At 38.5% G+C, this 57,671-nt stretch carries 57 protein-coding genes and 1 pseudogene (1 of these 58 cut by a window edge); 15 read left to right on the top strand and 43 right to left on the bottom strand.

All coding sequences use genetic code 11. From position 1 onward, the window contains the following. The 3 genes from purE to LDM93_RS10065 all read right to left on the bottom strand — a co-directional run. On the bottom strand, positions 1-429 hold the 5' portion of the coding sequence (gene purE / locus LDM93_RS10075) for a 5-(carboxyamino)imidazole ribonucleotide mutase (protein WP_223892278.1). 66 nt of this gene lie to the left of the window's left edge; 429 of the gene's 495 nt are visible here — the first part of the coding sequence; it begins with the start codon at positions 427-429; its stop codon lies off the left edge, out of view. Then, positions 426-1,787: a U32 family peptidase gene (locus LDM93_RS10070; protein WP_223892277.1), complete on the bottom strand. Its 1,362-nt coding sequence runs from the start codon at positions 1,785-1,787 to the stop codon at positions 426-428. Before LDM93_RS10070 ends, purE begins: the two co-directional genes overlap by 4 nt. Before the next feature lie 92 nt (positions 1,788-1,879). Next, on the bottom strand, positions 1,880-4,897 hold the full coding sequence (locus LDM93_RS10065; RefSeq protein WP_223892276.1) for an ankyrin repeat domain-containing protein: 3,018 nt from the start codon (positions 4,895-4,897) through the stop codon (positions 1,880-1,882). Between the two features lie 81 nt (positions 4,898-4,978). Here LDM93_RS10065 and LDM93_RS10060 point away from each other — a divergent pair, with 81 nt between their 5' ends. Further along, positions 4,979-5,767 (top strand): histidinol-phosphatase, encoded by a 789-nt coding sequence (locus LDM93_RS10060; RefSeq protein WP_374706129.1) that lies wholly within the window; start codon positions 4,979-4,981, stop codon positions 5,765-5,767. Between the two features lie 71 nt (positions 5,768-5,838). Further along, on the top strand, positions 5,839-7,269 hold the full coding sequence (gene glnA / locus LDM93_RS10055; protein ID WP_223892275.1) for a type I glutamate--ammonia ligase: 1,431 nt from the start codon (positions 5,839-5,841) through the stop codon (positions 7,267-7,269). Positions 7,270-7,588: 319 nt separating this feature from the next. Here the strand turns inward: glnA and LDM93_RS10050 are convergent, their stop codons facing one another. From LDM93_RS10050 to LDM93_RS10000, 11 genes are all read right to left on the bottom strand, one after another. Beyond that, complete coding sequence (locus LDM93_RS10050; RefSeq protein WP_223892274.1) at positions 7,589-8,143, bottom strand: manganese efflux pump MntP family protein; 555 nt, start codon at positions 8,141-8,143, stop codon at positions 7,589-7,591. 246 nt (positions 8,144-8,389) lie between these two features. Then, entirely contained in the window at positions 8,390-9,697 is a 1,308-nt protein-coding gene (locus tag LDM93_RS10045; protein WP_223892273.1) for a sodium:proton antiporter, read from the bottom strand. 18 nt (positions 9,698-9,715) lie between these two features. Next, positions 9,716-10,324 carry a DsbA family protein gene (locus tag LDM93_RS10040; protein WP_223892272.1) on the bottom strand — a complete coding sequence of 203 codons (609 nt, stop codon included), beginning with the start codon at positions 10,322-10,324 and terminating at the stop codon, positions 9,716-9,718. 1 nt (position 10,325) lies between these two features. Then, positions 10,326-12,470, bottom strand: a complete 2,145-nt coding sequence (locus LDM93_RS10035) for a transglycosylase domain-containing protein (RefSeq protein WP_223892271.1) — start codon at positions 12,468-12,470, stop codon at positions 10,326-10,328. Positions 12,471-12,508: 38 nt separating this feature from the next. Beyond that, the gene (locus tag LDM93_RS10030) at positions 12,509-13,615 is read right to left on the bottom strand and encodes a pyridoxal phosphate-dependent aminotransferase family protein (RefSeq protein ID WP_308440703.1); all 1,107 of its coding nucleotides are present in this window, start codon (positions 13,613-13,615) and stop codon (positions 12,509-12,511) included. After that, positions 13,605-14,162, bottom strand: a complete 558-nt coding sequence (maf, locus tag LDM93_RS10025) for a septum formation inhibitor Maf (RefSeq protein ID WP_223892504.1) — start codon at positions 14,160-14,162, stop codon at positions 13,605-13,607. Before maf ends, LDM93_RS10030 begins: the two co-directional genes overlap by 11 nt. Positions 14,163-14,295: 133 nt before the next feature. After that, positions 14,296-14,823, bottom strand: coding sequence for a hypothetical protein (locus LDM93_RS10020; protein WP_223892270.1), 528 nt, complete (start codon positions 14,821-14,823; stop codon positions 14,296-14,298). A 1-nt stretch (position 14,824) separates the two neighbouring features. Next, entirely contained in the window at positions 14,825-17,383 is a 2,559-nt protein-coding gene (gene alaS, locus LDM93_RS10015; RefSeq protein ID WP_223892269.1) for an alanine--tRNA ligase, read from the bottom strand. A gap of 163 nt (positions 17,384-17,546) precedes the next feature. Further along, positions 17,547-17,987: a hypothetical protein gene (locus LDM93_RS10010; RefSeq protein ID WP_223892268.1), complete on the bottom strand. Its 441-nt coding sequence runs from the start codon at positions 17,985-17,987 to the stop codon at positions 17,547-17,549. A gap of 48 nt (positions 17,988-18,035) precedes the next feature. Then, positions 18,036-19,043: an undecaprenyldiphospho-muramoylpentapeptide beta-N-acetylglucosaminyltransferase gene (murG, locus tag LDM93_RS10005; RefSeq protein ID WP_223892267.1), complete on the bottom strand. Its 1,008-nt coding sequence runs from the start codon at positions 19,041-19,043 to the stop codon at positions 18,036-18,038. Then, positions 19,040-20,221 (bottom strand): FtsW/RodA/SpoVE family cell cycle protein, encoded by a 1,182-nt coding sequence (locus LDM93_RS10000; RefSeq protein ID WP_223892266.1) that lies wholly within the window; start codon positions 20,219-20,221, stop codon positions 19,040-19,042. Before LDM93_RS10000 ends, murG begins: the two co-directional genes overlap by 4 nt. A gap of 85 nt (positions 20,222-20,306) precedes the next feature. Between LDM93_RS10000 and LDM93_RS09995 the strand changes: the two genes are divergently transcribed. After that, a complete protein-coding gene (locus LDM93_RS09995; RefSeq protein ID WP_223892265.1) occupies positions 20,307-22,364 on the top strand; it encodes a penicillin-binding transpeptidase domain-containing protein in 2,058 nt (685 codons plus the stop codon). Here the strand turns inward: LDM93_RS09995 and panC are convergent. Then, positions 22,361-23,185 (bottom strand): pantoate--beta-alanine ligase, encoded by an 825-nt coding sequence (gene panC, locus LDM93_RS09990; RefSeq protein ID WP_223892503.1) that lies wholly within the window; start codon positions 23,183-23,185, stop codon positions 22,361-22,363. The genes LDM93_RS09995 and panC overlap by 4 nt on opposite strands. 63 nt (positions 23,186-23,248) lie before the next feature. Between panC and prfB the strand changes: the two genes are divergently transcribed. Continuing rightward, a complete protein-coding gene (gene prfB, locus LDM93_RS09985; protein ID WP_223892264.1) occupies positions 23,249-24,343 on the top strand; it encodes a peptide chain release factor 2 in 1,095 nt (364 codons plus the stop codon). A 19-nt stretch (positions 24,344-24,362) separates the two neighbouring features. Here prfB and LDM93_RS11360 read toward each other — a convergent pair whose 3' ends face one another. From LDM93_RS11360 to bcp, 5 genes and pseudogenes are all read right to left on the bottom strand, one after another. Beyond that, on the bottom strand, positions 24,363-24,488 hold the full coding sequence (locus LDM93_RS11360) for a hypothetical protein (RefSeq protein WP_255586216.1): 126 nt from the start codon (positions 24,486-24,488) through the stop codon (positions 24,363-24,365). Then, the gene (locus tag LDM93_RS09980) at positions 24,485-25,135 is read right to left on the bottom strand and encodes an ABC transporter ATP-binding protein (protein ID WP_223892263.1); all 651 of its coding nucleotides are present in this window, start codon (positions 25,133-25,135) and stop codon (positions 24,485-24,487) included. Before LDM93_RS09980 ends, LDM93_RS11360 begins: the two co-directional genes overlap by 4 nt. Positions 25,136-25,294: 159 nt before the next feature. Further along, entirely contained in the window at positions 25,295-26,356 is a 1,062-nt protein-coding gene (tsf, locus tag LDM93_RS09975) for a translation elongation factor Ts (protein WP_223892262.1), read from the bottom strand. Between the two features lie 221 nt (positions 26,357-26,577). Next, positions 26,578-27,342: pseudogene (rpsB, locus tag LDM93_RS09970) on the bottom strand (30S ribosomal protein S2); the annotation flags it as partial. Between the two features lie 292 nt (positions 27,343-27,634). Beyond that, positions 27,635-28,102 (bottom strand): thioredoxin-dependent thiol peroxidase, encoded by a 468-nt coding sequence (bcp, locus tag LDM93_RS09965; RefSeq protein ID WP_223892261.1) that lies wholly within the window; start codon positions 28,100-28,102, stop codon positions 27,635-27,637. A gap of 40 nt (positions 28,103-28,142) precedes the next feature. Here bcp and LDM93_RS09960 point away from each other — a divergent pair, with 40 nt between their 5' ends. Further along, entirely contained in the window at positions 28,143-28,355 is a 213-nt protein-coding gene (locus tag LDM93_RS09960) for a hypothetical protein (RefSeq protein ID WP_223892260.1), read from the top strand. Between the two features lie 57 nt (positions 28,356-28,412). Here LDM93_RS09960 and LDM93_RS09955 read toward each other — a convergent pair whose 3' ends face one another. After that, positions 28,413-28,859: a DsrE family protein gene (locus LDM93_RS09955; protein ID WP_223892259.1), complete on the bottom strand. Its 447-nt coding sequence runs from the start codon at positions 28,857-28,859 to the stop codon at positions 28,413-28,415. Positions 28,860-28,997: 138 nt separating this feature from the next. Between LDM93_RS09955 and LDM93_RS09950 the strand changes: the two genes are divergently transcribed. Beyond that, the gene (locus tag LDM93_RS09950) at positions 28,998-29,327 is read left to right on the top strand and encodes a hypothetical protein (RefSeq protein ID WP_223892258.1); all 330 of its coding nucleotides are present in this window, start codon (positions 28,998-29,000) and stop codon (positions 29,325-29,327) included. A gap of 25 nt (positions 29,328-29,352) precedes the next feature. Further along, positions 29,353-29,541 (top strand): hypothetical protein, encoded by a 189-nt coding sequence (locus LDM93_RS09945; protein ID WP_223892257.1) that lies wholly within the window; start codon positions 29,353-29,355, stop codon positions 29,539-29,541. 178 nt (positions 29,542-29,719) lie between these two features. On the opposite strand, the gene LDM93_RS09940 is transcribed toward LDM93_RS09945, so the two are convergent. The 6 genes from LDM93_RS09940 to LDM93_RS09915 all read right to left on the bottom strand — a co-directional run bounded on the left by LDM93_RS09940 (position 29,720) and on the right by LDM93_RS09915 (position 35,793). After that, positions 29,720-30,637: a uroporphyrinogen-III synthase gene (locus LDM93_RS09940; RefSeq protein ID WP_223892256.1), complete on the bottom strand. Its 918-nt coding sequence runs from the start codon at positions 30,635-30,637 to the stop codon at positions 29,720-29,722. 261 nt (positions 30,638-30,898) lie between these two features. Beyond that, positions 30,899-32,338: a serine protease gene (locus tag LDM93_RS09935; protein WP_223892255.1), complete on the bottom strand. Its 1,440-nt coding sequence runs from the start codon at positions 32,336-32,338 to the stop codon at positions 30,899-30,901. Next, positions 32,335-32,778 carry a DUF523 domain-containing protein gene (locus LDM93_RS09930; RefSeq protein WP_223892254.1) on the bottom strand — a complete coding sequence of 148 codons (444 nt, stop codon included), beginning with the start codon at positions 32,776-32,778 and terminating at the stop codon, positions 32,335-32,337. The genes LDM93_RS09935 and LDM93_RS09930 overlap by 4 nt, the downstream gene beginning before the upstream one ends. Positions 32,779-32,780: 2 nt before the next feature. Beyond that, positions 32,781-33,260 carry a DUF420 domain-containing protein gene (locus LDM93_RS09925; protein ID WP_223892253.1) on the bottom strand — a complete coding sequence of 160 codons (480 nt, stop codon included), beginning with the start codon at positions 33,258-33,260 and terminating at the stop codon, positions 32,781-32,783. Between the two features lie 91 nt (positions 33,261-33,351). Then, positions 33,352-34,779, bottom strand: coding sequence for an aldehyde dehydrogenase family protein (locus LDM93_RS09920; RefSeq protein WP_223892252.1), 1,428 nt, complete (start codon positions 34,777-34,779; stop codon positions 33,352-33,354). Between the two features lie 165 nt (positions 34,780-34,944). Next, complete coding sequence (locus LDM93_RS09915) at positions 34,945-35,793, bottom strand: hypothetical protein (RefSeq protein WP_223892251.1); 849 nt, start codon at positions 35,791-35,793, stop codon at positions 34,945-34,947. A 279-nt stretch (positions 35,794-36,072) separates the two neighbouring features. On the opposite strand from LDM93_RS09915, the gene LDM93_RS09910 reads away from it, so the two are divergent. Together LDM93_RS09910 and LDM93_RS09905 are read left to right on the top strand one after the other, a co-directional pair. After that, on the top strand, positions 36,073-36,993 hold the full coding sequence (locus LDM93_RS09910; RefSeq protein ID WP_223892250.1) for a branched-chain amino acid transaminase: 921 nt from the start codon (positions 36,073-36,075) through the stop codon (positions 36,991-36,993). Positions 36,994-37,005: 12 nt separating this feature from the next. Beyond that, a complete protein-coding gene (locus LDM93_RS09905; protein ID WP_223892249.1) occupies positions 37,006-38,097 on the top strand; it encodes a prohibitin family protein in 1,092 nt (363 codons plus the stop codon). A gap of 80 nt (positions 38,098-38,177) precedes the next feature. On the opposite strand, the gene LDM93_RS09900 is transcribed toward LDM93_RS09905, so the two are convergent. Next, on the bottom strand, positions 38,178-38,900 hold the full coding sequence (locus LDM93_RS09900) for a 2OG-Fe(II) oxygenase (protein WP_223892248.1): 723 nt from the start codon (positions 38,898-38,900) through the stop codon (positions 38,178-38,180). Between the two features lie 223 nt (positions 38,901-39,123). Here LDM93_RS09900 and hisIE point away from each other — a divergent pair, with 223 nt between their 5' ends. Continuing rightward, a complete protein-coding gene (hisIE, locus tag LDM93_RS09895) occupies positions 39,124-39,789 on the top strand; it encodes a bifunctional phosphoribosyl-AMP cyclohydrolase/phosphoribosyl-ATP diphosphatase HisIE (protein WP_223892247.1) in 666 nt (221 codons plus the stop codon). A 170-nt stretch (positions 39,790-39,959) separates the two neighbouring features. Here the strand turns inward: hisIE and purF are convergent, their stop codons facing one another. The 6 genes from purF to LDM93_RS09865 all read right to left on the bottom strand — a co-directional run bounded on the left by purF (position 39,960) and on the right by LDM93_RS09865 (position 44,803). After that, a complete protein-coding gene (gene purF / locus LDM93_RS09890) occupies positions 39,960-41,330 on the bottom strand; it encodes an amidophosphoribosyltransferase (RefSeq protein ID WP_223892246.1) in 1,371 nt (456 codons plus the stop codon). Position 41,331: 1 nt separating this feature from the next. Continuing rightward, on the bottom strand, positions 41,332-42,099 hold the full coding sequence (dapB, locus tag LDM93_RS09885) for a 4-hydroxy-tetrahydrodipicolinate reductase (RefSeq protein WP_223892245.1): 768 nt from the start codon (positions 42,097-42,099) through the stop codon (positions 41,332-41,334). A gap of 1 nt (position 42,100) precedes the next feature. Beyond that, complete coding sequence (gene trxB / locus LDM93_RS09880) at positions 42,101-43,039, bottom strand: thioredoxin-disulfide reductase (protein ID WP_223892244.1); 939 nt, start codon at positions 43,037-43,039, stop codon at positions 42,101-42,103. Between the two features lie 151 nt (positions 43,040-43,190). Next, on the bottom strand, positions 43,191-43,508 hold the full coding sequence (gene trxA / locus LDM93_RS09875) for a thioredoxin (protein ID WP_223892243.1): 318 nt from the start codon (positions 43,506-43,508) through the stop codon (positions 43,191-43,193). Positions 43,509-43,639: 131 nt separating this feature from the next. Then, on the bottom strand, positions 43,640-44,428 hold the full coding sequence (locus LDM93_RS09870) for a phytanoyl-CoA dioxygenase family protein (protein ID WP_223892242.1): 789 nt from the start codon (positions 44,426-44,428) through the stop codon (positions 43,640-43,642). A gap of 30 nt (positions 44,429-44,458) precedes the next feature. Beyond that, entirely contained in the window at positions 44,459-44,803 is a 345-nt protein-coding gene (locus LDM93_RS09865) for a YraN family protein (RefSeq protein WP_223892241.1), read from the bottom strand. 247 nt (positions 44,804-45,050) lie between these two features. Between LDM93_RS09865 and LDM93_RS09860 the strand changes: the two genes are divergently transcribed. Beyond that, positions 45,051-45,326, top strand: coding sequence for a hypothetical protein (locus LDM93_RS09860; protein WP_223892240.1), 276 nt, complete (start codon positions 45,051-45,053; stop codon positions 45,324-45,326). Between the two features lie 40 nt (positions 45,327-45,366). Here LDM93_RS09860 and LDM93_RS09855 read toward each other — a convergent pair whose 3' ends face one another. Further along, positions 45,367-45,897: a hypothetical protein gene (locus LDM93_RS09855; protein ID WP_223892239.1), complete on the bottom strand. Its 531-nt coding sequence runs from the start codon at positions 45,895-45,897 to the stop codon at positions 45,367-45,369. A 200-nt stretch (positions 45,898-46,097) separates the two neighbouring features. On the opposite strand from LDM93_RS09855, the gene LDM93_RS09850 reads away from it, so the two are divergent. Both LDM93_RS09850 and LDM93_RS09845 read left to right on the top strand, forming a co-directional pair. Further along, positions 46,098-46,964: a hypothetical protein gene (locus LDM93_RS09850; protein ID WP_223892238.1), complete on the top strand. Its 867-nt coding sequence runs from the start codon at positions 46,098-46,100 to the stop codon at positions 46,962-46,964. A 196-nt stretch (positions 46,965-47,160) separates the two neighbouring features. Further along, the gene (locus LDM93_RS09845) at positions 47,161-47,655 is read left to right on the top strand and encodes a lactoylglutathione lyase family protein (protein ID WP_223892237.1); all 495 of its coding nucleotides are present in this window, start codon (positions 47,161-47,163) and stop codon (positions 47,653-47,655) included. 286 nt (positions 47,656-47,941) lie between these two features. On the opposite strand, the gene LDM93_RS09840 is transcribed toward LDM93_RS09845, so the two are convergent. Then, complete coding sequence (locus LDM93_RS09840; protein WP_223892236.1) at positions 47,942-50,035, bottom strand: molybdopterin oxidoreductase family protein; 2,094 nt, start codon at positions 50,033-50,035, stop codon at positions 47,942-47,944. Between the two features lie 179 nt (positions 50,036-50,214). On the opposite strand from LDM93_RS09840, the gene LDM93_RS09835 reads away from it, so the two are divergent. Both LDM93_RS09835 and LDM93_RS09830 read left to right on the top strand, forming a co-directional pair. After that, positions 50,215-51,465 (top strand): OFA family MFS transporter, encoded by a 1,251-nt coding sequence (locus LDM93_RS09835; RefSeq protein ID WP_223892235.1) that lies wholly within the window; start codon positions 50,215-50,217, stop codon positions 51,463-51,465. A gap of 124 nt (positions 51,466-51,589) precedes the next feature. After that, positions 51,590-51,838, top strand: a complete 249-nt coding sequence (locus LDM93_RS09830) for a hypothetical protein (RefSeq protein WP_223892234.1) — start codon at positions 51,590-51,592, stop codon at positions 51,836-51,838. 158 nt (positions 51,839-51,996) lie between these two features. Here LDM93_RS09830 and LDM93_RS09825 read toward each other — a convergent pair whose 3' ends face one another. The 7 genes from LDM93_RS09825 to rpmE form a co-directional block, all read right to left on the bottom strand. Beyond that, complete coding sequence (locus LDM93_RS09825; RefSeq protein ID WP_223892233.1) at positions 51,997-52,494, bottom strand: YajQ family cyclic di-GMP-binding protein; 498 nt, start codon at positions 52,492-52,494, stop codon at positions 51,997-51,999. Positions 52,495-52,505: 11 nt separating this feature from the next. Next, the gene (locus LDM93_RS09820; RefSeq protein ID WP_223892232.1) at positions 52,506-53,768 is read right to left on the bottom strand and encodes a homoserine dehydrogenase; all 1,263 of its coding nucleotides are present in this window, start codon (positions 53,766-53,768) and stop codon (positions 52,506-52,508) included. Next, positions 53,761-54,993, bottom strand: a complete 1,233-nt coding sequence (locus LDM93_RS09815) for an LL-diaminopimelate aminotransferase (protein WP_223892231.1) — start codon at positions 54,991-54,993, stop codon at positions 53,761-53,763. Before LDM93_RS09815 ends, LDM93_RS09820 begins: the two co-directional genes overlap by 8 nt. Positions 54,994-55,049: 56 nt before the next feature. Continuing rightward, positions 55,050-55,646 (bottom strand): hypothetical protein, encoded by a 597-nt coding sequence (locus LDM93_RS09810; protein WP_223892230.1) that lies wholly within the window; start codon positions 55,644-55,646, stop codon positions 55,050-55,052. Continuing rightward, positions 55,633-56,319, bottom strand: a complete 687-nt coding sequence (gene rlmB, locus LDM93_RS09805) for a 23S rRNA (guanosine(2251)-2'-O)-methyltransferase RlmB (protein ID WP_223892229.1) — start codon at positions 56,317-56,319, stop codon at positions 55,633-55,635. Before rlmB ends, LDM93_RS09810 begins: the two co-directional genes overlap by 14 nt. Before the next feature lie 69 nt (positions 56,320-56,388). Beyond that, entirely contained in the window at positions 56,389-57,204 is an 816-nt protein-coding gene (rsmI, locus tag LDM93_RS09800; protein ID WP_223892228.1) for a 16S rRNA (cytidine(1402)-2'-O)-methyltransferase, read from the bottom strand. 110 nt (positions 57,205-57,314) lie between these two features. Continuing rightward, positions 57,315-57,515, bottom strand: coding sequence for a 50S ribosomal protein L31 (gene rpmE / locus LDM93_RS09795; protein ID WP_223892227.1), 201 nt, complete (start codon positions 57,513-57,515; stop codon positions 57,315-57,317). Between the last annotated feature and the right edge of the window lie 156 nt (positions 57,516-57,671).

Below are 57,671 nucleotides of genomic sequence, written 5' to 3'. Positions count from 1 at the left end.
TTGAAGTTTTACTTTAAGCTCATCATCTTGCAGTGCCATGATCTGTATAGCCAAATATGCAGCATTGACCGCACCTGATTTACCGATGGCAAGTGTACCTACTGGCATACCTGCTGTCATCATCACTGTAGAAAGAAGTGCATCTTCACCCTTCAGTGCTCCACTTTCCATAGGTACACCAAGTACCGGTTTACTCGTAGCTGCTGCCAATGCACCGGCAAGGTGTGCTGCCATACCTGATGCTGCTATGTACACTTGTGCACCTTTAGCTTCTGATTCTTTAACGTATTGCATAGTTCTCTCAAGACTTCTGTGTGCTGAAGAGATGATAAGCTCATACGGCACACCAAACTTTTGCAATGTTTCTGAACACTCAGACATAATACTATAGTCGCTTTTGCTTTCCATTACGATCGATACAAATTTCATTTCACATCCTTAGTTATCGGTTTGTCCTCATGTTCCTGTTTCATAGGTGTTGAACTCTCCGTCAAGCCCTTGTTCTCCAATGCTTCACCTATCTCACGTCTCAATATAGTATATCCTGGCAATTGAGTTGGTAAAAGAATATTATTCAAATCACCCGAGTGAATACACTCAAACTCCTTGCCTGTTTCAGAACGCATCTTTTTAAATGTAAGCCAATACTTTCCGTCTACCTCATCTATCTTGCCTACATCATTGTCTACCAGCTCAACTGTCGCACCCACAGGCAAGACGATCTCTACCGTATCACCTATGCACGTTTTATCTTTACACTTCCATGTCAGGCCATCTTCCAGGACAAGCCCCGCAACCTGATGGGTACCGTACTGTATAGAGAATTCATTCGATTCCGTCTCCGTTCTATCAAAAGGCCGTGAAAGCAGATAGGCATCTGTAAACCCGCGGTTTTGCGTAGTGTTGAGTTCCTCTTGATACCGTGCAGCATCAAACTTATTGGCATAGAAATCATCGATCGCCTGACGGTAGGCTTTTGTTACCACCCCTGCATAATAAGGAGACTTCGTACGTCCTTCTATCTTCAGTGAGTCTATGACACCTGATTTGAGTATCTCATCTATATGTGATGCCATATTCATATCTTTAGCATTCATGATATACGTACCGATACCCTCTTCTTCATCCAGTCTGAATGTAGTTCCGGACTCAGGGTTATGTGCGTAAACTTCATAAGGGAAACGGCAGTCATTGGCACAAGATCCACGGTTAGGTACACGACCCGTTTGCAGTGAAGAGATGAGACAGCGTCCTGAGTAAGCAAAACACATCGAACCATGCACAAATATCTCTAATTCAAGGTCAGGCAAATGATGCTTAATGGCTTCACAGTCTTTCAAACTTATTTCACGGGCAACGATAATACGCTTTACCCCAAGGTCATAATAGACCTCTGCATCCATAGCATTCATCACATTGGCTTGTGTAGAAAGGTGGATAGGAATGTCCGGTGCAATGCGATGTGCTATCTTGACCACACCCGGACTGGAGACGATCAGCGCATCCGGTTTAAGCTCAGCGATCTTGGCAATGTGGTTTTCATAGAGCTTCATTTGTGAATTAAAAGGAAAGGAGTTCACCGTAGAGTAGACTTTTTTGCCACGAGCATGGGCATACGCTATCCCTTCAGCATAGGAATCCATATCAAACTCTTTACCTGAACGGATACGCAATGAAAAGGTACTGGTACCCCCATAGACGGCATCTGCCCCATAGTTTAGAGCGATCTTCATCTTCTCCAAGTTACCTGCTGGTGCTAAAAGTTCTACTTTATTTTGATCTGTCATCTTTTGCCTAATGGAATTTATTTGGTTCTTATTTTATCCTATTAGTGGTAAAGAACAGTTTTACAGACAATATTCACCTATGCAGATAAGGTTCAGGAACAGTTGTCTCCACTTCGTGCAACCTGAAAAATCTTTATACTTTTATAGAACTTTCCATCTCTTCCTTTCGCAATTATCACTACATAAGGTTCAACATAGTTTTTTGCTTTAATCCTCAAGTCGTAATCTACTTTTGTACCTTTTGGTATAGAAAATACAGCGATTGTTGAGTGCGGGTTCGCATTAGTTAAAAGTGCCATAGATTCAAGATCCAGATCAGATTGTATTCTGATATTTACATAAGCACTACTGATAGCTACCCTGGGCAGAGTGATCTTGAAATTACCCTCATGATAATCTACATTACCATAGAGTATTTCAGCTGCATCAGTGACTGTTCTTGCACGCCACAGTGTAGGATTAGTCTTTCTATAGTCACGTACTTCTCCATTTTCCCAAACCTTCTTCTTTGTATTCAATGGGCTTGCTACTTTAATCGTTGAACTCTTACTCTCTTTTCTACCATGATTATCTGTGATGGTCAATGTCACGTTTTCATCTGTTGTGAAATTTGTCGTTTTTACGGCGATAAGAGGGTTTTTACTTAGATAGGCACTGTTTGACATATCAAACACGATCCTCTCTCCAACTCTGAGCGTGATATGTTCTATAAAATCAACATTTATTCTTTTTTTGGTTGCCTGTTCGTCTGTCAACATAGGATTTTTTATCAACAATTTTACTCTAAGCTCATCACCCTTTTGTATAGTTTTTATCTTCATATCCGTAGAATTATCCCGATCCATATAATTGGATCTTTTATTCACATTTAGCTCTCTTACAAGTGACTTGATCCTTCTTAAGTCTTCATTGATTTTTCTACTTTCACATTTTTTATTTTTTGTCTTATCGTGTGATGGAGGGTAAAGGCTTTCAAGGTATTCAATCACCTTACAATTGCTTCCATAATTTGCCCAAGTCAATGGTGACTCTAAGTTTCTGCATGTTGCGTTATAGGGGACGCCTTTTTCTATAAGATACTTTACCATATCCAAACTACCGTCTTGTGCAATAAAGTGCAAAGTAGTACAGTCATCTTTATCCCTAACTGTGACAGGTACACCATATTTTTCAAGTACTTTCATGGCTTCATTTTGTTCAGTAAGTGCAGCGAGGAACATACTTTTTTTAGTTGCTTTTCCACCACACTCAAGCAGTGCTTCAAGTGCCCATACTTTGCCCGTTCTTGCTGCAATCTCTATAGGTGTGTATCTCTCATGACCTGATACGTTAGGATTTGCACCAAGCTTACATAAACGCTTGACCTCTTTGGGATTATTTTTCATTACAGTTTTATAAAGCAGTGTTTGAAGCTGATCCTTGCTCAAAATGTTAGCCACATCAACGTTTGAAGTTTTTTTCTTAACAGAAGGCAGTTTTTGTTCTATATGAATCATATCCTTTTTTAGATCATAGACTTTCCCACGATTGCCAGTAGTAAAACTTACAAGCTTATTGTCGATTTTTATAAGTGCTGTGGTCCATGGTTTCGTTTCAGAAGGCAATACATTGACCACCTTACATTCACTGATACTGCTAACAGAGATACCTTTTGGCCCCTCTGCTCTATAGATAAGATCATCTTCTATCGCTAATGCATTATGATGAGAAAACTCATGATACTTGTTCTTTTTCACTGTTTTTAATTCACAAATGTTTTGTAAAGTATGGTCTTTTTGTAAATGAAACACACTCATACTATCATCCTTGTGTGTGTATACTAAAAGATCATTTTTTACACTTATACTATTGACCCTTTTATTGTATAGAGGCGTTTTTTTCACTAACTTAGGATCCCTTGGGTTACTTACATCCAGAATAGTCAATTTACCAAATCCTTGACTTAGATAAAGTGTTTCATCGAGATATACTAAGTCACTTACAGAATCTTTAAGTTTAATATTCGATAAACGTAGAGGATTTTGTGGATTAGAGACATCATAAATATATAATTGTCTATCCCCACTTCGTGAATGTGTATCTGGAATATAAAGTCTATTTTGATGCACTGAAAGACTTGTGATATTATTACCAAACTTTAAATTTTTTAGAACTTTGGGATGTTTTTGATCATAAATATCAACGATACTTACCCATCCCTTTTTCCCTTCTAGATAGTAATCTCCCTGTGATACATATGCAACATCATTCTCAACTTCAACAACAAGTGCCCGTCCTGGAAGTACAAGTTTTGAAACAATAAAAGGGTTTGATATATCTTTAATATCTACAATATAAAGCCCTTCATTCCCTTTGGCAAGATAAAGATAATTATCTTTTACAAAAATACTCTCTGATTTAAGATCTTCCAGACTAATAAGTTCTTGTGTTGGGACATCAAGCATATTGTTTTTAGGGTCAGAAGCAAAAAGTATATTCACTTCTTTGGTATTAAGCTCAATGCTGTCCCCTGTTTTAAGATGGTAAAGTTTCTTTCCCTGCCAAACGATATCTTCTCGTTTTACCTCTTTCCCAAAAATAATAAAATCACTGTATTCCCACAGATATGATCCATCATACCCCAAAATTGAATCCCTGTTAACTTTATGCGAACGTAATATCACCTTATCATGACCCCAATGAGCATCAAAGATCAAAATATCATTACCTGAACCTGCATCTATAGTATCATTACCCTTACCTGGATAATAAATGTCATTACCTGTCGCATCATCTACCCAATTATCTCCTATACCTAAAATACCTGCTGTATCTCCAGCGTTACAGACAATAGAATGGTTTTTACTCCCAAGTGCAAGTATGATCTCATCTTCATGATCAGGACATCTAGAATTGATATCCCAATGGATCACTGTCCTAAAATCAAGGTCAACCTGGGTTAATTTGTTTTTCTGACTAAAGGTATTGAGTAAAATCGTTTTGGGAAAATAATTGTTCTTTTGTCCATCTTTTATAAATGCTTTGAGTGAAGCTATAGAGTTTATGTCAGCATAAGCAACACTACCAAAAGAAAGAACAATTAAAAATAAGTTTAAAATAATTTTTTTCATAAGTGATTCTACAACAATTTTTATTTTTTGTAATTAATTTTATAGTTATACGTCAGAAGTGAATATGGTATAATCCCAATTATGAAAATGACACGAATAGATATACATAACCACACAACACGTTGCAACCATGCTGAGGGTACAGTAGATGAGTACATCCAAAAAGCCATTGAACTGGACATAGATATTTATGGGTTTTCTGAACATGCACCTATGGACTTTGACCCGCATTATCGTCTCGCCTTTGAAGAGATGCAAGCCTATACAGAAGATGTCTTAAGTGCTAAAGAGCGGTACAAAAATGATATCCGTATACTGTTTGGTTACGAAGTGGATTATCTTCCGGGGCATATGGACGATCGTGTTTTAGATGCAACAGTGGACTATCTTATAGGTTCTGTACACTTCATCGATAAGTGGAGTTTTGATAATCCTGAATTCATCGCCGGATGGAAAAACAAAGATATTGATGAGATATGGAAAGCCTATTTCGAAGCCACTGAAGCGATGGCAAGATCCGGGAAGTTCGACATCGTAGGACACCTGGACCTCATCAAGGTATTTAAATTTCTGCCAAAAAAAGATGTAAGACTCTTGGCAAAAGATGCACTGCAAGCCATCAAAAAGTCCAATATGGTCCTTGAAGTTAATACAGCCGGTCTTCGTAAACCTGTAGGGGAACTCTACCCGTCAAGAGAATTAATGGAAGAAGCCTATGCACTTGATATCCCTATTACCTTCTCTTCTGATGCCCATTCAGTTGAACAGGTAGGTTTTGGTTATGACATTGCTACAACACTTGCAAAAGAGGTTGGATATACAAAAGCTGCTACTTTTGAAGGCCGAGATAGACAATTGATTACTTTTTAAGCAAAAACACTGATGTAACTAATTTATTTATGGCTACAATAATAGAATAATTTTAATTTAGGAGTAGTTACATGGGTAAATTTGTGAACAACACAGAAGAGTTTTTTAAATATTGTAAAGAAAATGAAGTAGAGTTTGTAGACTTTAGATTTACAGATATTAAAGGTGCATGGCACCACATTAGTTATAGAATGCATGCTGTATCAGCTGAAATGCTAGAAGCAGGTCTTCCATTTGATGGTTCATCTATCGAAGCTTGGCAGCCTATTCATAAATCAGATATGCTTCTTAAACCAGATGTTGAAACTGCATTCCTTGATCCTTTTACTGCTGACAGTACTATCATTGTAATCTGTGATGTGTATGATATCTACAAAAGTCAAATGTATGAAAAGTGTCCAAGATCGATCGCTAAAAAATCTTTAGAATACCTTGAAGAAGCGAACATCGGTGATGTAGCATACTTCGGTCCTGAGAATGAATTCTTTATCTTTGACAATGTTGAGTTCAGAGATGACATCAACTCTGCATACTACAAAGTGGACACTGAAGAAGGTCAATGGAACCATGATACGAAATATGAGCAAGGGAACATGGGTCACAGACCAGGTACAAAAGGTGGATACTTCCCAGTAATGCCAACAGACTCTATGGTTGATCTAAGAGCTGAAATGATGCTACTTCTTGAAGAAGTAGGCCTAGAAGTAATGCTTGGTCACCACGAAGTGGCACAGGGTCAAGGTGAGATCGGTATCAAGTTCGGTACATTGATCGAAGCAGCAGATAATGTACAAAAATACAAATATGTTGTCAAAATGGTAGCACACCTTAACGGTAAAACAGCGACCTTTATGCCTAAACCACTTTACGGTGACAATGGTAACGGTATGCACGTACACCAGTCTATCTGGAAAGATGGTAAGAACCTTTTCTATAAAGAGGGTGAATATGGAAATTTAAGTAAAACAGCACTTGACTACCTAAGCGGGATCTTTAAACACTCTGCAGCAGTAGCGGCATTTACAAATCCTACGACAAACTCTTACAAGAGACTTCTTCCAGGTTTTGAAGCACCATCTATCTTGACTTACTCAAGCCAAAACAGATCGGCAGCTTGTCGTATCCCTTATGGTGCGGGTGAGATGGCAACAAGAATCGAAACAAGATTCCCAGATTCAACTGCATGTCCATACCTTGGGTTTGCTGCATTAATGATGGCTGGAATCGATGGAATCAAAAAAAGCGGTTATGATATGGTTGGACCTATGGATGAAGACCTTTTCGAGCTTAGCCTTGATGAGATCAGAGAGAAAAAGATTCCTCAAATGCCTCACACATTAAGAGAAGCTGTTGAAGGACTCATCGGTGACAATGACTTCTTGAAACCAGTCTTTACTGATGATTTCATTGATACATTCCAACACTACCAGTTCGAAACACAGATCTGGCCAGATGAAGGTAGACCAACTGCATTTGAGTATATTACAACGTACTCTTGCTAATCTTTCCTTTCGGGCTTCTGCCCGGAAGTACTTCTTTTTTCATCAAAATATATCTATTAATTTCATTTTTTAAACTCTTTTGAGTTTATGTTTTCTTTTATCGTTTTCATTATAAAACCTTCCATATAGCACATTTTATAAGGTTTTGGATTAGCTCTATTTATTTTAGGATTTAATGCAAAAAAGGTGCGCATAGTGTTTCTTGAACAAATGGTTGCTAGTATCCGCTCCGAGGGTGTGAGCAATATATATGTTATTTATGAAAAAAATTCGAAAAATTGAGAATAACACACTATAATCATGAAGAAAATGGACCTAACTACAGAACGCCCGTGTGTTCGAGAAGAATTTTAAATCCTAATCCGATAAGGATCACTCCTCCAAGCATTTCAGCCTTGGATTCGAGAAGAGAACCTAACTTCTTTCCAATATATACTGCACCTAAACACATTAGAAATGTTACCAGAGCAATAATGCCTGATGCCGTATAAATATCAGTTTGTAAAAAAGCAAAGGTTACCCCAACAGCCATTGCATCTATGCTGGTTGCAATGGCTAATGTAATGAGGGTTTTGTCCGATAAGTCAGTTACTTCTTCGTCAAATTCATCTTTGTATGCTTCATAGAGCATCTTTCCACCTAAACCTACGAGTAACGCAAATGCAATCCAGTGGTCATATGCCTGAACATATTGAGCAAAACTTATGCCAATAAGGTATCCGACTAATGGCATAGCTCCCTGAAATAATCCAAAAACTGCTGAAATTAATAGTATTCTAGGAAAAAGGATTTTTTTGTGTTTTGAACCAATTGCGATTGAAACGGCGACAGAGTCCATTGCAAGTGCAACAGCAAGAATGAGAAGCATATCCATAATAATATCCTGTAGAAAAGTGTAGAATTATAGCATGGTCAGTTGATTAAATACCATATTAACATTTTCAGCCAATGAAAAGTAAAGTGCCATTCCTGACGAAACAACCCATAGACACTTTGTGTTGTGCTCATAAAGGTATGTATAAAGTTAAGAGCAAAGAGGCTGAATGATTTTAAAAACCTTATAAAATATATAACTTTATAAGGTTTCCATTTTGTTTTTTATCTTCAAAAATATATCGGACTAGTGCGTAAACAGCTTTTTCTCTTCCTCTTTTCTAAAGAAGGTAAAATATGCCCAAAGCGTTGTACCATAGACAAAGATAGACATCATCACAACTCCCGTAGTAACCACTTCAAAAAGCTCTTTATATTCAAATGATGAAGGGATCATATGTACAAGGATGATAGAAAGTGCCCCTTTCATACCTGAGAAAGTGAGGATAAACCACCCTTCAAACCCCACCGGCTTGATCTGTTCTAGCTTACTGCCCCAAAAAGCGAATTTTGCCATAGAGACTGCACGGATCAATGTCGTAATGATGAACATTGTGAATATCTCTGCTTTATACTCCCAGAACTTCTCTAGACTTACCATCTCTGCCAAAACAAAGAAGATCATGACTGCTGCGATATACCCAAACTCTTTTGCCATTTCATAAATATACTCCATACGTTCGGAAGTGGTCGAGTCAATGCCATGCAGACGAAGTTTCTGTAAAAATGTTTTGCTTTTTTTCGCTTCCCCTTCCTCTAACGTCTTCATATCGATATCGATCCAAGCCTTGGTTGCGATGATTGCCGTGATCAACGTTAGGATACCACTGACATGAAAATGCTCAGCTACGACATACGCAAGATACGCTTCGATGATAAAAACAAAAAGCTCTCCTCTTTTATCATTGATCAGTTTCATCAGCATATAGAAGAGATATCCAAGGCCGATACCCATCCCCATACTCACTGCAAAAACACGTATCGCATCCATTGCCGCTTCACCCGCATCGATCGTACCGCTCATCATCCATGGCAGTCCTATGAAGAAAAAGGCGATAACAGCAGTGGCATCGTTACCTAAAGATTCACCCTCGATCAACACTTTGATATCATGACCGATACCTTTAAAGCGGGAAAGTACCGACTGCACACTCACCGCATCAGTCGCCATGTTGATCGCAAAGAGTGAGACATAAGCGCCAAGTGTCAGTCCTTCAAAGATCCCGAAGTAGTACATACTTGCCCCGGCAGCAATAGAAAGAGCCACCGCGATCACTGCCAGATAGAAGATACTCCAGCCATGTTTTTTGATGTCAGAAAAATGCAGATGTAACGCATCACCCATGAAGATAAGAGGGATACACAACAAGATGATCGTATCAAAATAGTGTGGAAGGTCTATCGGTACTGCCATAGGTACATAAGTGTATATCACATAGGAACCTATGAGCAGTAAAAAAACCGAAGGTATCTTGAGTTTGTTGGCCAAGGCATCTGAAAAGACAACCAACCCCAGTATAGTGATAAGTATGATCTCTGGTGCGAAACTATGCATGATTTTCCTTTAATAGTGTTATTTTAAGAGCTTTTGCAGTTCATGTAGACTTCGATAGCCTTTTTGGCAGACCATGTGTCCCTCTTCATCTATGACGACTACCGAAGGAAATGCATTGGCACCCATGGAACGTGCTTTTGCGAAATCATGTTCCATCAGAAGCTGTGCTCTGTCACTTTCAAAGAACGTTTTAAATGCGCTTTTATCTGACTCTGACCTATGTAGTAAACTGGTTAAAATCTCTAGGTTTGTGATATCTTCAGCCCTGGTATAAAATGCTTCTTGTATCGTATGCAAATAATCAAAAGCACTTTGCATCCCGAAAAGTTCTCTTACAGTTATCACTGCTTTGCATGCAGGGTATGTGTCGTAGTCAAAAAACACTTTTTCAAATAAGCTGTCTGAAAATGTCTGTCCTGTGCTTTGTGAGACTTGTCTCCAATGTCCTTTTAGATACGCTTTTGCACTCTCATTCCAAGACATTTGACCTTTGGTACGTAAGCCACCTAAGACCAGAGAGAACGTATACTCGTCATTCAGTGTAGTACGTAGCTCTTCTATCACAGGCGCAAATCCCCAACACCATGAACACATGGGATCAAGAACAAAGATCAACTCTTTTTGCATTTTAAAACAAGGTACCACTGTCGTTAGAAACAGGCGTTAAAGGCACCTTTCGTTTGGGATGTAAAGGATCATCTTCTTCAACTATTTCTTCTTCAGAAACCGGATCTTCATCAATATTGATCGTAGGTGCATATCCTATCTCTCCATCTTCATAAAGATCGATATCTTCTCTGATCTCCATCTCTTCTTCTAAGAGTTGCTCATATTCATCATAATTTCGCACTGTTCTTTTGTGACTGTCAGGCAGTGGAGAATTTTGTGTGTAAAGTTCTGACTTGCCATGATACTCACCTCTATATACACCTTCGGGTATATCAAATGTTCGTTTTGTCTCAGGATACAACGCTAATAATTTTTTATAGTAAAAAGAAAATGCAGGTGCAGCCAGTGCACCTCCGGTCGCTCCGCGTCCTATGCGTCTATTGTCATCCCGACCGAACCAGACAATAGTTTCAATGGTTGGGGAGTACCCACAGAACCATGCATCGATATTGTTGTTGGTCGTTCCCGTTTTCCCTGCAAGTTCTATGCCTTCTACTCTTGCATTTCTACCTGTACCTCTTTTAACGACATCCATCAAAACATCTGTCATCAAATAAGCCTGTTCAGGCGTGGTAAAATCTTCTATCTCTTTAGGACGTGTTTCATAGATCACTGCACCCTCTTTAGAGATGATCTTGCTTACAAGTCTTGGCTCTATCATATGACCTTCATTCGCAAATACTGAAAAGATCTGTGCCATTTTCAATGGACTTAACCCTAGGTTACCTAAGGCTATGGACATGTCTCTAGGGATATGCGGCACATCTAAAAATGCCAATCTTTTACGAATAGTACTCACGCCCAGATCAGCGACTAAATTGATCGTTGCAAGGTTTCGTGAGTGAACCAATGCTTCCCTGAATGGAACAAATCCTTTAAAATCACGTTCATAGTTTTTAGGTGCCCAAATTTTTGGTTCACCATTTTGATAATATTGGAAAGTTCTCGCCAGATCTGTCAAAGGACTTGCGGGATTGTACCCCATGTCTAAGGCTGTTTGGTAAATAAACGGTTTAAATGCAGATCCTGGCTGACGCTTTGACTGTGTCACACGGTTATAGGCAGATTTTTTATAATCTGCACCGCCAACCATCGCTAAAATATCACCTGTTTTACTCTCTACGGCTACAAATGCTGTATTTAATGTAGAAGTTTCTGCTTTCTCTTTATATTTAGCAAGTGCTTTTTTATAGGCAAAATCAACCGCCTCTTTTGCAATAGCTTGCTGTTTCATATCTACAGTGGTGTAGATCTCATATCCGCCGGTACGGATGTCACCCAATTTACCTTTAAACCGTCTCAGTACTTCATCTACGATACCGGGTGCAATATTTTGGGTTAAAGAGGTCCTATAGATTTCAGGGGATTCTTTGACTGCTTTAAGATAATCACTTTGTGTGATCCATCCTATGCTTTTCATACGGTAGAGTACATTGTTAGCACGGTCCAAAGCACGTTTGTAATGTTTAAGTGGATTATAAAAACTCGGTGCATTTGGTAAACCTACTAAAATGGCTGCTTCTTTGAGCGTCAACTCATTCAGCTCTTTATGAAAGTACCCGTTTGCAGCGGTTTTGACACCAAAGTAATTATTTCCATAGGATATCTCATTGAGGTACCGCTCAATGATATCTTCTTTACTTAACTCACGTTCGATCTTGAGTGCCAAAATGGCTTCTTTGATCTTACGTGCAAGTTTCTTTTCGTTTGAGAGTATTTTATTCTTGATAAGCTGTTGGGTCAGCGTACTTCCACCCTCAACAAAAGCACCTGCTTGTATATCTTTGACTATCGCTCTGAGGATCGCATCCGGGTTCACCCCGTTATGTTCAAAGAACTGTGTATCTTCCATCGCCACAAGTCCTTCAACAAGAAATCCTGGAATTTCGTCATAACGTGCATAAAGACGGTGTTGGTCTTTAAAAACATAGGCAAGTTTCTCACCATATCTATCATAAACGATCGAAGATGTTTCAGGCTTATAGTTAATGAGTTTATCTGCATCTAAAGATATCTCTTCATAGGCATAAATAAAAGCTGCAGTCAATGCCACGCCAAATAGCATTGCCAAGATAATGGAACCTTTTATTAAACTGTTGAACACACAGACCCTTTATAATTGATATATTTTTTTATTGAATGTTATTGTACCGTGTTATGACTAATGAGTGCTAACGCATGCCTGATCTTCTTCACAGAGACACCCAAATTCAGTATCACCCTTATGATAGGCTTTTCCACCGTAGGCTGACGGATCGCTCCTACCAGATATCCTTGGGCCATCAACCCTTTTTGCACGAACAATGCATGCTCATTACTCGGCATTTCTATAGGTACAATAAGACTTTGACACTCTGTACCCAACTGTTTTCTTACCGCCATCTGTCGTTCAAGGATCTTCTTTGTATATTTTTCTGCATTTTTACGTATATGTTTGACATTGACCAATGCCAATGCTGTATCGAATACAGAAGGTGCCGTAGAGTAGATAATAGGTTTGGCCCTGTTCACCAAGAAACTGATCACATTTTTGGACGCCAAAATATAGGCCCCATAAGAACCATAGGCTTTACCCAGTGTCCCCATCTTTATATGTCTCTCATTAATGCTAATGCCATAATACTCAAAAATACCCAATAGATTGAGTCCAAGTACCCCAGCACTGTGTGCTTCATCTACGATAAGCAGTGCTTCAACTTCATCGGCAATTTCAAATATCTCTTTTTTACAAAGATCACCACCCATAGAGTAGACACCTTCCACTGCGATGATCTGTCTTTTGGCAGGATGTGCTGCTAATTTTTCTCTCAAATCATCCGCATCATTATGAGCAAATGTCACCACCCTGTCTCCCAAAAGTTGTGAAGCCATCACACCAGAGGCATGGTACTCTTCATCCATAAAAAGCATATCACCTTTACGAACTAACGCTTCTATCAGTGCCATGTTTGCCAAAAATCCTGAACCTACCACAAGTCCTTCTTCAAAACCGTTGTACTCTGCCATGGTCATCTCAAAGATCCTGTGTATAGGATGGTATCCATTCACGAGCATACTGGCTTTGGAACTGACTGTCTCATATTCATTCACCAGTTTTACTGCTTTTTTAAACTGTTTTTTCTTCAGTGACAACCCCAGATAATCATTGGAGGCCAGATCATCCAATGTGTCATCAAAAAGCTTACGCTCTCTAAATCGTCCCGCTTTTTTAAGGGCTTTTAATTCGTTTTCATACATCTTAACTTCCAATCTTTATCCATGGTAAGAGACTTTCTACCTGAAGTCCCATCGCCGTGCTTTCATACCCGTCTACAGATTTAATGTACTTTTTGCAAAAACCTTCGACCATACATCCTCCTGCTTTACCCTGCCATAGTCCACTCTCAAGATATCTTTCCAGATCCTCTTCTTCAAACTTTGAAAAATGATAATGCGTTGCAGAGATATCTGAAAAAGCAAGGTGCTTTGACCTGTAGTGCGCAGAGGAGATGATAGAGATAGTCGAACCGCTTTGTATGTTCAAAATGCGTCTTGCGTCTTCCACATTTTTGGCTTTTCGCAAGATAGTGCCATCAGCAGCTGCAATGACCGTATCTGCACAAAGCAAAGGGTTATCCAAGCCAAACTCACGAATGGCTGCATCCAACTTACCTTTACTTGCGGTATAGACAAAATCTTTTGCAATGGGTGTGGTGATCTGTTCTTCATCATACTCTACGGACTTTTGAACAAAATCAATCCCAAATTTACGAAGAAGCAACGCCCTGCTTTCAGAAGATGAACATAAATAAATCATAGCCATTCAATATCCTTCAAACCATATAAACGTGACTAGTCACGTGAGCCTTCTGCTGAAGAAAACTCAGTGTTAACGTAGAAAAATGGGCTTTGCTCATTTTGCGTCCCAATTATAGAACATAGATAGATCATTACAGTCCTCTAAGAGATACACCTAACCATAATGCTACAATGCCTAACACAATATTGATCGGTAAAAGTAAATGAGGAATGAAACTCATCTGTGCTTTAGCAAGTGCAACTTCACCTTGAGAAAACAGCTTCCATGCTTTTGCACGTTTGATATACATATAGGTGTAATTGATTGCCATGATCGTCCAAATGATCTCTTTAGAAATAAAAAGCGATTTTAAATCACCATGGTGTCCGCCTGTCGCTATCGCCATCATCAAACCTGTGACAAATAAGATCACAATAAAAAGCATAACCAGATTAAAGAGTCTACCTGTGATCTGCAAGATGATACCTAATCTCTGCTTGGGTTGCAACATTGAAGCCTTTACCTCATTTTCCAACATCTCTGCTGCAGTCACGCCACCTCGCTGAATCACAGGATGGACTGCTACACGGATCGCTATCATACCGCCTACCCAGACAAAGGCAGAAAGCACATGTAAAAAAACGATCAAATGTCCATAGTTGTTAAATAGTTCTGTCATATTAATTTCCGCCTTCCAACACTTCACTCAAGTAGACTTTTGCTTCTTCAAGCGCTGTCGTGATCTTACTTGGATCTTTTCCACCTGCCTGTGCGAAGTCAGGGCGTCCACCGCCGCCACCGCCAACGATCGGAGCGATCGACTTGATCCAGTCACCTGCCTTGATCGGTGTATTTTTAGAGCCTGCAGCAAGCATGACTTTGTCACCTTTTTTCATAAAGAGCATCACAGCAATGTTCTCATATTTATTTTTGAGCTCATCGATCATGGTTTTAATGTCACCATTTTCGATTTCTTCTACGATGACATTCACACCGTTGACTTCAACGGCGTTCAACTCTTTTTGAGAGCTGCTCATAGCAGAAGCCAATTCACCTTTAAGTGTCTTCACCTGTTCTTTGAGTTTAGCGATACCTGCTATAGGATTTTGATTCTTGAGCTCTGTTTTGACCTCATTGAGTTCATCTCTAAGTGCATTTACAGCTTCTCTTGCAGCATTTCCGCAAACAGCTTCTATACGTCTCACACCGGCACTGACACCACTCTCTTTAGTGATCATGAAAAGTCCTATCTGTGCAGCATTCTCTACGTGTGTACCCCCGCATAACTCTATGGAGTCTCCGGCAAAACTGACGACGCGTACTTCATCGCCATACTTTTCGCCAAAGAGTGCCATAGCACCAGAGTTCTTCGCTTCATCGGTAGACATTACCTCTGTTTTACCTGGGATAGCTCTGGATATCTTATCGTTCACCCATGCTTCCACTTTAGCGATCTCTTCTGCCGTCATCGCCTGTGGATGAGAGAAGTCAAAACGCAATCTTTTGTCGTCATTGAGTGAACCCGCTTGAGCGATGTGATCTCCCAAAATCTCTCTCAGAGCCGCATGAAGCAAGTGTGTTGCAGAGTGATGTTTTTCTATCTCAGCACGGCTGTTATCTACCACAGCCTCTACCTCATCACCTACACTCAACTTACCTTTGACTTCAGAAAGGTTCATCTCCAGGAACTTTCTTGTATCAAGCACTTTTATATCATTATTGAGTGTTCCACTGTCACCTGTTTGTCCACCTGACTCAGCATAAAAAGGTGTTTTGTCAAGCAGAACCCAACCTTTACCATCGATGCTCTCTACCTGTTTAAAGTTATCATCCAGCAGAGCCCATACTTTTGCGCTTGCCGTTGTGCTTTCATAGCCTACAAACGTGTTGATATCAAACTGCTCTTTAAGTGCTTTAAAATCACCTGTAGTCGCAGCATCACCTGTACCCTTCCAGTTCGCTTTAGACTGCGCCTTTTGTGCTTCCATCTTAGCATCAAAGGCATCGATATCCAGTTTTATATTTTTCTCACGAAGCATATCTTCTGTAAGATCAAGCGGGAAACCGTACGTATCATAGAGCTTAAATGCCACTTCACCGTTAAAGACATCAGTGGTATTTTTCAACTCTTCATTAAAGAGTTTGATCCCTGCTTCGATCGTATCGAAGAAACGCTCTTCTTCCATTTTCATAGAAGTCTTGATCGCTTCAGATCTGCCAGGCAGATAATCATACTGCTCACCCATAAGATCCACTAAGGTATCAACCAGTTTATACATAAACGGTTCACGTAATCCAAGCAGGTACCCGTGACGGATGGCCCGACGCATAATACGACGAAGTACATACCCGCGTCCCTCTTTGTCAAAGTTCACTCCTTGCGCAAGCAAGAAAGAGACCGAACGTAAGTGATCTGCGATCACACGGTATGAAGCAGAGTTCTCTGCCTCAAAATCATAAGGTGTGCCTACAAGTTCACCGATCTTATCCAGGAAAGGTGTAAAGAGTGAAGAGTGGTAATTGTTGAGTTTACCCTCTTTGATAGCTACCACTCTCTCAAGTCCCATACCTGTATCGATACTAGGTTTTGGCAGTGGTGAAAGGGTACCTGTTTCATCACGGTAGTACTGCATGAATACCAGGTTCCAGATCTCTAGAAATCTATCACCCTCTCCACCCATTTTGTCTTCGGGACCATTGAAATTTTCTTCACCCTGGTCATAAAAGATTTCAGAAGAAGGACCGCAAGGACCGGTATCACCCATCTGCCAGAAGTTATCGGCATCGCCAAAACGCAAGATACGATCTGCTGCAATATGTTCTTTCCATAGCTCTTCAGCTTCATCATCACTTGTATGCACAGTTACCCAAAGCTTTTCTACAGGAAGGTTCAAATACTTCTCATCTGTAATGAACTCCCATGCATAAGCGATCGCTTCTTTTTTAAAATAATCAGCAAAAGAGAAGTTCCCCAACATTTCAAAAAGAGTATGGTGACGTGCCGTGTAACCGACGTTATCAAGGTCATTGTGCTTTCCACCTGCTCTTAAACAGGTTTGTGAAGAGGTAGCACGAGGTATCTCAGGGATAGGTGCTTCACCGGTAAAGATGTTCTTAAACTGTACCATACCTGCATTGGTGAACATAAGTGTCGCATCGTCCGGTACGAGTGGTGAAGATGGTATGAGCTGATGCCCTTTGCTTTGAAAAAAGTCTAGAAATTCTTTTCTGATATCCATGATAAAATGATCCTAAAATTGTGTTGTATAAATTGGTGACATTTTAACTAAATTGTGGTTACTTAGAGGTAAAGGGGATATTTTGTTCCATTTTATTCCTCTTCCACGTTTACAAAAGTGGAAGAAATGAATATGTTCATACTATCTATAGACAGGTGTCATCTCAATAGATATCAAATAGTGTACACCCATCATGCAAGCTTCCATCTTCGATAAAACCATTAAAATATAAATCCGGGTTATAGCTCGTATAGCCTGATGCACTGAGAAGACCATTTGCAACACATTCATAATAGATACCATTTATACCTGCATCCGTAAATGGATCATTATCAAATTCTATAAACAGATCTTCTATAATACCGTTTGTGACTAAATCAAAATTACAATTATCTCCGCGAAGATCAAATGTAAAAGCCCCTTCAAAATTAGTGACACCACTTAGACCACTATCACAATGATAGATGATATCACTTACACCATCACCAAAACCATCTGTAATAAAATATGTTTCGGGTACCGGTCCATCATCGCCTCCGCCTCCACAACCACTCAATACAATCACAGATACACTAGACACAATCAGCATCATAAGCTTTTTCATTATCAATCCTTTTCCTTTTAATTTAAACAATCATACACCATAATCGTGTCAGATTTGTGTCAATAACTCAGCGATCTTTTCACTACCATTTTTTTCAACGATCTCCATAAGTCCCTTACTCTTTTCAGACAGATCCTCATTCAACAGTGCCAGAACTTTTTCAGTATCTATCTCATCTTCCCTCATGATCCATGCGAGCTCTTTTTCTACCAGGAACTGTGCATTATGAAACTGATGGTCACTCGCGGCAAACGGGTAAGGAATGTAGAGCGTAGGTACTGCCGTAGCAGACAACTCCCAGAGTGTGGAAGCACCAGAGCGTGCTATGGCAAGATCTGCTTCCTTCATATAGTCTGCAAGTCTGTCAGTAAAACCAAATACTTCTGCTTCTATATCTAATCCATCATAGGCTTTTTGTACCTCATCGATGTTGTTTTGACCAGCCTGATGGATGATCTTGATCCCTCTTTCTTTGAGTTGGGGTGCTATCTGTAAAGCCAGTCTGTTAATAGCCTTTGCCCCTTGCGATCCACCAAGAAAGATGATCGTCCCCACCCTGTCTCGTATACGGGCATTATCGAAAAATATTTGCTTGATCGGATATGCTTTAATAGGGCTCTCTTCAAGATACGAAGAGATGAATACTGAGGCATGAGGCTTGAGTAGTTTGTTGAGCGAACCCAGTGCCGCATTTTGTTCATGAATGACTAACGGGATACGTAAGATCTTGGCTGCAAATGCAGTAGCCGCAGAAGAAAAACCACCTACTGAAAAGACCACTTTGGCCTTATGTTTTCTTAAAAGTTTGATCGCTTTCATCGTTGCCTTGAACATCATAAAAAGTGACTTAACCTTCCCTAGTGCTCCCTGGTTTACGACACCACGCGTTTCAAAAAAGTATTTGTGTGTAAAGTCATCATCATGCTCAAACCACTGTCTATCCTGTCCTTTGGTTGAACCGATATAGATAAGTTCTTCCCCGTTAAGGTGCTCTTTAACGGCTTTAATGATGGCCAAATGTCCACCAGTTCCGCCACCTGTCATCACGATACTCATCGCATTCTTCCTTTAGCATCTCTTGGTACTTTTTTCGATACCATCAACACCATACCTATAGCGATACACGAAGCCCATATATGTGAACCTCCATAGCTTAAGAACGGTACGGCAATTCCTTTGATCGGTGTAATGCCGGAAATACCGTAAGAGTTAAGAATAAATGCCAATGATATCAGCAACCCTACCCCGATAGAGAAGAGATAATACATAGGCTTTTTTACTTTTGAAGCGATCTTAAAGATACGAAACACAATAAACAAGATTGTCAGTGTCACCAAAGCAAGCCCCAAAAACCCCAACTCTTCTGTGATACCTGCCAAAATAAAGTCTGTATGCACTTCACTTAAATATCCTAATTTAAACTGACCATTGCCCAGACCTTTTCCCCAAAAGCCACCATTATGAATAGCATTGAGAGAATTAGATATCTGATAAGGTTCTTTACCTGCTTCTATACGAAGATTTTGAACCGATTCAAAAGGAAAAATAGAAAGTATACTGTCTTGTACTGTTCCCCACCAGCTTTTGATCCGTGCCATACGGTGAGGTGCGAGGAAGATGAGTGCTACAAAGGCTAACAAACCACCAGAAAGCAGTGTTAAAAAGAATTTCCAGGAGCTCCCGATGAATAAAAACAATACCATGAGTGTTGCTCCCAATACCACCACTTGGCCTAAATCTTTTTGAAATACAGCAATGATAACGACTGCCACCATGAAAACAAAAAGATACGGCGTGAAAGTACGTACTTCTTCCCAAAACTGCATTTTTGTTTTGTTTAGTAATTTACGAGAAAAACTCCATGCCAAAAAGAAGACAAACCCTACTTTAAAGAATTCAACAGGAGCAAGGGACATGGGTCCTACACGTATCCATCGTTTGGCCCCTCCTACTGCTGTTACAAGAGAAGAAGGTAAAAACTGCATAGCTATCATCAAAATAAAAAAGAGGATAAATAGTGACAATCCGATGCGTGAAAACCATTTGTCAGGATCCATTTTACTTAAAAGAACCATCGTGACAAATCCTATAAACACAGCCATACTTTGTCGTATAAAAAAGTGAAAGTCAGCATAATCAAAATGCAGTACGGTATACGTAGAGAGAGAATAGCTCATCACTAATGAAAGTGTTAAAAGTGCCATAACACCTGCTAGAAGGGGTTTGTCTATCATATCATATTCTCTTTCTTTTATTCATTTGTATTTTATCAGATTTAACAGATAACTTTGATAAAATTACACTCTATAAGAGGGAAATATGAATAAAGAAATACAAAACAAAGCAATCCATCAAAGAAAGAACAAAATTTCTTTCCTTTTTTTACTCTTATTGATTGCAATGGGTATGTTCTTATTTTCAGTAATTAAAACTATCTCTTCAGACAGACATATTCCCAGCCATAATACGACTATTTATGACCGTTCATTTCGCGGATCTATCATCTCTGAAGATGGTTATACACTGAGCAGTTCAGAAAAAACCTATCAAGCAGTGGTACGTGGAGCGAGTATAGACCCTGACAAAAAAGCACTTTTTGTCAAACTCTTCAGTATCTATAGTGGTATCCCTGAAAAAAAGATCCTTAAAAGGTTTAAAAATCGTAAAGGTAAAGAGATCAAAGGCAATATTATCCTCTCTAAAACCATTAATGCACGTTCCGCGATGCAGCTTAAATCCCTTGCTTATAAATTAAGAAAACTGGATGTCTTTCAGTCCATCAAAACCCGTAGTGGCATAGAAGTTCTCTTTGGTTTGGATATCATAGAAAATGGTGAGAGCAGACGTTTTCCCCTTGGTGATGTTTTAAGTCCTATATTAGGCTATGTAGGTGATGAAAGTGATGGAAGATACACGCGTCCCTTAGGGAAAAAAGGTCTTGAACGTGCGTATGAAAAACACATTACATCAAAGAAAAATGGGTATTTCCGAGGTAAACGTGATGTTGTCGGTGCAGTCATCCATGACAAGAACAGTATTAAGATACAACGTGTAGACGGGCTGGATCTTCATCTCAATATTCCTCTTGCTTTGCAAAGACGTGTTGAACTTATGATAGATCAAATGAAACAGAGCATTGATGCTGATGAGATCATAGTCGGCGTGATGGAGAGTAAGACAGGTAAAGTACTGAGCATGGCAAGTTCTGAACGCTACGACCCATCGCATATCAAGCAAAAAGATATCCCTGCACTTGTACCAAAATTTACAGAATACCCTTATGAAGCAGGTTCAGTACTTAAACCGATCACTGTTGCAATGGCACTGGACAAAAATAGAATTACCCCTGATACATGGTTTAAAACAGGGTATAAAAGATTTGACATTACTGGAGGACAACGTATTAGTGATGATGATTATTTTGAGTCTCTTCCGGTCACAGATATCGTGGTACACTCTTCCAACATCGGTACATCTCAAATCTCATGGCTACTTACAGGTAAAGAGTTCAGAGAAGGTCTGCTCAAGTTTGGTATCGCCCAAAAGACCGGCATAGACCTCTCACGTGATCTACCGGGTTCTCTTAAATCTCTTAGAATACTCGATCATAAAATGCATAGGGCGAACTCTTCATTTGGCTATGGCATGATGGTGACATTCACCCAACTGCTTAAAGCCTACTCCGCTTTCAACAATGATGGCTTAGCCGTTACTCCTCGTTTAGTAGATTATTTGCAAGATGCAAATGGAAAGCACTATACCCTTCCTCCTAAAGTTGGAAATATGCAGGCTGTCAGTAAAAAAGCTGCCAACCAAGTGCATGATATCCTTTTAGAAGTGGTCAAACGTGGTACGGGCGTCAAAGCACAGTATCCAGGTTTAGAAGTAGGTGGGAAAACAGGAACAGCGCACATCGCTAAACATGGCCGCTATGTGAGAGAGTACCACAGCAGTTTTTATGGTTTTGCCAATGACAAAGAAGGGCATAAATATACGATCGGTGCGTTGGTGATACGTGCCAAAAAACCCTATAAATACTTTGCATCACAATCAGCAGTACCTACCTTCAGAAGAATACTGGACATACTTGTAGAGTTGGATTATCTTAAACCTGAAGGCGGAGTGGAAGTCACCAGTCCGGAGATCAAAGTAGAACCAAAAACACCACCTGAGATCATACAAGAACCAATAGTACCACAAAAAGAAAAAAAGGAAAAAGTGACCGTACAACCAGTGAAAAAAGCTACGCCATCGGTCAAAGAACTTTTTAAACTTGAACCAAAAGCAAAACCCAAACCTGAATCTAAACCTGAGCCAGTCAACATAAAGCCTGCGAAAGATAAATCAACACATGAACTTTTTGAAGAGCTGTTTTAGATCCACAAGTTATCGATCAATCTAGGTTTGCCTACCCATGCAGCAACGAGAATGATCGTATTGCCTATCTCCACTCTGTCAAGTGCATTAAATTCTCTGTCGACGATCGCCACATATTCAACCTGATCCGTCTCTTCAAGTACGACCAGCATCTCTTTTTTGATCACCTCCACATTAAGTTCTCCTGCCATGACCATTTTTGTTGCACGTTTGAGTGAACGTGCAAGAGAGAGTGCACGTGTTTTTTCATCGCCTTGTAAGTAAACATTACGGCTGCTCAAAGCCAATCCATTCTCATCTCTTATAATGTCACAGGGAATGATATTGACCTCCATGAAATAATTTTTGACCATCTGTGTGATGAGCGCTAACTGTTGTGCATCTTTTTTCCCAAAATAGGCATTCGTTGCACCACTGAGATTCAGCAGCTTCATGACCACTTGCAGCATACCATCGAAATGACCCGGACGCTTTTCTCCTTCTAAAATGTACCCACGGATCGCTGGTGCACCTATACTCAGTTCATCTTTTTCATACATTGCATCGATCGTTGGCATAAAAAGTATATCTACGCCTGCAAGTTTACATATCTTGGTGTCTGCTTCCTCTTTACGGGGATACGCATCTAAATCTTCCCCTTCCAAAAACTGTGTAGGGTTGACAAAAATGGAAACGATAAGATGATCATTCTCTTTTTTTGCTTGTTGTATGAGTGAAAGATGTCCATGATGCAATGCTCCCATGGTAGGAACAAAACCTATAGAACCCGATAATGTCTTTTTTACTTCCTGTAAAGCCTCTATTGTCCGAACGATAACCATCTCTAACCTCATATTTCGCTATATTTTGATAAAATCATATCAAAATTACACTAGGTTTTTACTATGGATGCATACGAATACAGCGAATTACTCAAATCACTTACTATTAAAATGGACAATATTAAAAATATTGTAAAACCAGATCTCTTAGAACAGAGACTCAAAGAGATAGAAGAGATGCAGCAAGATCCTGATTTTTGGAACGATGCGACCAATGCAGGAAAGATCTCCCAGGAAAAAACCAAAGCTGAACGTATATTGGCGACCTATAACAATGCCTATGATGCAGTACATGATGCCAGTGAGTATTTTGAACTCTCTAAAGCAGAAAATGATGAAGAGACCTTGGAAATGCTCTATGAAGATGCAGAAAGCTTAGAGGAGAGTACCAATGCACTAGAAGTACAGATGATGCTCAGTGGGGAACATGACGGCGCCAATGCCATCGTCTCTATACATCCGGGAGCTGGAGGAACGGAATCACAGGACTGGGCCAGTATGCTCTACCGTATGTATCTGCGTTGGGCAGAAAGACATGGATTTAAAGTCGAAAGTCTTGACTATCAAGCTGGAGAGGAAGCAGGTATCAAAGATGTCTCTTTCATCATCAAGGGTGAAAATGCCTATGGCTACCTCAAAGTAGAGAACGGTATCCACAGGCTTGTACGTATCTCTCCTTTTGACTCGAATGCCAAACGACACACTTCATTCTCTTCAGTAATGGTTTCACCGGAAATAGATGATGACATAGACATTACCATCGAAGACAAAGACTTGCGTGTAGATACCTATCGTGCTTCTGGTGCAGGAGGACAACATGTCAATAAAACAGAATCAGCGATCCGCCTCACACATATACCGACAAACATTATCGTACAGTGTCAAAATGACAGAAGCCAGCATAAAAATAAAGCTGCAGCGATGAAAATGCTGAAATCACGTCTTTATGAGTATGAGATGGCTAAAAAACAAGCTGTTTTAGATGGCGTAGAAAAATCAGATATAGGATGGGGACACCAGATACGCTCTTATGTCATGCAGCCCTACCAACAAGTCAAAGACACAAGGTCAAACCAGGCCTTTACCAATGTAGATGCTATACTTGATGGAGATATAGACAAAATGTTAGAAGGTGTGCTGATCAGCCAAGCGAAGTAGCGACAAAAAGTAGATCTTTCTACTCCTCCTCTTCGTCCTCTTTTTTCAAATATTTAGAAATCGTTTTAGTCACAACAATAGCAGTAACAAAAGCTAAAATAATCATAGATGTCGTATAGAGTGCGTTCATTAAATCTATTTTCATACTTTTTCCTTGAGTATTTTATCTTCGATCTTATAGGCAACATCGCAGCGTGCTTCCATGCTGTCATCATGGGTTACCAATAAAAGTCCTGCACCTGTCTCTTTAATGTAATCCATCAATACATCCATCACCAGCTCTGCAGTCTCTTTGTCTAAGTTCCCTGTAGGTTCATCTGCAAAGATGATACGAGGACTTTTACTAAGTACTCTGGCTATAGAGACACGTTGTTGTTGTCCTCCCGAGAGTTCACCTATCTTTTGTTTCATCAGTTCTTTGATCTCTAGTTTTTCAAGAATGGCATCATCTATTTTCTCAGCACTCAACATGCTGGCTACTTCAATGTTTTCCAGTGCACTCATCCCTTTAAACAGGTAGTGAAACTGAAAGATGATCCCTATATCATAGCGACGCAATGCTTCAATGGCCTTATCATCAAGCGTGTAAAGATCTTTCCCTAAAAGTGTTACGCTGCCTTTATCGGGTTTGATAAAAGTTGAAAATATATGTAAAAGTGTAGACTTTCCGCAGCCACTCCGACCAATGATCGCTGCACTTTGTGATGGCTTTAAAGAAAAGTTTACATCGTGAAATAAAAGGGTATCAAAACCGTGGGAAATATTTTTTGCTTCCAATAAAAATTGGGACATCTGTTGCCTTTAAACTATTTTGCAAGTGTGGATTTCGTTCCACTTCATGGCATATTTTAACATAAAAATGTGATGGGTAAATTGAGAGAAAGAGGAAAAAATATGAAAGGCTCTGTCCAAGCTCTCAGCTTGGACAGAAAAAAGAATAAGGGAAGACCCTTACCCCATTTGTGCAGCAACTTCAGCGGCAAAATCTTCTTCTGCTACTTCAATTCCTTCACCTACTTCTAGTCTTACAAAATGTACGATATCAGCAGAACCACCAGCAGCTTTTGCTTTCTCTTGAACATATTCAAGAACAGTTTTGTTGTCATCCATTACAAATTTCTGATCAAGAAGACATTGCTCTTGGTCAAGTGTTGTGTTGTCTGAGATAAATCTTTCGATCTTACCTGGAAGAATTCTGTCCCAGATCTTTTCAGGTTTACCTTCTGCTTTCAACTCTTCTTTGAGAAGTGCTTCAGCAGCAGCCATAACTTCTTCAGTCAATTGGCTCATAGAGATATACTGAGGAATGTTCTTCAGTGTCTTACCAAGTCTAGTAAGCTCTTCATTCTCTTTTTCGATAGCAATAATTCTACCTTTAGTCTCTTCTTCTACAAATGCAGGATCAAAGTCTTTATAAGAGAGTGTACTTGGTGCCATAGCCGCTGCATGCATTGCTACCTCTTTAAGTACAGGAGTCATTGCTTCAGCTGTCTCAGCAGAATCACATTTTGCTTCAATGATCACACCATTTTGACCGTTAGAGTGAACGTAACCGTTTACCGCTGTAGTTTCATCACCCTCAATAAATGCGGCTCTTCTCACATCAAGTTTTTCACCGATAACAGCAATTTGCTGTGAAAGATAATCAGAAAATGGCTCACCGTTGATCGTTGAAGCATTGATCGCCTCTGCATCTTTAAGACCGTTGTCAAATGCATGATTTACAACAGTATCCATAAGTGCTTTAAATTTATCATTCTGTGCAACAAAGTCAGTTTGAGAGTTGATCTCAACGATCACTGCTTTATTACCTTCAACTTTAACACCGATAGCACCTTCAGCTGCTACTTTTCCAGCTTTCTTCGCTGCAGCACCCATACCTTGGTCTCTAAGCCATGCAACTGCTTTGTCCATGTCTCCATCAGCTTCAGTCAATGCTTTTTTACAGTCCATCATTCCTGCATCAGTCATCTCTCTGAGTTTTTTGATATCTTTAGGTCCAAAGTTTGCCATGATTACGCCTCCGCCAATGCTTTTGCTTCAGCAATTGCTTCAGCTTTAACTTTAAAGTTTGCAGCTTCTTCTTCACTCATGTTAGCAATTTGTGCATACGTTGTAATACCTGCTTCAATCAACTTTTCATTACCTACTTTACCGATACCTGTAAGTGTTGTCAGATCATCAGCTTTTTGCTCAGCTTTAGGTGCTGATTTTTCTTCTACCAATGCTGCAACTTCTTCTTCAGATGCTGCTTCAGCCATCACTTCTGCTACTTCTTCGCTAGTCGCTACTTCTTCTACTTCATTACCCTGTGCTTCATCGTATGCTGCTTTACCTTCGATGATCGCTTCAGCCATTTCTTTACAGAAAAGATTGATCGAACGGATAGCATCATCGTTTCCTGGAATTGGATAATCAACCATATCAGGATCACAGTTAGTATCAAGTGGTGCAACAACTTTCATACCAAGTCTTCTTGCTTCTTTAACAGCGATGTGTTCTTTTACAGAATCGATAACAAACATCATGTCTGGAAGTTTTTTCATGTGTCTGAAACCTTCAAGGTATGAGCTTAACTTCTCTTTCTTTCTCTTAAGCATCAATGCTTCTTTTTTAGTCAAAAGATTGATCTGACCAGTCTCTTCCATTTGCTCGATGATCTCAAGTTTTCTGATTGATTTTTTCATTGTTGGGTAGTTTGTTAACATACCACCTAACCATCTAGTAGCAACGTAAGGCATACCACATCTCTCAGCGTGCTCTTTGATCGCTTGTCTAGCTTGTTTTTTAGTACCTACGAAAAGTACTGTCTGTCCTTCAGCTGCTGCATCTCTTACAATATTGTAAGTGTATTTGAAGTATCTAAGTGTTTTTTGAAGGTCAATGATGTAGATATTTTTTCTTGCACCGAAAATGAATTTTTTCATTTTTGGATTCCATCTTCTTGTTTGGTGTCCGAAGTGTACACCACATTCGAGTAAGTCTTTCATTGTTACCATAAGTTTCTCCTTGGTATATCGTTAATAGAATTTTTACATTGTAAAAACTCAGTTAAAAGCATAGCTTCATCACTAGGTTTGATCCGCTGTAGTCCTCAATGTCAATTCTAAATTTAGAATCACACAACCGTGCAAGGAATAACTACATGTGTATTTCCATTATTCAAGCCATTTTCATAGCCTCATAGAGAATAAGGAACGCGATTATACCGCAATGATGTTTAAATGAATATAAATTTAGGAGGTATTTGCAGAGGCACCCTCTTCTGGATGCCTTTTATGGTATGACAGGTTATGCTTGTAGCTCTTCTAGTTTGGCTTTTACAGCATCCACATGTTCTTTAACTCTCACTTTTGCCCAATTAGCAGCTATTTTTCCATCTGGATCTATGATAAATGTAGAACGTACCACACCCATATACTCTTTACCCATGAATTTTTTGAGCTGCCATACACCAAAGGTATTGCAGAGTTCTTTTTCTTCATCTGCAAGCAGTGTGATCTTTAAGTCTTTCTTTTCTATGAAATTTCTGTGTTTTTTAGGAGAATCCGGACTCACACCTAAAACGATAGCATCCAAATCTGTAAAGTCTGGAAGTGCTGCAGTGAAATCACAGGCTTCTGTTGTACATCCCGGAGTGTTGTCTTTCGGGTAAAAATAAAGTACAATCCACTTTCCTTTAATGTCTCTAAAACAGATTTCCTCTTCATCCTGATTGGGTAAACAAAAATCTGGTACCTGCGTTCCTACTTCTAACATACTATATCCTTTATTATTTCTTTTTGGGTAGTATAACAAAATGAATAAAGAAAACAAACAAACCAAAGAAGAATTACTGGCAGATATAGAAAAACTTATCGCTTATGGCAGAGAAGAACCAACCATCAATCCTGCCCTTTTAGCGTATCTTGAAATAGACGATCTTATTGCTACCAAGAAAAAACTACTTGAAAGAGTAGGAAAGCTCAGTGAAGAAGATAAAGAGTGGCTAGAACAGTTTAGGAAGTATTAATAACGACTAAAAAGATCAAATAGTCTCATAGAAAACCTACTAAAATGATGTACATATTTACTTAAATGTCATCAGTGCATAACCTTTATTTTGTAAACCGATAGTATCGATAAAACTATTTTTAGATATATGAATAAAAGGTAAAACTTCCTTTTTGTCAATTGCATGTGCATTCAATGACATAGCACAGACGATAATTTTCACCTTTTTCGTTTGAGACAATCGTATAATACTCTCCTGTGCCATCTTTATGTAGGGCATATCCTCCTCAGGGGTTATTTCATCATACACATCAGAAACCATAGGGACACATCCACCATGAAGGGTAATGGCAAAGTTTGCCTTGTCACCATCCTTTTCGATCATATTCATGGTTCTTTCTATTAAGTTCATACGTGTCATCACGAAACGTGCATTATTTGAACTGCAGTCGAAAACAGACTTATACTCTTGTGCCTGCGTAAAACTCAGTACACCTGCTATTAGAAATATATATTTTTTCATCATTATGATTACTCTCCTGGATTTAAATTACTTACTTTTCTATTATAAGCGATCTTTCTTATACTCATATTAAAAACGTTAAGTTAAGCTTAACGTTTTTAATATATACTGTTATCAAAACTTATCAAGGGGAACAATATGAGAAAAGTAATCGGAGTTGTCGCACTTTCGCTGCTGATATCAATGAGTATACCAACAAGCTCTATGGCAGGGGTAAAAAAAGGGCAACGCATATATAAAAAGAATTTTTATAAAAAATGCGGATTTTCAGGTGTTATGTTCGCCAGACATCACTTACAAGCAGAGTGGGAACATATCTATGAAACTGGTAAATTTCCACAGGAAGCAAAAAATATTTGTCCAAAACTTACGATAGAGACGATTGAAAAAAAATACTGGAAAGACATTTATGCATACTCAGTAAAATATGCAAAAGATGGTGTTCCACCTAATGGATGCAACGATTAAACACTAGATAACGAAGGAGTTATGTATGCCACTTTGGAAAATAATAATATTCTGTCTTATTGTCCTGATTATCGTTGTCGGTGGATATGTGTTTATGTTCTTTCACATTATGAGAAGAGATCCAAAAGAATTAGAATATAGAAAACACATCGGTCAAGATGATAGACTGATACCACCTAAAGATAAAAAGAAAACAGTTGATACAAAAAAGTGAGTAAAAATATATTACATTATTGTTTGCAGGTGTGACAAGAAAATATGATGGTCTTACATGTTCTTTGTTTGAGATTTTGGCAGTTATATTCCCTTTTATTACTAAAGAAGGATATGAACTTCCATACTAAAAAATCACTAATCTACCTTAGGTTGAACACTTGTATACACAATTTCATCTATAAACTCAATGCTTTACACACACAACTTTTCAAAGAAGGAGTGTCCGACATGATAGGATGAATGAAGTCAGGAAAATATTTTGCAGTCGTTCTACCAATACTGATGGCTGTAAAACTTTTATCCCATTCAACATTTTTAAGAAAACATTCGATTGTAGAAGGTGAGGAAAATATAATAATAGAATGGGAAGGTAGTTTTATCTTATTGTCGTAATCTCTACACACCGTTTTATACACAGGTATATGATCGCACTGAATATGATTATTATGTAGGACCTCTATCAAATTAGAAACAATAGATTGTGCACCCAGGTAGGCTATCTTTTTACCTTTTAGGTGATCTACAAGTTCATAAGCGAATTCATCTCCATGTTTTTCTTTTCCTGTGAAAGCCAATTTACCCTTAAGCTCTTTTATATATTTAGCAGTATCTTTTGAAATAGCATATGCGGGTATTTTTTTCCATTCAGATGAGAACAAAGAGTCGCAGTGTTTGACTCCATTTTTAGATGTAAATATCAATGCATCATATTGAGTAATGTCTATGTTAGAATGGATCCCTATTGTTTGTATCATTGGTAGATTTTTAGCATACCTTACTTGTTTATCACTAAGAACATAGATATTTTTTTGTAAACTTTTTAAGTCATAAGAGATATTTTTTATTCTTTGTTTTAAGGAAGAAAATAAATTCCTTGATGATGAAATGGCTACATTGGCTCGTTCATCTTTAAAAAATCCAATATTATGCTTTGATAGTGCATAAGTCAGTTTAATTAAGTCCGGATAAGTCGTCTCTTTTTCATATCTGCTATCTACTAAAAAAGAATTTTGATATTTATCATACTCATAATAGAGCAAATTAAGTTTTTTTGAAAGTTTTGATAAATCTTGAAATTTATTACTATTACACATCTCCTGCCTTTTTTCACTGTAATTCTATTAACTTAATAATCTTGTATGATTCTGTAAGATTTTAGCCAAGGACCATTAACAGAAGGTATTAAAAGGAGAAAAAATTGATGAATGAGAATAAAACACAATAAGGGCTTGGGAGTGCCAATGGTATAGTAGACACTCACTTCGCTGATTTAATACCTTATGATCTCACATATTTTATAACGTTGTTCGCTATAGTAAGGTATAGAAATACTCTATGATTTTCTTAGTATCCCTTTATTTTCTTAGATCTATGGATCTATCAAACTCGATATTATATTTATTCAGTATAGCACTCTGTTTTTCTTGCGCTTCTTTTCTATCAATGATCACTTTAACCCCATCATTGTCTTCTAAAACAATATAATCACTTTTTACAGCGTTCATCTTCTCGTAAAACTCTTTAAAGTTCTTAAATGGTTCACCATTCACTTTATCTATGGGCCACATGGCAAAATCATTGTCTCCCCTACTCATATCAGAAGCCAATACTTTAAGCAGAACCACCACTTCATTTTTATCTTTTTCTTGCCATTTTCCCGCCAAATAACTTAATTTTAAACGGTTTCGGTTTGTAGATACAATGAGGTTTCTGGTAAGCGGAGCAAAGACATATCCTCCATATACAAAATACCTGGGCATCGTATCGTAACGTGTTGTTTTGACCAAATACATATCATCCGCTATGTATTTTAAATCTGCTTCGACTTGCATATTTTTTCCATCTCGGATGATGTCAAGCTTTACCTTTTCACCCATCTGATAAGCATCTATAAAGTGCTGATAGTGTGTAAACTCATGTTTTCTAAACTCTACCGTACCGTCATTTTCCACATTATGCCCGTCTACAGCAGTTAAGATATCACCTTCTTGCAATGCTCCTGCAAGTGGTGAATTATGTACCACCTTCACAATCAGTTTTCCACTGACATTCTCATCAAGACCATAGTAACGTCTTATCGCAGGGTTTTCCAGTTTTTGTGTACCTAATCCCAAATCTGCAAACCCGTCATATTTTCCATCTTTCATGTCTTCTATGAAGTGTTTCACCATATTCACAGGGACCAGGTAACCAATGTTTTGAGACTTACTGATCATTTGCATCACTACACCGACAATCTTTCCGTTAGAGAGTGCCGGACCGCCGGAATTTCCAGGATTCACAGCCGCATCAACCTGGACTGCCAAAAATGACTCACCACTGTGTGCATACGTATGATGTTCTATACGTGATACTACTCCAATCGTCGCAGAAAGCGTACTTCCTCCCATAGGATAACCATACACAACAATTTTTTGTTCAACTTTTGGCAGTGAACCAAAAGTCAATGGTTTCACTCCCTCAAAAAATGCTTTCTCTTCTACTTTTAAGAGTGCCAGGTCTGCCTGATGGGACACTGCATAGACTTTTGCAATATAACGTTTACGTTGACCATAACGCTGTACTTCTATAAAAGACTGGTTGGCTACGACATGTGCATTCGTAAGAATGTACCCACCCTCTATAATGGCACCAGAACCTGTACTGCTACGCATGGAGCTGTTCCAGGGTTCTTGATAGTTGGGTACCTTTGCAGTGGTGTAGATTTTAACGATAGCTTCTTTGGTACCATTCGTATACTCTGAACTTGCCGTTAAAAACAGTGTACTTAGCAGTACTATCCATACTATTCTCATTCTAATCCCCTAAAATCTTCTGCATCTATGCAGCTTATATTTCGTTTTATTGCTTCTTTTACCATAAGACCTGATTCTTTTGAAGAGAGCAAATTTTTGTCTTCATCATAGAGTCTTGCAGAACATACACCACAACTTGGGCTTCTGTCTTTACCTATAAGCAGATCCAGATCCGGGTGTGTGTTAAAAAACAGTGTAGCATATTGAATGATAGGAGTAGATAAATCTTCTCCATTGAAGTTTGATATGGCTTGTTGCCCTTGCGGTGTTTCTACCAAATCCATTGTAGAACGAGGTGTACCAAAGGCAGTATCTTCAGGGCAAAAAGGAATGAGTTGAGTATCTTTTAATTGTTCTAAAAGTATTTCATTTTTATTGTCTGTGGCATCATATCGACATTTTTCACCTAAAAGACAAGCGGAAATTGCGACCTTTTTCATCGTTAAAATACAAAGAGTAACGCATAAACCCATGCACCTGTCAACATGGTTAATATAATACCTATAAAAGTCCGTTGTCCATCTTTTTTATGTGATTGAGAATAAAGTCCTGGAAGTGTTGATTGTTTTTTATCACGATTACCACGATAAAGTGTAATAATCCATAGAACCAATGTAGTGACAGAGATCATGATGTGAAAAATGAGTACATACAAAAGATAATCATGTGATACAGAACTACCCTCCATTAAGTTTTTATAACCACCCTCCATACGGACACCATACTCAAAAAAACCTACTACGAGCACAGAAATAATAAAAAGAAGTTTCTGCACCTTTTCATGTGCATTATAATTCTTTTTCTTTGCAAGCATAATTGCACCATAAATCAAAAAAGGCAACAATGCAACAATAACTGATACAATATCCATAAACAGTGGTGCTCTAGTTCCTAAAAAACCTGGTTGAAACATATAATCCATAAAGATCCTTTTTAATTTTCTCTTGTTTAATCAATTATGAAGAGTATCACAATCGAACTAAATTTTGTAAGGTAAAAACTACTGTTCGTACCTAGCAAATGACAACTGATTTTACTTCTGTGAACTCTTCAAGTGCCCATTTCGGACCTTCTCTTCCTACACCCGAAAGTTTAGCACCCCCATAAGGCTGTACATCAAAACGAAGCGTTGGTATGTCGTTGATCACTACACCGCCACACTCTGCATCTTCTATAAATGCCTGTGTCATTTTCAGATCATTGGTGAAAATAGAAAACTGTAGGCCGTACGGTGAGTCATTCATTTTCTCCACAGCCGTTTCATAATCAGATACGGCTACCAAACTGACGATAGGAGCAAAAACCTCCTCACAAATGATCTTCATATCATCTGTCACATCCGCCATCACTGTTGGAGGGAATATTCCCTCTACCTCTTCACCGCCTGCAATGACTTTTGCACCTTCATCTTTAGCGGATGCGATCCATGAATTCGCTCTTTGTCTAGACTCATCGTCTATCAGTGGTCCCATAAATGTATCTTCCTCGTAAGGTGAACCCACTTTAAGTTTTTTTGTCTCTTGTGCGATCAACTCTGCAAACGCATCATACACCTCTTCATTCACATAGATACGTTGGAGAGAGATACACACTTGTCCAGAGTTGTAAAAAGCACCAAAAGCACAACGTGCTGCTGCAAGCGCCAGGTCTGCACTTTTATCTATGTAGGTTGCAGCATTGCCACCCAGTTCAAGGCTGACCTTCTTGATCCCCGCCTGTTTGGTAATAATGTTTCCTACAGGTACAGAACCTGTAAAGCTGATGACCCTTGGAATATCACTCTGTACCAGTGCTGAACCCACTTCAGCGTCACCATATACCACAGAAAGGGCATCTTTAATAGCATATTGCGAATCTACAAAAAGCTTTGCAAACATATATGCTGTCATAGGTGCTTCAGGCGTAGGTTTCAATACCACTGCATTTCCTGCTCCCAATGCCGGAGCTATCTTGTGTGCCACAAGATTCAAAGGAAAATTAAACGGTGTGATACACGCAACAACCCCTACAGGTTCCCGTTTAAAATACGCCAGTGTTTTCTTACCGCTGGGCATAATGTCCGTAGGTAGTGTTTCTCCGGAAAGATTTGCAAGTTCCATTGCAGTGATCTTGATTGTTTCTACACATCGCTCTACCTCAACACGTGAAAATGCGATGGGTTTTGCTACTTCTTTGGCCAACATCAAAGCAAAAGCTTCTTTTTCGTCCATCAGTCTTTTGGCCACATCCTCCAGCCATAAAATACGCTGAGACAATGGCGATCTGGCTGCGGCTTTACTTGCAGCTTTGGCAATATGAAGCGCTTTCAGCGTATCTTCTTCATCACAAACCGGTGCAGAGCTTACAACTGTACTATCAAAAGGACTTTGACGTTCCTGTTGTACTTCTTTGTTTTCTTCGGTGGAACCAAAAAAGATTTTGGCTTGAGCTATAGTTGACATGAGACGTACCTTCTTTCTAAAATTGTTTGATTATAACAAATTGGGAATAAAAGGTAATGGAATTTTTAGATATTTTATCTTGTGAGATGGAGAGAAGCGGCATCATAGTAACTTTTGATATATACTATAAACGCCGTATATATTCTCTTTTCTCATACAGTAAGTTTATCTTTTGGATAAAAAACTATAGACTCCCAAGGATATAATAATCAATGCAATACCCAGAATAAGATAGAGTGCATGTATCATCTGTGAATAATCATGTAAGGCAATTTTAAATACGACCATCAATGCTTCAATAGAAAGTGCAATAATAATAGCAACAGAAAACTTCGTTAAGACATTGGCATCTTCATTCTCTTTACTGTAATTTTTGAAAAAGACCTCTCGTTCCAATATGGTCTTGGCCAGGTCAAAGATGGCAAGCCCCAAAGTGAGTGCAACGATAGGTTTAAAGAGTGCATCCAGAGAAAATTCTCCCTCGATAAAGATACTTGAAGCATATCCAACCAGTGCATATATAATGGCAAAAAAAGCAAAGGCCATGAGTGAAAAACCTACGGCTTTGTAAAAGAACTGTGTAAAATTATTGAACGCTGGATTGAGTTCTACCAATCCAAGTCTTCCAAGTAACCCTGAAAGTGTGAAATCGATAAAGATATATTGATCCTCTTCTTTTTTCATCACGGTAATACAAGTATTCCCCGTTGCAGAACTGATGTAGGGGGTACTGATGGAGAATTCTTCATCTTTTTGCATCACTTTTGTACTCATATAGTCTCTGTTCTTACCTTCTTGTGATACATCTTTTTTATTTCTAAAAATATTAGGAGACGTTTGATTAAAGTCTTTATCCGTGATATACAGCAGTTCCATTGAAGGGAATGTTTGGAATGTCTTTTTATAATTCTTTGATGACTCAGTTAAAATAGATCCATTGTTTTTTAACGTTGTCATAATAAACTTTTCAATATCTTCCTGATTTTCCTGATACACTTCAATAAATTCTTTCATTCTCTCTCCTCTTTGTGTCATTGTATATTCATTATACAAGTATACCATGAGAGTCATCATAGGAGATGTGATTTCTGTATAGTTATTACTCAATATCATATGATTTCCATGAATGAATCATTCAATGTCATGTATAGATACGTATTATTTCAGATAATCATGAATGACTATCAACCATCACAAATACCTTAGGTTTAGATAACCGACCATTAACCACAATTTAGATAAAATAATTCATTAATTTTGACTACCTTTGGGTAAGTCTTGGAGCGAAGCATAATGAACAAATCAAAATACATCTGGATGGATGGCGAATTCACACCTTGGGATGATGCCAAAGTACACGTACTTACACATACACTACATTATGGAAATGGTGCCATAGAGGGGACTAAAGCATACAAAACTGTCGACGGAAGATGTGCCATCTTTAAACTCAAAGAACATACACAAAGACTTCTTAACTCATCAAAGATGACACTGATGGATGTACCATATACAGCAGAAGAATTGAATGCTGCACAAGTAGAACTCTTACAGAAAAATGAACTCTTTGATGGTGCCTATATCAGACCATTGGTTTATCTTGGATATGGCGTTATGGGCCTTTACCATAAGGACTGTCCTGTCAATGTATCTATCTCTGCGTGGGAATGGGGAGCGTACCTTGGAGAAGAGGGTCTTAAAAAAGGGGTTCGTGTAAAGATCACTTCTGTCACAAGAACACCTAACACTTCTGGTATGGGGAAAGCCAAAGCCGTAGCAAACTACCTAAACTCTCAAATGGCAAAATTTGAAGCGGTTGAAGCCGGTTATGATGAAGCATTGCTTAGAGATGACCATGGGTATATCGCAGAAGGATCCGGTGCTGCTTTCTTCATGGTAAGAGATGGTGTACTTATCTCTCCTCCTAGTGACAATTCACTCGAGTCCATTACACAGCAGACTGTTATAGATCTAGCACATGATATGGGTATCAAAGTTGTAAGACGCCGTATTACGCGTGAAGAAGTCTACATCGCTGAGGAAGCCTTCTTTACAGGAACCGCTGCCGAAGTCACGCCGATCCGTGAAGTGGATGCACGTATCATCGGTGCAGGTGCTAGAGGACCCATCACAGAAAAACTACAAACAGCCTATTTTGATGCGGTTGCAGGTAAAAACCCTGACTATATTCAATATTTAACCTATATTAACTAAACAAGGATACACATGCCAGCAGATATGAACGACTATTTTAAAAAGAAAAAACCGGGTAATAACTCAATGAACAATGATAACAGCGGTGGTGGGAACAACTTTAATAACCCGCTTAGTGGTATGGGGAAAGGTGCACCTTGGATGTTTATCATCGTTATTTTAGGATTTGCACTTTTTGTACTCAAACCTTTTACCATCATCAACTCTGGTGAAGTAGGGATCAAGATCAACACCGGTAAATTTGAACAAGAACCTCTTGGAGCCGGACTGCATTTTTTTGTCCCTGTGCTACAAAAGATCATTCCGGTCAATACACGTATCAGAATGATCACATACTCTGATGTAAGAACAGGTGAACTGGGTGATGCCTACAGAAATCTTGAAGGGGGACTCAAAAGAAATCCGGCGATTACCGTACTGGATAAAAGAGGATTGACTGTCAATATCGACATTGCTGTACAATACAGAATGAAAGCAGCAACTGCACCGGCAACGATTGAAAAATGGGGTACAAGCTGGGAGGAGAAGATCATCAATTCTAAAGTGCGTGAAGTCGTACGTGATGTTGTAGGTCAATATACCGCAGAACAACTTCCTGAAATGCGTAATCAAATTGCTGCAGCAATCGAAGTAAAAGTAAAAGAGAGTGTGGATGCACTTCTTAATCAACCTGTTATCCTTGAATCTGTAGAACTTAGAACCATTAACCTTCCTCCAAAGATCAAAGATCAGATTGAAAGAGTTCAGATAGCAAAACAAGATGTAACTATCGCCGAACAACAAAAAGAGAAAGCAAAACAAGAAGCACAAAGAGCAGCAGAAGTTGCACGTGGTGAAGCTGAGAGGAACCGTATTGAGGCACAAGGTGAAGCCGATAAAATTCGTATCGAAGCAGAAGAGCAAGCCAAAGCAAATAAGCTCATCTCAAATTCACTTACACCACAGCTTATTCAACTTGAGCAGATCAAAACACAGGCGAAATTTAACGAAGCGCTTAAAGTCAACAAAGACGCACAGATCTTCCTTACACCTGGCGGAGCTGTACCAAACATCTGGGTAGATGCAAAAGGTAAAGATCAACAACGTCTAATGGGACAACAATAACCCCTAAAGTATGGTGGAGTTCTCCACCATACGTCTTACCCCTTCATTTTCCTCTATCCTCTTCCATCATAGCGATTGTACTATATCGCATCATGCCACTGTACTAAAGTAAGTCTATACCCCTCTTCTACTGGCAATACTTCATGTGAAAAATAGGGGTTGCTGGGGAAAATGATCATGTCTCCAGCTTCTGGTTTGATCTTAACAGGTTCTCCACCTTTATCATAGAGATAATTAAACATCAATTCCCCACCAGAAAAACTAAGGGCTTTTTCATCTGCCTTACTCACATGACTTGTAGCAAACAATACTGTTGAAAGTTTTCTCTGTGGTGCTACTACTTTAAATCCTATCGTTTGTTCATCTTTATCAATGATTTCACTTGAATCATCCGCATGCTTGACATAGAAAAATCCCTTTTTGTATTCCAATACCTGTACATCGGTTGAGAGAGTGAGCGCAATATTGAAATAATCTTCTATCACAGGTTTATACTGAATGAATTGTTCATCATAATAGTTGTGATAAAATGTATCTAATTCATAAATATTGGTCTTGCGATACTCTTCTACAATACCCGCTTGGACTATACCGCTAAACACCTCTTTTTTCACCTTTGCTTTTCTCTTTGTTTCCTCATCCTCTTGTACTAGAAAGGCCAATTTCTCACAAGCTTCTTGTGAAAAAAAGTTTTTAATAATGAGATAGGGATAATCTTTATATTGATTGGGTAAAAGTTTATTGTCGATCTCTATACTTTCGAATAAAGGATCACAATAGATATGTGTACTTATCTGTATCATAGCGTATACAAATAAAGTTGAAATTGGATAAAACAGTTGTGCATAAAAAGCTCCTCGGCTTTTCTAATTTGGAGTGACATTATAATTCAAAAATCAAACATTTATCCTAAAAGATTTCTTAATTTAATGGTGTGTTTATGTTGACCCATACACTTAAAAAAGCTCTCCCAATGTATACTATAGTTATAATACGAACAAATATTTTCCTGATGGAGATTCTCTTATGCAAATAGATTGGAATAAAAACCCCCTCATCCCTGCTATCGCTCAAGATAATGAGAGCGATGAAGTGCTCATGCTCGCATACATGAATGAAGAAGCGTACAACCTTACTCTCTCTACAGGATATGCCCACTACTTCAGCCGAAGCAAACAACGTATATGGAAAAAAGGTGAAAGTTCCAACCATACCCAAGAAGTTAAAGATGTGCTTCTTGACTGTGATGCAGACACGGTGATACTCAAGATAAAACAGAATGGTGTAGCCTGTCACACAGGACGCAAAAGCTGTTTCTTCACTTCTGTGATGCAAGATAAAATAGTCTTAGACCAAGAAGTAGATACGGACGCTATATACGGTGTAGTCGATACGCTGTACCATACAATATTAGAGCGTAAAAATGCTCCCTCGGAAGCCAAGTCATGGACCAAAAAACTTTTAGATGATAAAGCACTGATGCTCTCTAAGATCCTTGAGGAAGCAGATGAAGTCTGTGTAGCTATCGATGAAGAGAGTGATGATCAGGTTATCTATGAATCTGCAGACCTTCTCTATCATACACTGGTAGGATTAGGCTATAGAAATATCTCTCCAGACAGGGTCAAACAAGAGTTAGCAAGAAGATTTGGATTGAGTGGTATAGAAGAAAAAGAAAGCCGTTCTAAATAAAAAACTATGAATCACACATTGTGTGTATCTTGTTGTAGCGAACGCCCTTGTAAGCGAGGTGATTCGAGAGCTACAACGATTTTTTGTTTCGTTTTTTCTAAAAAAATGAAAAGAGAAGCACAATCTAAATGAATGTAAAAGGTAGTTAGCTACTCTTTTACACTCTTAATTTAACAGCCCCCAGCACAACCTGGGCTCTCTGCATTCCCACCTGCAAAATAGTTTCCATCAAAGCTTACCAAAGAGTAATTTCTTTCGGTTCCAAGCGAATCTTTTAAGCCGTCAATAGAAAGAAAACCTAGTGAATCGGCATTAATTTTATCGGCGATCTCTTCAGGTGTGTATTTTGTAGAGATTAACTCCATTTTTGTTGGTGTATCAATACCGTAACGACATGGATATTTGATCTCAGGAGCAGCAATACGCATATGTACCTCTTTTGCACCTGCCTCTTTCAGCATACGTACGATCTGTTTAGACGTCGTACCACGTACCAGTGAGTCATCAATAATGGCTACTTTTTTTCCTTCGATCAAATGTTTGATCGGAGAGAGTTTCAGTTTGACTTTCAGGTCACGTATCTCCTGTGTTGGTTCAATGAAAGTACGTCCTACATAGTGATTACGTACGATACCCATCTCAAAAGGGACACCTAGACCATCTGCATAGCCCTTGGCAGCAGCTACACCGGAATCAGGTACAGGAAGTACAAGATCTACATCTGCAGGTGTCTCTTTAGCAAGTCTTTTCCCCATTTCTAAACGCATTTCATACACATTTTTTCCATCGATAATAGAGTCCGGTCTGGCAAAATAGATATATTCAAAAGCACAAGGGTGGAAATCCGGTGTAAAGACCTGTTCTGAAACAGGTTCTTTTCCTTCTTCAAAGGTCAGCATCTCTCCAGGTTCTACATCACGTATAAACTCTGCTCCTACCAGATCAAATGCACATGTTTCAGAAGCTACGATATATCCACCGTCACTTAGTTTACCCAGGCTGAGAGGACGAATACCAAAACGGTCACGGATCACAAACATTTTAGAGCGACTTTGGATCGCCAAACAGTATGCACCTTCTATCTTTGTCAGCATATCCTTAATACGATCCACCAAAGAATCTTTTTGGGATTTTGCTATGAGGTGAATAATGTTTTCCGTATCCATATCGGTTTGAAAAATGGCACCTTTGTCTATCAATTCGTTTCTTACTTCATGTTTATTGATCAGGTTACCATTATGCACGACCGATATCTCTCCAAGCTTATACTTCGCAAATACAGGCTGTGCATCTCCCGCAGATTCACTTCCTGCTGTTGAATAACGGTTATGCCCTACAGCACACCCGCCATCCAACCTATCCAGTGTTTCTTGTGAAAAAACATCTGAAACCATACCACGTTTTTTATACGTAGCGATACGCTTACCATTGGCTGCGGAAATACCCGTAGCTTCTTGTCCGCGATGCTGCATAGAAAAGAGCGAATAATACGCTACCGTAGAAGCCTTTTTTGCACCGAACACACCGACTATTGCACACATATTAAATTCCTAAACAATCATTTATAGAGTAGAGACCACTCTTTTGATTTACGATCCATGTCGCTGCACGAATCGCACCTTTTGAAAAAGTCTCTCTACTGGTGGCTGTATGATTGAGTTCTAAAAACTCACCATCATTATAAAAACCAACGGTATGTCGACCGACAATATCTCCTCCACGAAGCGCCATCACAGCGATCTCGTCTTTAGATCTTGCACCGATCTGACCGTCTCTGCCAGAAACACGTACATCATCAAGATCCAATCCTCTTCCTTTCGCAGCAAACTCACCCAACGTTAAAGCTGTACCGCTTGGCGCATCCACTTTATGTCTATGGTGCTGCTCCACAATTTCAATATCGAAATCTACCAGTGTAGCTGCGACTTGCTCAACCAATTGTTTGAGCAAAGCAATCCCTGCTGACATATTTGACGCATAAAGTACCGGCATCTCTTTTGAAGCTTCTGTGAGAAGGTTTTGCTGGTGTTGTGTGAATCCTGTTGTTGCTATCACAAGTGCTGTAGGGTTTTTTAAAGCCTCTTCACAAAGTTCTTGTGTTGCTGCAGGTGCTGAAAAGTCTATCACAACATCACAATTTTCAAGCACTGCTTTCATACTGTTGGTCACCAATACATCAGATGGTACCTCTCTATTTAGTTCACCAAATACATGTAATACACTGAGCTCCAATGCGTCATGCTCTAAAACATTTTTGATCAGGTGTGCACCCATTCTACCTGTACTACCTACTATACCAACTTTTGCCATCTTATTGTTGCTCCTGTATATATGAAATTACTTGAAGTGCGGCTATGGAACCGTCACCTGCTGCTGAAACCACTTGTTTTGGTGCTTCTATACGTATATCTCCTGCTGCAAAAAGCCCCTCTACTGATGTTCTCATACTAAGATCTACGATCACCTGTCCCCACTCATTCATCTCACAAATGAAGTCACCGTTTTCATCTTTAAGTACCGAGTTGTTCACATTATTCCCTACAAATACAAAAAGTCCTGTATTATCCATGTGTGTCATCGTGCCATCATTCTTTTTAATATTCACCCCTGTGACACCCATAGCATTACCAAGCACTTCATCTATGACAGAGTTAGTGATAAGATGTATATTCTCTTTTCTCTTGACTCTGTCTAAAGTGGGTGGTGCTGCTCTAAATTCATCTCTTCTATGTACTACATAGACATCTGAACAAATATTGGAGAGATAAAATGCTTCTTCAAGTGCGGTATCACCTCCGCCAAGTACAGTCACAGGTTTATCTTTATAAAAAAATCCATCACAAGTAGCACAGGTACTCACACCTTTTCCAAAGTATTCCTCTTCACCTTTGATACCAGCCCTTTTAGGTGTAGAACCTGTACAAACGATCACAGTCATCGCCTCCACTGTCTCTCCACCTTCAAGTGTAATGGTAAAGTGTTCACCTGTTTTTGCTACACTTTCTACTTTTTTCATCTCATGTTTAAGACCAAAGTGAAAACACTGCTTTTGCCACGTGTCCATAAAATCCATACCTGTTTTATCATGTTCGAAAAATCCAGGATAGTTCTCTATCTCAGAACTCTGTGTGATCTGCCCGCCAGGCATACCCGTCTCAAACAGTGTAACATTTTTAAGCCCACCACGTGTGGTATATAATCCTGCTGTAAGACCAGCCGGGCCTCCACCAATGATCGCGCAATCTAACATTTTGAATCCTTGAAAAAAGTAAAATACTTAATCAAATACTGCCTATTATACAATGAAAATACTTGGTTAAAAATTTTAGAAGATTTTATCTAAATATAGATATGAAAGAAGTTTTATAAGAGGGAGATTCCCCCCCTCTTATAGGCATAACTTACAGTTGTGCGTTGATTTTTTCAGCAAATGCGTCTTTAGAAGCTGCACCTACCATTTGGTCTACCAACTCACCGTCTTTAAAGAAAAGAATTGCTGGGATAGATCTGATACCGTATTTTACTGCGATATCTTGCTGCTCATCTGTATTGACTTTACAGATAGTTGCTTTCCCCTCAAAATCTTCTGCAAGCTCTTCGATCACTGGAGCGATCATTCTACAAGGTCCACACCATGGAGCCCAAAAGTCTACCATTGTTACGCCTTCAGCGATAGTCGCATCAAAGTTTTCATTTGTTAAATCTACATATTTTGCCATATTTAATTCCTTTAAATTTTATATAAATAGTATAACCTAATTTCTTATAAAAACTATTGTTATAGCTTATATTTTTTAAAATTATCTATCTTTTGTCCTAATTATATACAATTAGGATAAAAATTCTCTTATTATACTTCTTCCAGGCTTATTTCAGGATATTGAGAAGAGCGTGTACCTTCTATAGCCATCGTATTTTCCCCTTTTACCGTATATACAAATGATATTTTGACTTGATCTGTACTGTTCTTATTGGCTCTATGCAGCAGTAAAGAATGAAAGATGATCACATCGCCTTTTTGAAGTGTCGTGGAGACTTTTTTCGCTATCAGTGCTGCATTCTCTTTCGTATCTTCTCTAAAATACTCTTTTTCATCAAACTGTTCAGGCGTAAATTTCAATACATGACTCCCAGGTATAAATTCAAGCACACCATTTTCACTGTATTCATCATCCAAAGCCAACCATACGCTCACAAGGTTGTCATCGGTATAACGCCAATATCTTCTGTCTTGATGCCAAGCCGTTGCTCTACTGTAATGAGGCATTTTTGTCATGATAGAGTTATGATGGGCAGTAGTGATGACCACTCTGTCATCCAATATCTGTTGTAAAATAGGACGGATCTCAACATCTTCCATCCACTCTTTGAAAAGAATATCTCTACTATAGACCTGTCTTAACCTGCGCACGATCATATGCTTTTCATGAGCATGACTTGTATAATCCACTACATCGGTACGATACTCTTTAGATCTCTCATCATACCCTATCTCAGTTTCAATAGGTTCTATTTTATGTTCCAAGTGTGTTTTAGCGACATCCAATATCGCGTCACATTTTTCTTGAGACAAAAAATTTCTTAAGACAATAAAACCGTTTTGATGAAATTGTTGAAGCTGCTCATCGGAGAGTCTCATATATGTGCCTTTAAAGTATCATTGAGCAGATTATAGCGTAACATTCTCTATAAATTCTACCTCATCATAGCGAACAATCAGTGCATCGATAGAAAATGGCATATCTAATTTTTTTGTTTTCAGGTAATAGTGTGCAGAGTTGATTACTTTTCGGAGTTTCGTCGGGGTGATATTATAGATAGGATCAAATTCAGTTTTTCCACTTTTAACCTCTATAAAATGCAGTACATCATCTCTTTTAGCAATGATGTCTATCTCGCCAAGCTTTCTTGCAAAATAATTACGCTCCAAGATTACGAAACCTTCCTGTTCTAAAAAACGTGTGGCCAATGTCTCGCTCTGATTACCGAAGGTTTTAGGATCTTCTCTTGTCATGTTTATACACCTTATCCCTTTCTCATCTGTGTTGCTTCAAACTTGATGTCGTAAATTGTGACCTCAAGTTTACAAATTCTTCTTTCTGATCAAGTATAGGCTAAAAGAGAAATAGAAAAGAAAAGTATGTCATATTGACAGTTTTTCCAAAAATTCTTCGAGGGCACTTTGAGAGGGACTGTCATCTAATGACAAGCACAACATAATCTAACACAGAATATACTCTATTTAAAAAACAAGGCAAATTATGAATTATCTACATCACTACAAGATCAGAAAAAATATCATGGGCCTCTTGCTCTTAGTTGTAATGTTCTTTGGAACCTATGCCGCATTTGCTGATACACTGAAAGATGCACTAAGTGGAGAATCGAGTAGTTTATGGTTCAAGATAGCTCCTTTCTCAGGATATATAGCATTAGGAGCTATCATCCTGTATATACCTCTAAATATATTAGATAAAAGACTTTACGAAAAGGCACTAAAAGAGAATAAAGACAAAAGAAACAATTCTTCTAAATGAGTAATGAAAACCTTATAAAGTTATATATTTTATAAGGTTTCTACTTTTCATACTTATTTGTATTAAAATCACACATAGCTTTCATATTTTTACTATCAGGAAGAGTATAACTATCACCACTTAACAAGCTATCATATTGTTTATAAGCATCCATTCTCTCTTTAGTGTTAAAATAGATTTTATGTCTAAAATATCTATCATCTATATCTTCATGTACAAGAGTAGGTTCATTAAAATATTTTGCTTCATACTTATAATATCCTTCACAATAAGCTGCTTTATCAACTTCATTATAAATCTCCTTAGCCCTCTCAGGAGTCTCTAGAACAAGTTTATAAGCTCTTCCAGCCTGCATGGCAATATCTATATATATTGGATGCTTATCTTTATACGTCTTGTATATCCACCGTTCCACATCATCTCTCACACCATTGTTGTTGGAGTCTATCCCAAGTAAAGTAGCATTATTGATTTTTGGATCTGGTTCAGGTGGTAGAGTGTATCCGTTTATAGTTTCAGAATAAATGTTTGAAGTCAAAAGTAACAATAGAGTAAATCCAAATTTTTTCATATATAGCCTTTGTTTTCAATACTATTAACTATATGCTATCTTAATTCTCTGAAAGTGAAAACCTCATAAAGTTATATATTTTATAAGGTTTTGAAACAATGCCTTTTGGATATACTTATATCGTTATTTAAAATGAAAAGGGAAAGTACTCTTTTAATCAATATTTATGCGTATATGTATAAATAGTCAAAGGAATTTACGTGAGAAATTCAATCTTAATAGTATTTTTTTTGTTAATTCAAAATATCCTATTAGCTAACGAAGTAGAACATCATTCATTAATAGTAAAAGCTTTTTCAAAAGATGGATTAGTCAAAACAAGATTAATGCCTCTTAATCCAACATCAGAACGTAAAAAAGCCAACATACAAAAATATGAAGAAATAAAAAAAGGTAGAGTACTAAAAAAAGAAGCGAATTTGATTTCTCATATTTCAGCAAAAGTAGAAAATGAAATTGTTTTTGATATGTCATTCAATCCGTTATATTTATACTCAACAGTTTATAAATTTAGGGATATTTATAAAGGAACTAATGTTCAATACATTATAACCGATAATGAGAAAAATAAGAAAAAACTTGATTTTAAATTCAATAGAAGAAATGAACAAAAAATACCGCTAAGTGAACGTATTCCCAATTCAAAAAATTCAGTAATTAAATTTCGAAAAACAAAACCCAAAATATGGAGATCGAATAATATTCAACAAGCTATCACAGAACTATATGGTTCAAATATTGACATTATTGAAGATAAAATCAATCTTAAGATTCCTAAAAATGTAGTATGTAATCATCAAATTGTTATTTCCATCTCATCAAATATGGATTTAGAGTCTCTTGCCATATTTGTTGATAAAGTACCGGGAATTACCTTAGCTGCTTTTTCTTTTTCGAGGTTTAGTGTAATTGATTATAAGTTAGGTTTGAGTTTATACAATGGAAGACCATTAAATGGTAAAAAATATACGGTTACAATAGTTGGAAAAAGTAGAGATGGTAAGTTTTATAAAGCAACCAGTAAGGGTTTTTTAAGCCCTGATTTGACATATGATAGCTGTCTTTAATTTAGTGTCCTTCAATATAATATAAAACTAATTTATTGTAAATTTTGAAAACAGTAATAAAACCCTTATAAAGTTATATATTTTATAAGGTTTTTATGACAAGCCATTTGTGATATACTCTTAATACTGGAGTAACATAATTAAAGGGTACTTTATCCCTTAAAATAAATAGTTACTTTCATAAAGGAGAAATACAATGAGTAACTATCCAAGAACATTCTCACACATTGGAATATCCGTTCCTGATGTAGAAAAAGCTGTTGAATTTTATACTGAGGTTATGGGTTGGTATCATATTATGGAACCAACTGTCATTACTGAGGAGTCAGATACACCGATAGGACAAATGTGTATTGATGTCTTTGGCACAGGCTGGGGCTCTTTCAAAATAGCCCATATGTCAACCGGAGACAAAATCGGTGTTGAGATATTCGAGTTTAAAAACAATGAAAAACCAAAAGACTTTGAGTATTGGAAGACAAGTACATTTCACTTTTGTGTACAGGATCCCGATGTTGAAGGACTTGTAGAGAAAATTTTAGCTCATGGTGGAAAACAGAGAATGCCAATTCGAGAGTATTATCCTGGTGAAAAACCATATAGAATGGTTTACATGGAAGATCCATTCGGTCTTATATTTGAGATCTACTCACATAGCTATGAGCTTACTTATTCTCAGGGTGCGTATTAAAAGCTAACAAGGCTCTATAGCTGGAAAAATATTTACAGTGTTCCAATTTTTCCAGTGAGCTTTACATTATATCAATCAATTACTTATTCCCTGAAAATCAAAACCTTATAATCTAACATATTTTATAAGGTTATTCGCTGTAGCGAAGTTTGCAGACCATAAATCTGTACCCTTCAATAGAAAACCTTATAAAATGTTCTATATGGGATGTTTTATAATGAAAGAGAGAAGATAAAAAGAGTTTTCAAGGTCGCACTTTGAGACCCTGAAATTTACCTGCAAGTGATCACGCACTTACAGGAATAATGTCGACCTGAATTGATTTAAATGCAGCAGTCATAATAAGTTCATCACTCTTATCACCAAAAATGTTATTGAGTTTTGAATCCACGTGGTGAAACGTTGTATAAAGTGTTTTTGGACGTACTTTATCTGTGAATTTTACCTTTAGTGGATTTGTTTCACCATACTCTGTTTTTAGGATCACCCTCTCTGTTGGGAAATCTGCACTATCACTTTCATGCACTAAAATAACATCCTCTTTATGTTTTTTCATGAGGTTCTCTGTATATTTTGTTTGCGCAGAGTTATTATAGTGGGCCATGATCCTACCCGTTGTTAAGTGATAACCCTTAAGTGCTTTGTTTAGTATCTCTTCGATCATACCTGAGAGTTTATAACCATGGTATCTGAATGCCCCGATACCATCTTTTGTTCTAAAGTCTTCTCTATGCAGTACCGGGGTACCTCCCTCTTCAGTGATCGGCCAGGAAATTCCCTGCTTTTCATTGGCTCTCAGCATCTCATAAGAGGCACCACTGAATCTGTTGGTCGCCGTTTTTCTTACATCGTTCCAGATATCTTCAGAGGTTTCAAAACCAAACTCCCCTCCCATTTTCTCATCAAGAAGTTTGATCACCTCCCAATCATCCGGAAGATCAGAGTGTACAAGCGGTGTTGAGAGGTGAACTTTACGCATCGCATTGATGTAAATACCTGTTTTTTCATAGGCTGATTTAACACCTACTACAATGTCTGCACGTTCAGCAATGTCTGTCATAAACAACTCTTGAACAAAGATAAGATCCAGGTTTTCAAATGCTTTTGTGATCTTATTGATATTTGGATGGATATGCGTGAGATCTTCACCAATATTCAACACACCTTTAATGGTCCCATCAAGCATTCCATCCACCAACTGAGGTGTCATCAGCCCCACCTCTTTTGGCGCAGTATAATCCGGCGCATAGTATGGAAGCATACCCATATCACAAGCACCTTGTACGTTCGTTTGACCTCTTAGAGGCATCACACCGGCACCATCTTTACCAATGTTCCCGGTCATAAGTGCCAAGTGAACGATAGCCATTACAGCGTAAGAACCATCTACATGTTCAGTGATCCCAAGTCCCCATAAAATAAGAGATTTTTTTGTAGCATATTCACGAGCAATCTCCGGAAGCATATCTGCTAAATACTCATACCCTTCCACTTCTCTGAAAAATTCAGGATTCGCATAGGGATCATTTAAAATGTTCTCTTTAAAGTGTTCAAAGTTCTTTGTCCTGTTTTTTATAAAATCTTTATGATACAACTCTTCAGTGATGATCGTATATGCCAACATATTTAAAACAAGTAGATTCGCTTCGTGTGGCGTAACTGCTTTATATTTTGAGAACTTATGCAGTTTAATATCACGCACATCAAAACATGCGATAGGTGTACCCTTTTGCGCAGCTTTGATCATACGGTTACCAACAATCGGGTGTGCCTCAGTAGTATTGGAACCCATCACGATCATAAATTCTGTTTTGTAAATATCATCAAATGGGTTACTTGCAGCCCCCTCGCCGATGGTAAGTCTCATCCCCTTGAGTGACGGAGAGTGACACACCCTGGCACAATTATCTACGTGTGGGGAGTTCAGTGTGTAACGTGTGAACTTTTGAAAATAATAAGCTGATTCACATGAACTTCTAGCCCCTCCAAGTGAACACACAGATTTTTCACCATATTGTGTTTGAATATCTTTAAGCTTCATTGCCCCTGCAGTAGTAGCAGCATCCAGATCCGTCTCATACCATGTATCATCCAGATCTGTTAGCGAACCGGCGATCGCTTTTTTGATCTCAGGGTTCTTCTCTAAAAAGCTTTTACGGATACGAGGCGTTCTCAGTCTCTCTTTTGCATCAACAAAATCATATCCGTATGTCCCTTTTATACAAAGTTTTCCTTCAGATGTAGCGCCATCCGGATGTGCAAAGATCTTCTTAATTTTATTCTCTTTTGTGTCAACCTCGGCTGCAATATCGCAACCTACACCACAATACGCACAAACACTGTCTATTATTTCACAATTGTTATCAGCTTTTTTTGTCATCATGTACCCTTTTGTACTTAAATAGGAGTAATTTTATCCTATTTATAATTAAAATTATGTTTTTTTAAGTAAGTGTTGTTACTATCTGCCAAATTATATCAAAAAAGGGCACCAATATTTACATTTAGTGTAAAGTTCATATATATAATCCCTGTAATTCAAACATTAAGGAAAATTCAATGACTACAAAAGTTAAAAACCGCTGGTTCATGGCCCTGGCTGCGATGGCAATTCACATATCCATAGGCTCTGTCTATGCATGGAGCGTGTACGTAAACCCTATACAGTCCACAATGCACTGGACACTGACAGATGTCACCATCACCTTTTCCATTGCGATCTTCTTTTTAGGTCTCTCGGCTGCGCTTATGGGTAAATTTGTAGAGCGTAAAGGGCCAAGAGTGGCTGCTACACTTGCCGCTGTTCTCTTTGGACTGGGTACTGTCGGTTCTGGTCTGGCTATCCACCTGGAATCCAAACTGCTTCTTTACGTTACCTACGGTGTTTTAGGGGGAGCCGGTCTTGGTATAGGGTACATTTCTCCAGTATCTATGCTTGTTAAGTGGTTCCCCGATAGACGGGGTATGGCAACAGGACTTGCCATCATGGGCTTTGGTTTTGCCTCTGCTATCTCAGGGCCTGCCATTAAAGTACTGATCGATGCCGTAGGTGTCTCTTCAACCTTTTATATCCTGGGGTCTATCTACTTCATCGTGATGTTTACCGCAGCACAATATCTTGCTAATCCTCCAGAAGGGTATATGCCGGCACATTTCACTGCTGCCATCAACGCGGGGAAAAAGAAGCTCAAAGAGGACCTTGTGAACATTACACGCGATGAAGCCGTTAAGACTGCCAGATTTTATGGACTTTGGATCATGCTTTTTATCAATGTCACCTGCGGTATTGCTATTATCTCTGTGGCTTCTCCACTCTTGCAGGAAGTCATAGGTATCTCTGCTTTAGCCGCAGCCTCAGCAGTAGGACTTATGGGTATTTTCAACGGTGCAGGTAGAATTGCATGGGCAAGTATCTCAGATTACCTTACAAGACCTGTGGTCTTTATACTTTTCTTTGTGACACAGATCATTGCGTTTTATATGCTTACCACTGTAACAAGCATTCTCCTCTTCCAAGTGCTGCTTTACTATATAATGACGTGTTACGGCGGTGCATTTGCTTCTGTTCCTGCGTATATTGGTGATATATTCGGTACGAAAGAGCTTGGTGCGATTCATGGCTATATTCTCACTGCCTGGGCTTTGGCAGGTCTTGTAGGGCCTATCATCATCGCCTATGTCAAAGATACAACGGGCAGTTATACCGGTACGCTTTATGTCTTTGTCGGTCTTTTCGTCGTGGCGCTTATTACCTCTATACTTATGCTTGCAAACATCAAAAAAATTAAAAGCAAGCAGGCACTGGTTTAGTTCTCCGCTACTTAACTGATCTCTATTTGGATAAATAAGAGTAAATTTATCTTATTTATCCAATAATAAAGCTATTATTAATATAACTCTGTTACTATCTGAAAAATTATAACAAAGGATTACAATGTCAACTATAAATATAGCTCAAGAATGTGGATGCTTCAAAAGAAGTGAATTAGAAAACAATGTTACGTTTGATAACAAAGATGATGCGATGATGAAAGCACAAGGTATGGTAAGCCATATGAATGAAAAATTCTGTGGTAAACATGGATTTGAACTTAGTGAAAATGGTGATAACTTTAGCATCGCCATGAAAGCACCTCAAGCAGCTGCTTCAGGTGGATGCTGTGGTGGCGGACACTGTAGTTAATACAGTCCACGCCCTATAAAATTACGCAAAGCGTGCCCTTGTCACTACGAAGCAAAGCGATTTGGGAGTAGTGACGACTTTTGCTTACTTTTCTAGAAAAGTAAGGAGAATAACAACGCCTCGCTTTGCATACAAAACAGTATGCAAAAACAATCGAATTATTTAAAATTCCCAAACACCAACGGTGCTTTGAGATCCAAAGTTTTCACTTCAGCCATCACAGCCTGAAGATCATCTATTTTCTTCCCAGATACACGTACTTCGTCACCTTGAATCGATGGTGTTACTTTTATCTTCATATCTTTGATAGCTTTAACGATCTTTTTCGCTTCATCTTTATCGATCGTATCAACGATACGGTAGATCACTTTTGTGTTACCTCCGGATATACCTTCGGTTTTCACCTCTTCAAGTGACTTTCCTGCGATACCTCTTTTGATCAGTTTTGAGATAAGTATATCTTTAAGTGCATCTATCTTAGAATCTGTAGAAGAGCTAAGGCTCAAAGTCTTAGCAGCTTCATTGAGATTGATCTCAGCTACCAACCCTTTGAAATCAAAACGTGTAGCAACTTCTTTTTCAGCCATGACGATAGCATTTTTAAGTTCCATCATGTCCAGCTTAGCAGTGATATCAAAATAGTGATCTTTTGCCATCTCTTCTCCTTTTACTTCTCGATCCTCATCATGGCTATTTTACCATGAACGACATCAAGTTGACTCAATGCAGCAATAGCATCTTGCATTTTACTCTCTTTACAGGTATGTGTTGTAAAGAGCAGTTTGGCTATTTCATCATTTTTTGTAGGTTTTTGAAGCATCGCCTCTATAGAGATATCAAATTCTCCAAGAGTTGATGAGATAGATGCCAGTACACCGCTTTGATCATCCACTTCCAGTCTAAGGTAGTATTGGGTCACGATGTCCTCTTTAGGCAAAAGTTTAAGTCCACTCTCTAAACCTTTTTTATACCCGAGCATAGGCCCTTGATTTCCACGGACGATATCAACAATGTCCGCTATTACTGCTGATGCGGTAGCATCACCACCTGCACCAGGGCCGTAATACATCGTCTCACCTACACGATCACCCACAACCGTTACGGCATTCATCACACCGTCCACTTTGGCTATCATAGACTCTTGCGGTATCATTGTAGCATGCACTCTAAGTTCTACACCCTGACCCACTTTTTTGGCAATACCAAGAAGTTTGATCTCATAACCAAATTCTTTTGCAAAAGAGACATCTGTTTGCGTGATATTTTCTATACCCTCTATGAGAATATCTTCAGGCTTTGCATCCAAACCATACGCAATACTGGCTAAAATAAGTAACTTGTGTGAAGCATCAAATCCACCCACGTCAAAGCTAGGATCAGCTTCTGCATACCCTAATTCTTGAGATTCTTTAAGGATCTCATCATACTGAGCACCTTCTTTTATCATCTTGGTCAGCATATAGTTACAGGTCCCATTCATAATACCCTGAATAGAGTCTATGTGGTTAGCAGAAAGCCCGTTACGCAATGCACCAATGATAGGGATACCACCGGCCGTACTTGCTTCATACATTAAAGGGATATCACCAGCTATCTCTTGAAGTTCATAACGATGATACGCAAGCAGTGCCTTGTTCGCTGTTACGACCGCTTTACCGTTTTCAAGTGCTTTTTTAACGAGTGTATAAGGCTCTTCAACACCGCCCATCAATTCTATGACGATGTCTATCTCAGGATCATTGACCACATCGTATGGATCATCACTTAGCTTAATGCTTACCCCTCTGTCTTTAGAGAGATTTTTCACCACACCTGATTTTGCAACGATCTTTTCCCCGGCTCTTGCCTCGATAATGTCACCGTTCTCTTCAAGTATCTTTGCAACACTTGCACCAACAGTACCTACACCTAAAATTCCTACTTTAACCATTCTTTTTTGCCTCTTCCAGTTCTTTTAAAAACTTTTTGATGTTTCTTGCCGCTTGACGGATACGATTTTCATTTTCTATGAGTGCGATACGTACATACTCATCACCATATTTACCAAACCCTATACCTGGGCTCACTGCAACATCTGCATGCAGCAGCAGCTGTTTAGCAAACTCTAAAGAACCCATATCTCTTGCAACCTCAGGTATCTTTCCCCAAATAAACATTGAAGCATTCGGTTTAGCCAATGGCCAACCTGCATTTTCAAACGCTTCTATCATCACATCACGTCTTTTTTCATAACGTGGGATGATCTGTTCATCAGGAATATATCCATGTTCATCCAAAGCCACAGTCGCAGCCACTTGAATAGGCGTGAACATACCGTAGTCCAACCATGACTTAATGCTTTGCAGTGCACCAATGAGTTTTTTATTTCCTACGATGAAACCTACTCTCCACCCTGCCATGTTGTAGGATTTTGAAAGTGTATAGGCTTCAACCGCCACATCTTTCGCACCCTCTACGCTCATGATAGAAGGGGTCGTGTAGCCATCAAATGTGATATCGGCATAGGCAATATCTGAAATGATATAAAATCGTTTTTCTTTTGCAAGCGCTACGAGTCTCTCATAAAATTGAGGCGTGACTGTTGCCGTCGTAGGGTTATGCGGGAAATTAACGACTAAAAACTTAGCTTTGGGAATGGAGTTGTCCAAGTGATCTTCAAGATCAGCTAAAAATCTATCTTCATCTACTTCAAAAGTCTCTTCATCAAATATAAGCTGCATTTTCTCTACATTTGCTCCTGCCAAGATGAACGCCTGTGAATGGATAGGATAAGTAGGATCAGGCACGATGGCAACGTCACCAGGGTTAGAAATAGCCTGAACAAGGTGCACGTACCCTTCTTTGCTTCCCATTGTAGCAACCACTTCAGTATCTGGATCCAAAACCACGCTGTATTTACGCTTATACCATTTGCTCATCGCCAGTCTAAGTTTATAGATCCCTTTACTTGCAGAGTAACCATGGGTTTTGGGTTTTTGAGCCGTTTCACATAGTTTATCGATGATCGGTTTCGGTGTTGAAGCATCAGGGTTCCCCATAGAAAAGTCTATAATATCTGTACCTTCCCGTCTTAGCTGCATCTTTAGATCATTGATCTCTGCAAAAAGATACTTCGGTAATCGGTTTATTTTCTCAAATTGAATTTCATCAAACATGCTTTACTCGCTTTACATTTTTTTTCATTTTTATCATTAGTCCCATACAAGCCGCACTAAAATTGACTTACAGGTTCGGTAGAAACATTTTCCTCTTTCACCTTTACGTCACTACTCTGTACACGCTCTTGAGGAACTATATCTTCTACTTTTTCTTTTACCACTGTATTGGTATTCGTATCGCTGACAACTAAACTTGCGATACTTAGATCTTCTATGCTGATCTCTTTTTTATTTTCTTCATTTTCTGTAACAAAATTTTCTATCCTTTGCTCATCGATAAAAGGAATAAGTCCACTCAAATGGTTTTTATCAAACTGTGTAAAAAAATACCAGGAAGCATAAGCCAAAAGAGCAAGAATGAGAAATAAAAACAATTTTGATTTTCCTCTTTTCTCTTCATCCATAGGAAGGCCTACCGTAAAACCATTCTCTTCTTTCTCAGCAGAGTAAAAGGCTAATGCTTCTTCTCTTAATCCACTCAGGTCTGCATTATACTCTCGTTCTAGAATAGAGATGAAACCTAAAACTTTGATCTTTTTTAGAGGATCAAAATTTGCAGCCAAAAGATATTCAAGATTCTCTTCAGATATCTTTGTCTTTTGACTAATACTTTTTATCGTGTTTTCTTCAAGTATCTCATTTAATTGCATAACCCATCCTATGTATTAAAATCGCTGCAGCTGCACTCACATTGAGTGAGTCAAATGCATGTTTCATCTCTATCGATACCCTATGATCCAGTTTAGCTATGACCTTCTTTGAAAGTCCCTTGCCTTCACTTCCCAAAACAAGCACACGTTTAGTGTCAAATGTCAGCTCTTGCACATTTTCTCCATCCATCGAGGCACCATAAAAAGTAAATCCAAGTTGCTGAAGTTCATTAAATGTATCTAAAATATTCGCTGCTATCATAAAAGGCATATCCAGCATAGCCCCAGAACTTGTACGTGCTATGGCAGCAAAATTAAGCTGTTTCACACCTGTAGCGATCACTGCATCTGCGCCCAGTGCATAGGCTGATCGTACTACCGCTCCTATATTTCCTACATCCGTTAAACCATCTAGTACCACGATAAAATCATTTTTTTTGATCTCTGAGAGAGAACTTTGTTCAAACTCAGCCATCTCAACAAGTATTCCCTGGTGATTCCCACCCTTACTCATAGATTGAGCCCACTTCTCTTCTAAAAACTTGATATTATCATGGTATTTATGGAATAGGTCTTTAGGGAGTATCCCTTTCTTAGCGACATAGACAGTTTTTATTTTCTCTGAATGCTGTTCTAGTGCATGTAAACAGACTTGTTTTCCATATATAATCATAAAGATGATTCTACCTTTTTTTCATAGTTACTAATAGAGTGATTTTACCTTTTTTTTGCTTTTACAGTGTTAAGTAGAGTGTGTGAGTTCACTATACCACTCTTTCACACTTTTATCACTAAGCTGAGCAAGAAGTTTTGCTTTAGGTTTAGGTGGTAGGTCCAAACTTAAAACTTCGGTAAAACTAAGGCTTTTTTCGGTACTTTTTTGGGCTTTGATGATGACCACCCATTCACCGCGTATATTCAGATCTTTGAACTGTTCATTGAGTGATTTAGCCGTACCCCGATAGTATCTTTGATACTTTTTACTGATCTCTTTAGCTAAAAAAAGCTCTCTATCTTCATCCAGTAACACAATCTCATGTAAAAGCTTTTCCAAACGGTGAGGCGCTTCATACAGTACGGTATTGTATCCATTGCTCATCGCTTCACTTAGCGCAGAGCTTCTCTCTTTGCCTTTATGCGGTAAAAATGCATAAAAAAGAAACTTTCCTTCCTCAAAACCGCTTGCAGCGTATGCAGTCGTCACTGCAGATGCCCCGGGAAGTACATCGTAGGGTATATTATGTGCTTGTGCATACGCGACAAGTATCTGTCCGGGGTCAGAAATGATCGGCATTCCCGCATCACTGACATACACCACCTCTTTGTCCTCTAAACTACTGCCAAACTCTTCAAGTCTCTCTTCTCCATTGTGTTCATTAAAAGAATAGAACGATGCATCAGGGTACACCATATCAAACCGCTCTTCAAGCAACCGCAAAAGCCGTTTGGTCTGACGTGTATCTTCACATAAAAAGAGTTCTGCTTTTTCAAAAAGCTTCATCGCTCTGATCGTAATATCTTGTGGATTTCCAATAGGTGTGGGGATAAATGTTAACATAATAAATACTTTAATGTTTGAAGAGAATAGGTGCTTGCTAAATGTTCAAGCAAACTTAGCATAAATGCAAGCATAGAGAGCGATGCTCTCTATGTTATTAGGTATTAAGATTAACCTAATTTGTATTTGTTCTTAAACTTCTCTACTCTACCAGCAGCATCAAGAATTTTTTCAGAACCTGTAAAGAATGGGTGACATGCATTACAAATATCGATACTCAACTCTGCTTTATTTGTTCTTGTCTCAAATGTGTTACCACATGCACATGTTACTTTACACTCAACGTAATCTGGGTGAATTTCTTTTCTCATTTTCTAACCTTTTAGTTTATTTTGTGTGTCAGGCAACTAACCTGCTCTAGCCTATGACTCTTCCTTTTCCATATAAAAAGGGGCATTGCAACGCTCTTAGGCGAGACAATATAGGGCGAAATTATATCTAAATACTTTTAAAAAATTATAAAACAG

Origin of the sequence: Sulfurovum sp. TSL6 (genome assembly GCF_019972115.1) — a bacterium.
Classification (GTDB): Bacteria; Campylobacterota; Campylobacteria; order Campylobacterales; family Sulfurovaceae; genus Sulfurovum.
The sequence above is the reverse complement of the archived record's forward strand: the minus strand, read 5'-3'. Positions and strand labels throughout refer to the sequence as shown.

What these genes read in the sequence shown, in the direction of transcription:
- LDM93_RS10070 (WP_223892277.1), bottom strand. Translation starts at nt 1,787, where the DNA reads ATGACAGATCAAAATAAAGTAGAACTTTTAGCACCAGCAGGTAACTTG.
- LDM93_RS10065 (WP_223892276.1), bottom strand. Translation starts at nt 4,897, where the DNA reads ATGAAAAAAATTATTTTAAACTTATTTTTAATTGTTCTTTCTTTTGGT.
- LDM93_RS10060 (WP_374706129.1), top strand. Translation starts at nt 4,979, where the DNA reads ATGAAAATGACACGAATAGATATACATAACCACACAACACGTTGCAAC.
- glnA (WP_223892275.1), top strand. Translation starts at nt 5,839, where the DNA reads ATGGGTAAATTTGTGAACAACACAGAAGAGTTTTTTAAATATTGTAAA.
- LDM93_RS10050 (WP_223892274.1), bottom strand. Translation starts at nt 8,143, where the DNA reads ATGGATATGCTTCTCATTCTTGCTGTTGCACTTGCAATGGACTCTGTC.
- LDM93_RS10045 (WP_223892273.1), bottom strand. Translation starts at nt 9,697, where the DNA reads ATGCATAGTTTCGCACCAGAGATCATACTTATCACTATACTGGGGTTG.
- LDM93_RS10040 (WP_223892272.1), bottom strand. Translation starts at nt 10,324, where the DNA reads ATGCAAAAAGAGTTGATCTTTGTTCTTGATCCCATGTGTTCATGGTGT.
- maf (WP_223892504.1), bottom strand. Translation starts at nt 14,162, where the DNA reads ATGATTTATTTATGTTCATCTTCTGAAAGCAGGGCGTTGCTTCTTCGT.
- LDM93_RS10020 (WP_223892270.1), bottom strand. Translation starts at nt 14,823, where the DNA reads ATGACAGAACTATTTAACAACTATGGACATTTGATCGTTTTTTTACAT.
- alaS (WP_223892269.1), bottom strand. Translation starts at nt 17,383, where the DNA reads ATGGATATCAGAAAAGAATTTCTAGACTTTTTTCAAAGCAAAGGGCAT.
- LDM93_RS10010 (WP_223892268.1), bottom strand. Translation starts at nt 17,987, where the DNA reads ATGAAAAAGCTTATGATGCTGATTGTGTCTAGTGTATCTGTGATTGTA.
- murG (WP_223892267.1), bottom strand. Translation starts at nt 19,043, where the DNA reads ATGAGTATCGTGATGACAGGTGGCGGAACTGGTGGACATTTGGCCATC.
- LDM93_RS10000 (WP_223892266.1), bottom strand. Translation starts at nt 20,221, where the DNA reads ATGATAGACAAACCCCTTCTAGCAGGTGTTATGGCACTTTTAACACTT.
- LDM93_RS09995 (WP_223892265.1), top strand. Translation starts at nt 20,307, where the DNA reads ATGAATAAAGAAATACAAAACAAAGCAATCCATCAAAGAAAGAACAAA.
- panC (WP_223892503.1), bottom strand. Translation starts at nt 23,185, where the DNA reads ATGGTTATCGTTCGGACAATAGAGGCTTTACAGGAAGTAAAAAAGACA.
- prfB (WP_223892264.1), top strand. Translation starts at nt 23,249, where the DNA reads ATGGATGCATACGAATACAGCGAATTACTCAAATCACTTACTATTAAA.
- LDM93_RS11360 (WP_255586216.1), bottom strand. Translation starts at nt 24,488, where the DNA reads ATGAAAATAGATTTAATGAACGCACTCTATACGACATCTATGATTATT.
- LDM93_RS09980 (WP_223892263.1), bottom strand. Translation starts at nt 25,135, where the DNA reads ATGTCCCAATTTTTATTGGAAGCAAAAAATATTTCCCACGGTTTTGAT.
- tsf (WP_223892262.1), bottom strand. Translation starts at nt 26,356, where the DNA reads ATGGCAAACTTTGGACCTAAAGATATCAAAAAACTCAGAGAGATGACT.
- bcp (WP_223892261.1), bottom strand. Translation starts at nt 28,102, where the DNA reads ATGTTAGAAGTAGGAACGCAGGTACCAGATTTTTGTTTACCCAATCAG.
- LDM93_RS09960 (WP_223892260.1), top strand. Translation starts at nt 28,143, where the DNA reads ATGAATAAAGAAAACAAACAAACCAAAGAAGAATTACTGGCAGATATA.
- LDM93_RS09955 (WP_223892259.1), bottom strand. Translation starts at nt 28,859, where the DNA reads ATGAAAAAATATATATTTCTAATAGCAGGTGTACTGAGTTTTACGCAG.
- LDM93_RS09950 (WP_223892258.1), top strand. Translation starts at nt 28,998, where the DNA reads ATGAGAAAAGTAATCGGAGTTGTCGCACTTTCGCTGCTGATATCAATG.
- LDM93_RS09945 (WP_223892257.1), top strand. Translation starts at nt 29,353, where the DNA reads ATGCCACTTTGGAAAATAATAATATTCTGTCTTATTGTCCTGATTATC.
- LDM93_RS09940 (WP_223892256.1), bottom strand. Translation starts at nt 30,637, where the DNA reads ATGTGTAATAGTAATAAATTTCAAGATTTATCAAAACTTTCAAAAAAA.
- LDM93_RS09935 (WP_223892255.1), bottom strand. Translation starts at nt 32,338, where the DNA reads ATGAGAATAGTATGGATAGTACTGCTAAGTACACTGTTTTTAACGGCA.
- LDM93_RS09930 (WP_223892254.1), bottom strand. Translation starts at nt 32,778, where the DNA reads ATGAAAAAGGTCGCAATTTCCGCTTGTCTTTTAGGTGAAAAATGTCGA.
- LDM93_RS09925 (WP_223892253.1), bottom strand. Translation starts at nt 33,260, where the DNA reads ATGGATTATATGTTTCAACCAGGTTTTTTAGGAACTAGAGCACCACTG.
- LDM93_RS09920 (WP_223892252.1), bottom strand. Translation starts at nt 34,779, where the DNA reads ATGTCAACTATAGCTCAAGCCAAAATCTTTTTTGGTTCCACCGAAGAA.
- LDM93_RS09915 (WP_223892251.1), bottom strand. Translation starts at nt 35,793, where the DNA reads ATGAAAGAATTTATTGAAGTGTATCAGGAAAATCAGGAAGATATTGAA.
- LDM93_RS09910 (WP_223892250.1), top strand. Translation starts at nt 36,073, where the DNA reads ATGAACAAATCAAAATACATCTGGATGGATGGCGAATTCACACCTTGG.
- LDM93_RS09905 (WP_223892249.1), top strand. Translation starts at nt 37,006, where the DNA reads ATGCCAGCAGATATGAACGACTATTTTAAAAAGAAAAAACCGGGTAAT.
- LDM93_RS09900 (WP_223892248.1), bottom strand. Translation starts at nt 38,900, where the DNA reads ATGATACAGATAAGTACACATATCTATTGTGATCCTTTATTCGAAAGT.
- hisIE (WP_223892247.1), top strand. Translation starts at nt 39,124, where the DNA reads ATGCAAATAGATTGGAATAAAAACCCCCTCATCCCTGCTATCGCTCAA.
- purF (WP_223892246.1), bottom strand. Translation starts at nt 41,330, where the DNA reads ATGTGTGCAATAGTCGGTGTGTTCGGTGCAAAAAAGGCTTCTACGGTA.
- dapB (WP_223892245.1), bottom strand. Translation starts at nt 42,099, where the DNA reads ATGGCAAAAGTTGGTATAGTAGGTAGTACAGGTAGAATGGGTGCACAC.
- trxB (WP_223892244.1), bottom strand. Translation starts at nt 43,039, where the DNA reads ATGTTAGATTGCGCGATCATTGGTGGAGGCCCGGCTGGTCTTACAGCA.
- trxA (WP_223892243.1), bottom strand. Translation starts at nt 43,508, where the DNA reads ATGGCAAAATATGTAGATTTAACAAATGAAAACTTTGATGCGACTATC.
- LDM93_RS09870 (WP_223892242.1), bottom strand. Translation starts at nt 44,428, where the DNA reads ATGAGACTCTCCGATGAGCAGCTTCAACAATTTCATCAAAACGGTTTT.
- LDM93_RS09865 (WP_223892241.1), bottom strand. Translation starts at nt 44,803, where the DNA reads ATGACAAGAGAAGATCCTAAAACCTTCGGTAATCAGAGCGAGACATTG.
- LDM93_RS09860 (WP_223892240.1), top strand. Translation starts at nt 45,051, where the DNA reads ATGAATTATCTACATCACTACAAGATCAGAAAAAATATCATGGGCCTC.
- LDM93_RS09855 (WP_223892239.1), bottom strand. Translation starts at nt 45,897, where the DNA reads ATGAAAAAATTTGGATTTACTCTATTGTTACTTTTGACTTCAAACATT.
- LDM93_RS09845 (WP_223892237.1), top strand. Translation starts at nt 47,161, where the DNA reads ATGAGTAACTATCCAAGAACATTCTCACACATTGGAATATCCGTTCCT.
- LDM93_RS09840 (WP_223892236.1), bottom strand. Translation starts at nt 50,035, where the DNA reads ATGACAAAAAAAGCTGATAACAATTGTGAAATAATAGACAGTGTTTGT.
- LDM93_RS09835 (WP_223892235.1), top strand. Translation starts at nt 50,215, where the DNA reads ATGACTACAAAAGTTAAAAACCGCTGGTTCATGGCCCTGGCTGCGATG.
- LDM93_RS09830 (WP_223892234.1), top strand. Translation starts at nt 51,590, where the DNA reads ATGTCAACTATAAATATAGCTCAAGAATGTGGATGCTTCAAAAGAAGT.
- LDM93_RS09825 (WP_223892233.1), bottom strand. Translation starts at nt 52,494, where the DNA reads ATGGCAAAAGATCACTATTTTGATATCACTGCTAAGCTGGACATGATG.
- LDM93_RS09820 (WP_223892232.1), bottom strand. Translation starts at nt 53,768, where the DNA reads ATGGTTAAAGTAGGAATTTTAGGTGTAGGTACTGTTGGTGCAAGTGTT.
- LDM93_RS09815 (WP_223892231.1), bottom strand. Translation starts at nt 54,993, where the DNA reads ATGTTTGATGAAATTCAATTTGAGAAAATAAACCGATTACCGAAGTAT.
- LDM93_RS09810 (WP_223892230.1), bottom strand. Translation starts at nt 55,646, where the DNA reads ATGCAATTAAATGAGATACTTGAAGAAAACACGATAAAAAGTATTAGT.
- rlmB (WP_223892229.1), bottom strand. Translation starts at nt 56,319, where the DNA reads ATGATTATATATGGAAAACAAGTCTGTTTACATGCACTAGAACAGCAT.
- rsmI (WP_223892228.1), bottom strand. Translation starts at nt 57,204, where the DNA reads ATGTTAACATTTATCCCCACACCTATTGGAAATCCACAAGATATTACG.
- rpmE (WP_223892227.1), bottom strand. Translation starts at nt 57,515, where the DNA reads ATGAGAAAAGAAATTCACCCAGATTACGTTGAGTGTAAAGTAACATGT.